Below are 57671 nucleotides of genomic sequence, written 5' to 3'. Positions count from 1 at the left end.
ATAATTTCATGAGTATGTTTTAAGGGTTATTCATCTAAATGGTAGATCTCCATAATATCTTTAAGTATGGTGTCGAAATCGATCTTAAGGTCTATTAATGTTCCGGTATGTATATCTAAAACCCATCCGTGCACACGTATGTCTCTATTTCGATACGCCATTTGAACATCGGCTGTTTTAATGACATTTACACATTGTTCCTGGACATTGAGTTCTACCAGACGGCGGTATTTTGCCTCTTCATCTTCTATGGCGTTCAACTCTGTGCGGTGGAGGCGGTAGACATCTCTAATGTTTCGTAACCATGGATTCAAGATCCCCAGATCTTGTGATTGCATAGCGGCTTTCACCCCGCCACAACCATAGTGTCCACAAACAATAATATGATCCACCTTAAGGTGATTCACTGCGTAATTAATCACAGACATGGCACTTAGGTCTAAGTTGGAGACCATATTGGCAATATTCCTTAAAATAAAAGCTTCCCCGGGTTTAGCGCCCATGAGCTCTTCGGCTGTCACTCGACTGTCACTACATCCAATGTAGAGCACTTCGGGGTTTTGTCCCTCACTTAAGATTTTGAAATAATTGGGATCGAGTCCAAGTTTTTCGTTCACCCAAGCTTGATTGTTTTTAAAGATTTGATCGATATTCATACATAGATTTCGTGATCAATATTTTTTAAAGATAGGTAAAGTTTGAAAATAGCCGCTTCGGAAAACACAGAATCTAAATTCTTTAAAAAAAGTCTCATTAAAAAAGGCCGATCCCAAAGAACCGGCCTTTTGTTAACGTTTAATAATACCTAATTAGAAGGAGTTTCCATCGCTGCATCTTCCTCCATACCGGCTTCCTCTTGCGCTGCTTGCATTTCCATTTGGGCAAGTACTATAGGAGTTCTATCGTAATACGCATATTCTTTTACGATCTTTCCATCTGCGAATTGTGCGGTGAGATGGACAGGCATTTTGTAAGATTGGTTGTTGGCACTTAAAGTGCCTTGCCACACACCCCAGTAGTTAACCCACGTCTCCCCGTCATCGGTAACGACCATTTCGGAGTCGCCTTCGTCTTTGATAAAACCATAAGAGGAGTACTGGGCAGTTGATTCCTTGAACGCATTTGCATTGTCGGTAGCCGATAAAAATTTATCGGTGGTATTGTGATAGATCTTTGCCGTGTCGGCATAATGAGTTTGGTAACCTTCCCAGTCACCGGCCTCATACGCAGCTATAGCCGCTTTTAAGGTGTCGATTTCTGGAGATGACTGTGTATACCTTGTTGGTTGTTCCTTGCAGGATAATAACGTTAAAAAGCTTACAAATAGTAATCCGAAAAATTTAATTGTTTTCATAGGGTTGATTGTTAATTAGTGTTAATTGAAAAATCCATTCTATAAGTAGAAGTAAAATTCGATGCGTAGCTGAGGACTAAATAATTGGCAAACAACAGGTTAAATATACATAATTTAGTAATAAATCACCTACGTAGTTCTACGTAATCTATTTTATAAGCCGGAATTAAATATGTGCGGGGGAGATAATTAAACGTATCTTTGAGCCTCTTATAGAAATGACGTTACGCTAAATTGTCATTTTGTAAACAATTTATATGTCATTTAAAACACTTGGGCTTTCCGATGCCCTGCTGAGATCTATCAGCAAAAAAGGATATACTTCTCCAACTCCCATTCAGCAAAAAGCCATCCCCAATATACTAGAACGTAAAGATATATTGGCCTCTGCACAAACCGGTAGCGGAAAGACAGCTGCTTTCGCCTTACCGATGCTCCAAATTTTAAACAATCAGGCGCAATTGAGACAGCGCCCTGTAAGGGCCTTGATCCTTACGCCAACTCGAGAATTAGCAGCACAAGTGTATGAAGAGTTCAAAGAGTACGGAGAGTTTACTTCCTTACGTGCTGCAGTGATATTTGGAGGCGTAAATGCGAATCCGCAAATACGGACCCTTCGGCAAGGAGTAGATATTTTGGTCGCCACTCCCGGCAGATTGCTGGATCTACAAAATCAGCGGGCTGTATCACTCTCCAATGTTGAGGTTTTGGTTCTCGATGAGGCCGATCGTATGTTGGATATGGGGTTTCTTAGGGATATAAAAAAAATTATTGCGTTACTTCCGGCAAAGAGGCAAAACCTGCTTTTTTCGGCAACTTTTTCAAAAGAGATCAAGGAATTGGCAAATACTTTTTTGCATCATCCTGTGCAAGTAGAGGCCACTCCGGAAAATACTGCAGTAGAAATCATCGATCAAATCGTATACCGAACCGACAAAAGCAAGAAGACCGATCTTGTGATTAAATTGATATCTGAAGGAGACTGGCAACAAGTCCTTATCTTTACACGAACAAAGCACGGTGCCAATAGGTTATGTCAAAAATTAGACAAGGCTGGGATTAGTGCAGCAGCAATACATGGTAATAAAAGTCAGGGTGCACGCACCAAAGCACTGTCTGGTTTTAAAAGCGGAAAGGTGCGTGTTCTCGTTGCAACAGATATTGCTGCGCGTGGGCTTGATATACCGTTACTGCCTCATGTCATCAATTACGAGCTCCCCAACATTCCTGAAGATTACGTACACCGCATAGGGCGTACCGGAAGGGCAGGCGCATCGGGCGAAGCGATCTCTATTGTAAGCGTAGATGAGAATGAGTATGTGGCCGGTATCGAGAAACTGTTAGGAGAACCGTTGCAAAGCGAAACGATCTCCGGCTTTGAAGTGACCGAATCCCTTTCAGAGGTATTGGAACGCAAGGCAGAGAATAAAGCACAAAATCAACGCGGTCGACAGAACAGTAATAAAAAGAAACCTCAGCCCAAGGGCGGAGGTTTTAAACGTCGAGGAAGACGTTAATGCAAAAAAAAAGTGACGGTCTATTTCGTTCCGGCCGGAATATAAGAAAGGTCTCTTCGCATATAGCCATTTAATGTTTCAACTCGCATGATGGAACTTAACAGTTGCTCATAAATCTTGTTACGCTCTTCGCCTAATATTTCTTTGTTTTCTTTGCGAATTCGCTCGTAGTCTTCGGGGCTTTTAGCAGAAATAGCTACTAGGATGAATTGTCCGGGAGCTCCAAAACCACTCCGGTAAACGCGATAGTGTTCTGGTGAATTTTTCTTGGCATAGAGCTGTTTAAACTGCATGGCCAGGTCCAATACCTTGTTAAAATTTTGTGGTGTTGTATACCAGAATTCTAGTTTTCTGAACTCCAGGCCGTCTTCGACAATGTCTACCCCCCCCGGCATATAGGAAAGGTCATTATCAAGATGGATAATGTAATCGCTATGAGTATCGTAACAGTTGTCGAAATTGTCGAACAATTGATTGAATTCCTGTTCTCCCATCTTACTCTGTAGTCCTGAGAATCGACTCTTATCAAGATCGGCCATATTGTCTATCGGGGATAAATGGAAATACCGCAAATCGTCGGTAGAAACAGTATACCAATGGGCAGTGTCAATATTAAATTTTTTACAACTGTTTGCAAGAATGCTACAATACTCTTCATAATCGGCAACTTTAGCCGGATACACAGGATCTTCGTGAACCCAGAAGGCCTGTGAATTTGCGTCCTGTGCGTATTGTGTTTCAGTAAAAAGCAAAAGTGCGATCAATACTAAAATAATGGATTTTGGTGATTTCATATACTTCGAATTAGTGTTGGTGTGGTGCCGCTACAAATCAATACGCAGCAAATAATAAAAAAGCATTCTGTGATGAACCTTTTATACCGTCACCTTTTCGTGACGTCTTCTATCCTGTGCGATTTTAAGTCATACTACCTTTATTTCAAAGATGTACTGCAAGGAAACTTCCAATTAAAGATACAAAAGATTTATATATCCGGTATGCTTGTAATGGATGGAGTTATGTTTTCCTCGGAATAAGGGCGGCTGCCGTCATTCTTTCAGCAATTCGAGATCGCTCATATTTGGCCCTCCAAATCCAAAATTTAAACAGAGTAATGAAATTAGGGTTTCCGAAGGATTTAAAATAGTCTCGAACCTACTTCCCAAGGTATAGGACAATACAATTTTATCGGTTAATTGATAAGCGATCGTGCCCGCGTATTGAAGATCGTTGTCTTTTTCTTTTCTGAAGAGTGCATTGCCCATTGCATCGAAGCCCGCAGGAATGGTAGCGCTTCGTTGCCGGCCCACCAACTCGAATTGAAGGGATAAGCGTTTAAATTCGCTCACTGCAGAAAGACCGTAGTCCCATGTGTGTTGGTAGGTAAAGGTGTTGGGAAAATAACGATCGTAAAATTCATCCAGATACCATTCATAACGAAGTACTCCGAGTACTTGCAGAAAATCTAACGTACGTGAAAAACGATAGGAGGGCGTGAGCCATATTGCGTTTTTAGGAAGGTAGGAGAATTCAAAAGAATTGGTAGGAAAAACAAGGAGGGAAGCCAAGGCAACATCAATGGTAAGACCTTGACGGTTTTTTAAGTAACTTTCAAAATTAGACAGTAGAAGCTTAGTTTTTACGGCATTGTCAACTATTTCCTTGTATTGATCGATAAAGGGGTCGGGATGTTCCAGATCAAGCTCTGGTAAGAGCCTACTTTCTTTGGTTATGTTCTCTAAAATAGCTTTGAGATCGTTGTCTGAAGTTAAGCTGCTATAAATTTTAAGTTCGCGAATTACAACGGCATCCATCCATAATAGGAATTCGGATTTGTTGGCAACCTTCCTGTTCTCAGTGATATCGAAAGCCTCGAGCTGAATGCGCCCTTTTAGGGTATTATCCTTCTGAATCGCTTCAATCGCTGCCCTGGTGGTTTCTTTATCCGCAGTATTCGGAAAAAAGAAAGAGGTACGATAACCAAATCCAATTCCGTTGGTCGTGGTGCTGTCTCCAAGGACGAACGATTGTGTGGATGCTAAAGAAAAGGACGAATTTCTAAGCAGTTGATCGGCAAGTGTTTCAGGATACAAATAATCCATGAGCGATAAACCGTGGTTCGTGGTCCAGTAGGGTGTAAACTCTAGCGCAAAATTGGCAGGAATGACAGCCTCGTTGGTTTCATTCAGAAAATTTGAATACAAGGCCGTTTCTAGGGTTTGATATGATTTAGGCTGTAGGATCACTTTGGGTTGCAACTCCAAAATAGTCGCTGCTGGAGCGGAAGGTGTTGTAAGTGGCTCCAACACCTCTTGTGCAATCAGGGTAAAGGGAAGACAACAAAATAAAACAGCTATCCTTTTCATGGTTTCGGAAATCTAATAAAAAGCACAATGGTAGGATTGTTCTCTTCACTCTTATCGTTGTGATGGGCTACAAGGGGTGTGTCGTTCAAAGAAAAGGACAGGCTAATCTCATCTTCGTTTGGATTCAAATTGGCAATTTCGGTAAGGCAGATGGTAATCCTTCCTCGTAATTGGGCTCCTGTCCCAATAGAAACAGTACCCGAGTTTTCGATCTCCGGATTTCCCAGATGGGGTTGATAGACCAGTGTTTTTCCCAAGTTGCCGTCTGAAATATACGTAACGGTAAGAAATACCTCAGTTGAGTCCTCCACGGGATATGAAAGGTCTCGGTAACGATAAGTTTTGCGCATAGTGTTAATTTTATATATGGAAAATAATGTATTAACAACCAGCCAATCGATTTGAGGAGCTTTTACAGCATGACTAAGGTAATTAAAAACTTTTAAAGGCTGCTTATCTTTCCACAAATCCTACTTTGTAACTCCCTTGTCAATTAGTATCTTTGCACCTTCATACGCCCAACCTATTGAAGCGGGTGTGTTGCAATCCTAAAGAGAAAGAAAATGTTCGATAATTTAAGTGATAAATTAGATAAAGCCCTTCACGTATTAAAAGGCCACGGAAGCATTACGGAGGTAAACGTTGCAGAGACTTTAAAAGAAGTTCGCCGTGCATTGCTTGACGCCGATGTTAACTTTAAGATCGCTAAAGAATTCACCAATACGGTCAAGGAAAAAGCCTTGGGTCAAAATGTTTTGACCACCTTACAGCCGGGACAATTAATGGTGAAACTGGTAAAGGACGAGCTCACCGAACTCATGGGAGGTGAAACGGCCGGAATAAATCTGCAAGGGTCACCCAGCATTATCTTAATGTCCGGACTTCAAGGTAGTGGTAAGACCACATTCTCCGGAAAACTGGCTAATTATCTAAAAACCAAGAAAAGCAAAAAACCGTTATTGGTAGCCTGTGATGTATACCGTCCGGCTGCGATCAATCAGTTGCACGTTGTAGGAGATCAGGTTGGAGTAGAAGTCTATAGTGAAGAGGGGAATATGAACCCGGTAGAGATCGCCCAAAATGCGATAGCACACGCCAAAGCCAACGGGCACAACATTGTGATCGTCGATACGGCAGGTCGTTTGGCCGTAGATGAACAAATGATGACCGAGATCGCCAATGTTCATAAAGCGATCCAGCCTCAAGAAACATTGTTTGTAGTAGATGCGATGACAGGGCAGGATGCTGTTAATACTGCCAAGGCCTTTAACGATCGTTTAAATTTTGAAGGTGTTGTACTTACAAAATTAGATGGAGATACCCGCGGAGGGGCTGCAATCTCTATAAAGAGTGTGGTAGATAAACCCATAAAGTTTATTGGTACAGGCGAAAAGATGGATGCGATTGATGTATTCCACCCTGCTCGTATGGCCGATCGTATTTTGGGGATGGGAGATGTTGTTTCCCTTGTAGAACGCGCCCAAGAGCAATTTGATGAGGTGGAAGCGCGTAAGCTTCAGAAAAAGATCGCAAAGAACCAATTTGGATTCGATGATTTTATAAAGCAAATCCAGCAGATCAAAAAGATGGGAAGCATGAAGGACCTTGTAGGGATGATCCCCGGTGCCGGTAAAGCTTTAAAGGATGTGGACATAGATGATGACGCTTTTGTTCATATTGAAGCCATTATTCACTCCATGACCCCCGAAGAGCGCAGCACACCTGCTGTGATCAACGGCAGCAGGAAAAAGAGAATTGCAAAAGGAAGCGGAACTTCGGTAACTCAGGTAAATCAATTGCTGAAGCAGTTTGATCAAATGAGTAAAATGATGAAGATGATGCAAGGGGGCGGAAGCCGCAAGATGATGCAAATGATGGGTAAGATGAGATAACTAAGCAGAAATACTATAATCCATATATATACGCCCATGACCATACTTGACGGAAAGAAAGTATCAAACGACATTAAAAACGAGATCACTGCCGAAGTGGCTAAAATGAAAGCCAATGGTGAAAAAGTACCACATCTTGCCGCAGTGATTGTAGGTGACGACGGAGCGAGTTTAACTTATGTGGGCAGTAAGGTACGGTCCTGTGAGCGTGTGGGTTTTGAATCGACCATGGTGCGACTACCGCATACGACGAGCGAATATGAATTGCTTCAAAAAATTAAGGAGCTTAACGAAAATGACGACATTGACGGTTTTATAATCCAATTGCCGCTTCCGCCGCAAATAAATACCCAAAAAGTGTTGATGGCAGTGGACCCAAGTAAGGATGTGGATGGTTTTCATCCGGAGAATTTTGGCAAAATGGCATTGGATATGAGTACTTTCATACCTGCAACACCCTTTGGGATCTTGGAGCTTCTAGAGCGTTATGATGTCGATACAAAGGGTAAGCATACGGTAGTAATAGGAAGGAGTCATATTGTGGGGCGTCCCATGAGTATTCTAATGAGTCGTAAGGGTTGGCCCGGTAATAGTACCGTCACGCTCACCCATAGCAATACAAAGAATATCGCTCAAATCACCACCCAGGCCGATATCATTATATCTGCTTTGGGGGTACCCAATTTTCTGAAAGCAGAAATGGTAAAAGACGATGTGGTTGTAATAGATGTAGGTATTACCCGCGTTGCCGACGAATCTCATCCGAAGGGATATGTGATCACGGGGGATGTAGATTTCCAGAATGTGAGTAAAAAGGCAAGCTTTATAACGCCGGTACCCGGGGGTGTAGGCCCTATGACCATTGCGATGTTATTAAAGAATACATTGCTCGCCAGAGAACAGCGTAAAAGTATTTAGATCCCCTGTCCTTGTTCAAGCTTCCAGTCTAGGTAGCGGTGCAGGTCACTTTCAATCCATCCGATCCCTATAGACAGAATGGCCAAGTCATCCAGATACCCGATGCCGGGAATAAAATCGGGCACAAGGTCCATAGGATTCAATACATAGAGTAGTGCCATCACAATGGTGGCAATAGTGAACCACGGGACATTGCTGTAACTTCCTTTTTTTATGTCCTTTACCATAGCCATCATGAGCTTTCCAATTTCCAAATACTTGCTCAAAGGACTGGATTGACTAAGCTTTTTTGAAATCTGTTCTTGATTGTCCATGAGAATTTCCACATCACCATCCTCAATCTTCGTAATTTTTTCTTTGGCGTAGGATTCGGCTGCATCGTTTGAAGCTTCAGTTTTGGACTTATTTTTTTTGAATAGCATAGTTGTAATTGTTAGAAGAAGAAAGGTACTTGAATTGCTTCAGAAATTATTTTAAAGAAACGTTATAAAATACCGGAAAGAGCCAAAGTTTTGTGAAGAAAAATTAGAGCTCTTCTTCCCCGCTGTGCACTTCTTTACCGTACTCATTTTTATAGATTCGTAGAACAATCAAGAACAAACTAATAAGTAGGGGACCAAATATCAATCCTATAAATCCGAAGAGCGGTACTCCTACGATCACCCCTATCAACGTAATTAAAGGGTGTACATTGTCCAGCTTCTTTAATACATACAATCGGATGATATTATCTGTGGAACCCACAATCACAAAGCCATAGATAAGAATTCCCCACGCCTGGAAGGTATGTCCGGCAGAAAGGGTAAGGATAAACACCGGTAAAATACCCAATAGTGTTCCAACAAAGGGGATCATGGAGCCAATAGTAACGATCACGAACCAGAATAAGGGATCTTCGATCCCAAAGATCAAAAACCCAATAAGAGCTACCACACCTTGTGCGACAGCTACCAAAGGGATACCCAGCGCATTGGATCGCACCATCATTTGGGCTTCATTTCCAATTGTTTTGAGATTATCACGGTTAATGGGAATAAACTCGTATAAAGACTCGCGCAATTCACGTCTGTTGGTAAACATATAATAAAGAAGAAAATACATTAAACCAATAGAGATGAACATGTTAAAGGTTCCTCCGGCAAAATTTTGTAAATTTTCTGAAAGCCAAGAAGAAACCGCACCGGCATCGATCTGTGAATTGAGATCATACCCAACCTTTTCTTCAATGGATGCCAGTTGTTCTTTGAATGCCTTCACGACACGTTCCGAATTTTTAACGGCATTACTGATCTTGTTGGTAAGCATAAGAACGATCCCGGTTACCGGAATTAAAATACCAACAAAGGACAGGAGCATTAGGACCCCGGCAGCAAGATCTGGGTGCCAGCCTTTTCTCACTAAACGAGCCATCCATTTACGCATGAGCACATAAATTGTGATAGCGCCCAAAACACCCGATAGATAAGGCATCATCTCTCTAAAAATAAGTCCGCCCATAAGGAGAATAAGCAGCAGGACAAATATTTGTCGGATGACTTTCGGGTTGATGTATCTCATAATATTCTATTTGGCAAACAATTGATCGATGTTCTTAAAAGCCTTGAATTCTAAGGCATTTCCAGAAGGATCCTTAAAGAACATGGTAGCTTGCTCCCCGGTTAATCCTTTAAATCGGATGTAGGGTTCAATGATAAAAGTAACATTATTTTTTTTGAGTTTTTCTGAAAACTCGGTGAAAGTTGCCATGTCCAATACGACCCCAAAATGTGGAATAGGAACATCTTTTCCATCTACAGGGTTAGTTGCGGCTTCTTCTGAAGCGATTTCCTTGTAATGAAGCACTAACTGATGGCCAAAGAAGTTAAAATCAACCCAGTGATCGCTGCTGCGTCCTTCAGAAAATCCAAGAATATCTCTATAGAAAGTTCTGCAAGCATGGAGATCATGTACGGGAATTGCGAGATGGAAAGGTGCTAAGATCATTTGGAATACAATAGGATTTACGAATAGTTATTGGCTTTTAAAAACTTGGCAATGAAGGTTTCTGTGTGTTCTTTAAGCATGTTTAGGGACGACTCATCCTCGTAATCCAAATAATGTGTAACAAAAACGATTCTGTTTCTAATAAGCACTGCTGTCATGGAGACCCCCATGGTTCGGGCTTCATTTTCATTGGCAATGTTCATTAATAAGATAAGGGTAGAGGAGTTGTGGTTTAATCTGTATTTTTCAATGAGGGTGGGTTCACTCACCTCAATTTTTTTTGCTGAAAATGCCTCACTCTCATTTACCGTCTCCATTGTTTTATCCAAGAAGCCGCTGGTCATCATCGTCATGATCTGGTTCATTTCGTCGACGGTCATGTGATAATTCTTCGCCATGTTGGTCGCGTAGATCTGATAATAATTATCGTAAGAAACAGTTCCGAAGTTCGCTGCGTTCCGGCACAGTGCATCTTCAATGTAGTAACCCAGTATAGTGTTTTCCGAATCATTAAACTGATCCACAACAGAACGTACGCTCGGATTGTCGTAACATTCGGTGAGACCGGTGATTTCAGGGAAGCACAGGCTTAGATCGCCAAAGGTAGCTTGGCTCTCACAGTTCGATCCAACTTGTTCGTCGGTTGGAGCAATAGTGTCCTTCTCTGCATTGTTCTTACAACCCATAAAGGTTGAAGACAGTAAAAGAAGTAAGATGATTTTTTTCATGTCCTTCCGGATTTGATTTTTACAAGAGAATAGAGAGTTTATCCTATAAAAACTCTTTTCACATAACGTCCTTACCTCTTTTACTTTCAGTTAAAATCTGAATCCACCAAAAAGCCTGTTTGTGCACCCGAAGGTACAAAAATATCTGTAGCACTTCTTCAAGTAGATAAGGTCTAATTAGAGCGCAGGCATTTGATGAGTTGTTCTTTGTTCATTTTAGAACGTCCTTCGATGCCAACCTTCTTTGCTTGTTGGTACAATTCATTTTTTGTCCACTCTTCATAAGGTTGTGCTTTTCCTCCTTTTTCCCCTGCGTTAGGTGTATTGGCGATTCGGGCTGCTTTTTGCTTGCTGTACCCTTTATCGCGCAAGGCTTCATATTGATCTTCATTTTTAATTCTTGGATCTGGCATAAGTACTAAATTTAAAAACCCTCACAAGGAGGGTTTACGTTATTAATTGTTTGATTCGGCTACATCGGTATCTTTTCTATATTTCAACAAGCCTATTCCTGCAAAGAAGAATACAACTCCTAAAATAATTAGAGCCCAGGGACTAAGCCCTACGCTTGCACTTCCAAAGGCACCAAGTACGCCCATTACTAAGGAGATTCCGCCTCCTATGGTCAAAATAAACCCCAAGATTTTAATCATAACATTTCTGGTTTTGGTTGTTGTTATGATTAAAAGTAGGAGATAGAAATTACATGCCGATAGAACTTAACAAAACCTTGGTATAGTTTTTAGAGAAATTTAATCTTCGGCATCCCAACCAATCATAAAATATTTAAAAGTTGCCTCATCCGGAATTTGAGTCACTTCTATTTTCGCATTGGAGTCATACCTTAAATTTTCGGGAAGTTGTTTCTTGTCAATGGTTATAAAAATATCGCTGTTCTCTAAGAAAACTACCACGGCATTTATAGTCGATTCAATAGCTGCAATCGTATAATTTTCTTTTACCGTTTTAAACGTACTGTTCATGTTAAGCCCTTTTTCGGTCTCGTAGCGTTCATCGAACACTTGTACATTGGTAATAACAGATGTTGGGTCGCTTTCGTTATCGGGAGATAGTAAAAGTAATTTTTTGCCTCCTTTTTCGTAGATCTCTACTTCTCCTTGCGTTCCTAATGCATCGGCAATAGGATTCAAACGCACAATGGAATCTTGGGCAAAAATAGAATCGATCTGTTTCATTTGTACATTTTTGGTAAGATTTCCAATGGCACCTTGCTTAATGAGGAAAGGATCGTTGTCTTTTCCGCATTGTACAAATAAAAGGGTCAGTAATGCTCCTAAAAATAGGGTCTTTTTCATATAAAGTTTGGTTCTTTTTGAGTTATTAACGCATCATTTTTCCGAGAATTCCCAACACGCTGCGTATTACCGTTGGGCTCGTAAGGGTTCTTACCAAAGGATTTTGAGTAGTGCGACGTCTTCTACTGCCTGAAGATCGCGTCGAGCTCCGCTCCACAGCTTCTTTCTCCCGCCGTGCCTTTTCTCTGGCTTCTTCTTGATCGGCAAGTTCTATCTTCTCATTAAGAAGTTCGTAAGCACTTTCACGATCAATCGTTTCATTATACTTTTTAATTAATTTAGAATGCCCGGTCAATTCTTCCAGTTCGGTATCTTCCAGTATGTCCATGCGCGACATAGGCGCACGGAGCAGGGTAGCGGCCAGGGGAGTGGGGATCCCTTTTTCATTCAAGGCCGAAACAAGGGCTTCTCCAATTCCTAAGGAAGTGAGTACTTCATCGGTTTTATAATAGTTGGAGATGGGGTAATTTTCTGCCGTAAGCTTGATCGCTTTTCTGTCTTTGGCTGTAAAAGCACGAAGCGCATGCTGCACCTTTAGTCCTAATTGACTCAATACTTCATCGGGCACATCTGTAGGGTTCTGTGTGACGAAATACAACCCAACTCCCTTGGAACGAATGAGTTTAACGATACTCTCAATTTGATTCAATAAGGCTTTACTTGCTTCTTTAAAGATCAAATGCGCCTCATCTATAAAGATGATCAATTCCGGTCTTCCGGTATCTCCCTGTTCGGGAAAAGTGGCGTAGATCTCGGCCAACAGCGAAAGCATAAAGGTAGAGAACAGCTTGGGACGGTCTTGAATATCCGTAAGTCGCAGGATATTTATGTAGCCGAAACCATTCTCGTCGATACGTAAAAGATCGTCTGTATCGAAGGATTTTTCACCAAAGAAAAGATCGCCGCCCTGTTGCTCCAATTCAACAACCTTGCGCAGGATGGCCCCGGTTGAAGCAGATGAGATCCTGCCGTAGTCCTTGGCCAGCTCATCTTTTCCTTCTTCGGTGGCGTATTGTAATATTTTTTTAAAATCCTTGAGGTCCAGCAATGGTAACTTATTGTCATCACAATATTTGAAGATCACAGAAACGATCCCCGACTGGGTGTCGCTTAGGTCTAAAATGCGCGACAGGAGAACAGGCCCGAATTCACTTACCGTGGCACGCATGCGCACCCCTTTCTGTTCGGATAGGGACAGTATCTCCACCGGAAACTTCTTCGCTTCAAAGGGGATACCTATTTTTTCATGGCGTTCATCGATCTTCGCATGCCCCGGGCTGGGTTGTGCAATACCGCTAAGATCTCCTTTCATATCCATTAAAAGCACCGGAATGCCTTTTTCTGAAAGATTTTCGGCTAAAACCTGGAGTGTTTTTGTTTTTCCGGTACCCGTAGCCCCGGCAATGAGTCCGTGACGATTCATGGTCTTTAATGGAACTTTTACAAGTGCATTTGTAATAGTCTCCCCGTCCAGCATGGCCGCACCCAAAGTAATAGCCTCCCCTTTAAAGGTATTTCCTTCAGTAATGTGGTCGAAAAAAGTTTGCTGATCTGCCATCCTTTAAATTTTCGATAAAAATAACAATTGTCACACTGCCAGTGAAATATTCCGTACTTTAAAATTTTAATTTTCGAACAAATGAAACTTTTAGTGTTAAATCGTGTTGTGCTTTTCCTTTTCTTCGGAATGGCAAGTTGTAACTTTTCAGAAAAAAATACAGAACCTCTTCCCGATTCCGAAGCAGAAACACAACAGATTATATTTCATTCTTCTCATGAACCAACAAAAGCAAACGTACCCTTTAGCGATGTGGTACAGGTAGGTAGGCTCTATTTTCTTTCGGGCCAAATTGGAATGGACCACAGTACACGCGAACTGGTTGAGGGAGGTATCGAATCCGAAACCACTCAAACCTTAGAGAATATAAAAGATGTATTGCAACAGCATGGTCTGGCGCTGGGTGACGTGGTTAAAGCGACCGTTATACTGGCAGATATGGAAGATTTTGATACCTTCAGTCGAATTTACAGTCAATATCTACCACAAAAGCCGGCTCGAACTACCTTCGCTGCAAAGGGGCTTGCCAGAGCTGCTAAGATTGAAATAGAGGTGATCGCAGTTAAAAAAGAAACGAATCCTTCAGACTAAATTGTTTTAAAGCAAACCTAATCGATCTTTTCAATATAGAAAGTGGATGAACCCGCAGACCGCATCGAAGCTGAATTGTTTGCTGCGGACTGAACGATTTTCACGGTGATGATATCATTCGCGTTTAACGAGAGACTTTCATTGAGATGCAAGGAAGCTGCTTCGTGATTCCCAGCAAGTCTCATGTAAGCTGTGGAAGCATAAGAAGCCACCTGTATGTTATTCACCGCGATGTAGATCTCCGGAGCTTTTCGTCCATCGTTCGAGGTGCTTTGTATCGACACATTCACATTCAACTTATACCGTCCGGTCTCATTCACTTGCAAACGATTTCCCGAAAAACTGAACAAACTCGAATTATCGTTCCACTCCTCATTTCCGAAGATAGGAAGATCAATGATCGTTGCCGCATTGATGTCTGTGGAAATATTGGTATTAGAATATTTAGCCGATTGGCCCAGCTTTGAGGTTCGCGTACCACGATCGTGAATTGATACCCATTGAGGCCCAACTGTGGTTCCTGCATTATATTCGAAGGTATTGGTGTTGCTGTTATAAATGATTAGGCCTTTTGCGGGAAGTAAAATTTGATTCCGGTTGGTCGTGGTCAAGGAGGGGAGCAACATTCCTTCAGAAACAGATTCTACTTGAAGAATAGCCGAGGGGTCTACTGTCTCTGTGCCAATTCCAATTTGGGACATACCTAAGAAACAAAGAAACAAGAAGCCAATGGTAGTAGAGAGCGTGCGGTTCATCTTACAACTTCTTTTCTACATAAAAGGTTGTACTTCCGGTGCTTCGCAGTAACACAGACCCCGAATTTCCGGCACGTCCAATCCCTACCGTCACAATATCATTTGCGTTTAACTCAAGGACCTCCCGAAGGTGTAAAGAAGATTGTTCGTGATTGTTGGCACTTCTCATATAGCCCGTGGAAGCGTATGCTCCTGCGGCCGTGCCATTAATATAGAGACGCATTTCAGGCGCGTTCCTGTCGGTCGCGGTATTATTAGCTATAGACGCATTTATAATGAACTCATAGCGACCCGCCTGCGTAATGGTCAATTGGTTCCCCGAAACCACGTACAAGCCGGTATCATCGTTCCAAAGGGAATTGCCAAATACCGGAAGGTTAATAACGCTTGCCTGGTTTATATTGGTCGTAATATCTGTGTTGCTATATTTAAGAGAGCTGCCCGGAGCGGTGGCAGAAGTACTTATCAAGCTCAAGGCTCTCCAAGCAGGAGTCGAAGAGTTATTTGAATTGTATTGAAACTCGTCCGAATCGGTATTATAGATCATAAGACCATTGGCAGGATTGGCTATCGAATTTCGCTGCGCCGTGGTCATACGAGGCGTCAATATACCTTTGTCAGTTGCTGTAATATCGAGAGCGGAAGAAGGGTCGGGGGCGGTGGTGCCAATTCCTACCTGTGCAGTGAGAATCGGTGTCCAGTAAAGAATCACTAAGAGTGATCGTAACATCTTAACTTTCATATAGCGGGGGAGCAAGAGTTTTAAAAATGTACGTAAAAATAGAATTGTATGTTTTTACGTGAAAGTAAGAAGGGTTTTTTTCGTTCAAGAGAGTGCTTTTTGGGATGACCTACTTTGTAGAGATCAATTCTATATCGGGTTGTAGGAAATGTAGGAAAAGCTGTTTGCGGATAAATCGATGGTTTTAATTCGGAAAAAGATGCGATGCCGCAACTTTAGTTTTTTTGTATCCCCTGCGTACCTAACGACTTAAAAAATGTACCTTTGCAACCTATGCAAAAAGAGACGAAAGAACTTGTAGATCTTGGACTTCTGCTTCCGTTAATGGAAGAGTTCTACACCATTCAGGGAGAGGGGTTCCATAAGGGGACCGCAGCTTATTTTATTCGTATCGGGGGATGTGATGTCGGTTGTCACTGGTGCGATGTGAAGGAGAGTTGGAATGCGGCGCTTCATCCACCTACCGCTGTTGAAACTATTGTAGGGAACGCCGTAAAACATTCAAATACTGTTGTGGTTACGGGAGGGGAACCACTTACATGGAACATGAATCCCCTAACCGAAGAATTGAAAGCAAAAGAAGCAAAGATCCATATTGAGACCTCGGGTGCTTATCCGCTCACAGGTCAATGGGACTGGATTTGTTTATCACCAAAGAAGATCAAACTTCCAAAGGAAGAGATTTACGATGTGGCAGATGAGCTTAAGGTGATCGTTTATAATAAAGATGATTTTCGCTTTGCCGAAGAACAAGCTGCAAAAGTTTCCTCAAAATGCATCTTGTACCTACAGCCCGAATGGAGCAAGCGCGAAACCGTAATCCCATTAATAGTAGACTACGTCATGGCAAATCCCAAATGGAAGGTCTCTTTGCAGACGCACAAATATTTAAACATTCCTTAGGTAATAAGAAACGTATTCTTAAAGTGACTTGAACGGTATTTCAATGTAGGTGCTGTCCCAACCGATCATAAGTGTGGTCCCATCGGTATCAGGACGAAAGACCATGGACAATGATTCTGTAGGTGCAACGGTTTCTCTGGCAGGAACGGCAATGCGGGCAACATCTTTTTCTTTTTTATAGCTGTACGCACCCCAGGCATTGGTGTCGCTGTTTATAATGACGGTCCAGACCTCCTTCCCCGGAATGGTATAGAGGGTGTAAGATCCGGGTTGCAGAGTGCTGTTGCCTAACATCATGGGTTTGTACAGTGTAAGTTCGGTTGCTTCATTAGCTCCGGTACGCCATACCTTATCAAAAGGTACCAATTCGCCAAAAATCACACGCCCCTTCTTAGAGGGACGGCTATATATTACACGCGCCATGGGAGGCGCATTCCTGTCGGCTCTGGCAATGGCAAGATCCAATGGGCTGGCGTCCATCTTGGGGAACGCTTGCGCTTCCATGGATTGAGAGAAGGATATGGTAGTGAAGGTGAGAAAAAGAAAGGTATAGAATGTCTTCATAGATATAGGTCAAAATATTTAACGATTGAAATTTATTTTTGATTGTAAAACCACAACTTTAATGCCAATATAACGCTAAAAATGTCGCTTCAAGTATGTAAGGTGGAGGAGATATTTTTGGGTTTTATAAGAAGCATATAAGAGCTTTATTTTTTTCACAAGATTTTGTTAATAACTTGACATCTATAAGTGGCCGAATCCCCATATTTTAATGGGGGTTTTGTTATATTTGTTCGTTATTAAGATATTGAACAAAACGACCTAATTTTTATGAGCGAAGAACAGAAAAAAGGCAGCTATGGTGCCGACAGTATTCAGGCGTTGGAGGGAATGGAACATGTGCGCATGCGTCCTTCCATGTACATTGGTGATGTTGGTGTACGAGGGTTGCATCATTTGGTCTATGAGGTAGTAGATAATTCCATCGATGAAGCGATGGGAGGCCATTGTGACACTATTCATGTGTGGATCAATGAAGATAATTCCATCACAGTTCAGGATAATGGACGAGGGATTCCCGTTGATCTGCATAAAAAGGAAGGTGTTTCGGCATTGGAAGTTGTTATGACCAAAATTGGTGCGGGAGGAAAATTCGACAAGGACTCTTATAAAGTTTCCGGAGGGTTGCATGGTGTTGGAGTTTCTGTTGTAAATGCATTGTCTGAAAACTTAAAAGCTACCGTTTATCGGGACGGAAAGATCTGGGAGCAAGAGTATGAACGTGGTAAGACCATGTATCCCGTTAAATCAGTTGGAGATACTAACGAGCGTGGCACTACAGTCACCTTCAAACCGGACGAAAAGATTTTTCAGCAATCCCTGGAGTACAATTACGACACATTGGCAAGCCGTATGCGTGAATTGTCTTTTCTGAATAAAGGAATTACTATTACATTGACCGATAAACGTCAAACGGATGAGAAAGGCGAAATCGTGACCGAAACATTCCACAGTGAAGAAGGATTAAAGGAATTTATCCGGTTTCTGGATGGGAACCGAGAACCGTTGATCGCAGATGTGATCTCTATGGAAGGAGAAAAGAACGACATTCCGGTAGAAGTTGCCATGGTGTACAATACATCGTTCAACGAGAATCTACACTCCTACGTTAACAACATCAACACCCATGAAGGTGGAACTCATTTATCCGGTTTTCGTCGCGGATTGACCACGACATTGAAAAAGTATGCCGATGCTTCAGGAATGCTGGACAAGCTGAAGTTTGAGATCTCGGGAGATGACTTCCGTGAAGGACTAACAGCGATCATTTCAGTAAAGGTAGCCGAACCACAATTTGAAGGGCAAACGAAGACCAAATTGGGGAATCGTGAAGTTACCTCAGCTGTGAGTCAGGCGGTTTCTGAAATGCTGGAGAACTACCTGGAGGAAAACCCCAACGACGCTAAAACGATCGTGCAAAAGGTGATCTTGGCGGCAACAGCGAGACACGCAGCCAGAAAAGCACGTGAGATGGTGCAGCGAAAGACTGTGATGAGCGGTGGCGGACTTCCCGGTAAACTATCCGATTGCTCCGAACAAGATCCTTCAAAATGTGAGGTATTCCTTGTAGAGGGTGACTCGGCAGGCGGAACGGCGAAGCAAGGCCGGGACCGTAACTTCCAGGCAATACTGCCACTTCGAGGTAAGATCCTGAATGTAGAAAAAGCAATGCAGCACAAGGTGTTCGAAAATGAAGAGATCCGGAACATCTATACCGCACTGGGAGTAACCATTGGTACCGAAGAAGATAGTAAAGCACTTAATTTAGAAAAACTGCGCTATCATAAAGTAGTGATTATGTGTGATGCGGATGTGGATGGTAGCCACATCTCCACGCTCATCCTTACCTTCTTCTTCCGTTATATGAAGGAATTGGTTGAGGCCGGTTATGTTTATATTGCTACCCCACCATTGTACTTAGTGAAAAAAGGCGCTAAGAAGGCCTATGCTTGGACGGATAAGGAGCGGGATGCCTTGAATGCAGAATTTGGCGGAAGCGCGAACATTCAGCGTTATAAGGGTCTTGGAGAAATGAATGCAGAACAATTGTGGGATACAACCATGAATCCGGACTTTAGAACCTTGCGTCAAGTAACGATCGATAATGGGACCGAAGCAGATCGTATCTTCTCTATGTTGATGGGCGATGAGGTTCCTCCTCGCCGTGAATTTATTGAAAAGAATGCCGTGTACGCCAATATCGACGCATAAGCGACACATTTTATCTAAACGCCCGGAAATCTCCCGGGCGTTTTGTTTTTAAGAGAATCTTATTACATTTTAAAACAGATAATTGTACTTTTGCAAAACATTTCGAAAAAGAATTTTTTCAGAAGAAAAAACAATAACTATATAAATCTATTTACATGAAAGTAACAGTTGTAGGAGCAGGTGCTGTAGGTGCAAGTTGTGCCGAATACATTGCAATAAAGAATTTTGCCAGTGAAGTTGTTTTGTTGGACATAAAAGAAGGATATGCCGAAGGAAAAGCGATGGACCTTATGCAAACGGCTTCTTTAAATGGCTTTGACACCCGAATTGTGGGTACAACAAATGATTATTCTAAAACTGCCGGAAGTGATATCTGTGTGATCACTAGTGGGATTCCTCGTAAACCGGGAATGACCCGTGAGGAATTGATCGGGATCAATGCAGGTATTGTAAAAACTGTCGCTTCAAGCCTTGAAAAACATTCTCCGAATATGGTCTTGATCGTGGTGAGCAATCCAATGGACACCATGACCTATTTGGCGCATAAAGCCACAGGACTTCCAAAAAACCGGATCATTGGTATGGGAGGTGCTTTGGACAGTGCCCGATTTAAGTATCGCTTAGCGGAAGCTTTAGAGGCTCCCATTAGCGATGTAGACGGAATGGTCATCGGTGGGCATAGTGACACCGGTATGGTGCCATTGACACGTCTGGCAACGCGAAACAGTGTGCCGGTCTCCAAGTTCATTTCTAAAGAACGTTTACAACAAGTTATGGAAGACACCAAAGTGGGCGGTGCAACGCTTACTAAGTTATTGGGAACTTCTGCATGGTACGCTCCCGGGGCAGCCGTTTCTTCGCTGGTTCAGGCAATAGCATGCGATCAAAAGAAAATGTTCCCTTGTTCTGTGATGCTGGAAGGCGAGTATGGCATGAACAATATTTGCATTGGCGTACCTGTTCTGTTAGGAAAGAATGGAATCGAAACGATCGTGGAGCTGGAACTTTCTGAAGAAGAAAAGGCGCACATGAAAGAAAGTGCTGAAGGCGTTCGTAAAACCAACGATTTGCTGGAAGTCTAAATTTATTAGGAAGCAGTATCTAAAAGGCCGCCATACGCGGTCTTTTTTTGTTAAACAATTAAAAAGAAAATAATTGTCATTTCTTTTTTGAAAACCTATATTTGCACGTTTTTAAAATTATTTAAACATTCATAGAATGCAAAACAAAGGACTAATTACAGTATTTGCGATATTATTTGGACTGGTGAGTTTGTACCAACTTTCCTTCACATACATTGCAAACAAGGTTGAAGATGAAGCGAAGGTGTTTGCAGATGCCAAGTACCCTAAGGAGCAGTCGGAGGAAAGAGATGTGGCCGAGGTTCAATATCTGGATTCTGTGGCGCAGGAGCCCGTTTTCTTGGGAATTGACTACAAGACCGCAAAAGAAAAGGAACTTAACAAAGGACTGGATTTAAAGGGCGGTATCAATGTGATCTTACAGATTTCTGTAAAAGATATCTTGAGAGGTCTCGCAAACGATTCTAAAGATGCCGCATTCAATCAGGCCTTAGCCAACGCGACTGAACTTCAGAAACAAAGTCAGGATACGTATTTAGAATCTTTCTTTACCGCATTCGAAGCCCTTCCGGGTGAGAACAGGCTAGCGTCTCCAAGTATTTTCTTCAACAAGAATCTGGAAGAGGAGATCAATGCCGAAATGACCAATGATGAGGTAAAGCGTGTTATCGAAAACAAGATCGATGAAGCCATCGTCTCTGCCTTTGAGGTATTGAGAAAACGTATCGACAAATTTGGTGTTACACAACCCAACATTCAGCGTATTGGAAACTCTGCGCGTATCTTGGTTGAATTACCAGGAGCGAAAGATATTGAAAGAACCAAGGACCTTCTTCAGAAAACAGCACAGTTAGAATTCTGGGAAGTCTATAAAAGTGAAGAAATGGCCGGTTTCCTTATGGAAGCTGAACAAAAAGTAGTGGAGTTGACCAAAGCTGAAACTCCCGAAGAAGAAGTTCAGGATAGTACTGCAACCGAAGATGACGAGATCAACGAACTTTTAAAGGGAGAAGATGTTACCGATACTGAAGGTGATGTGTTAAAAACGAACCCGATCCAGGCACGAATAATCTCTCCGGGATTCCAGGGAACGCCTATCATCGCAACTTTTGCCTTAAAGGACACAGCGGTTATCAATAGCTACTTGCGTATGCCACAGGTGAAGAACCTTCTTCCTGCCGATAAGCGTACTACTCGTTTTGTTTGGGGAAAACCTGAATTCAATGAGCAATTGAATCAAGATGTAACTTCTTTATATGCCTTAAAGGTTGGAAAAGATGGAAAGCCACCATTAAGTGGCGGTGTTGTGGTAGATGCAGCGCAATCGTACGATCAAGTAGGACGTGTTGCAGTTGATATGCAAATGAATGGTAAAGGGGCGAAGATCTGGGAGGAAATGACAGCAAAAGCGTTCAATACGCAAAGTCAGATCGCCATCGTACTTGATGATATTGTATACTCTGCTCCCGGAGTAACTTCGGGACCTATTTCCGGCGGACGTAGCTCCATTACCGGAGATTTTACAATTACCGAAGGACAGGATCTTGCAAACGTTTTACGTGCAGGTAAATTACCTGCTTCGGCAGAGATCATTCAAGGAGAAGTCGTAGGGCCTACCCTAGGACAAGAAGCGATCGACAGCGGTATCATTTCTTTTGTACTGGCATTGGCGTTTGTATTGTTATGGATGATCGGTTACTACGGTAAAGCGGGTCTGTTTGCAGACGTCGCTCTGGCAGTGAACATCCTGTTTATATTCGGGATCTTAGCGGGACTTGGAGCCGTGCTAACACTTCCCGGTATCGCCGGTATTATCTTGACCATAGGTATGTCTGTGGATGCGAACGTACTTATCTTTGAAAGGATCCGTGAGGAACTGGACAAAGGAAAAGCTCAAAAAGATGCGATCAAGGATGGTTTCAATAATGCCTTGTCGTCCATTTTGGATGCGAACATCACAACAGGTCTTACCGGACTTATCCTATTGGTCTTCGGAACAGGACCTATTCAAGGCTTCGCAACCACGCTATTAATTGGTATCCTAACCTCTCTGTTCACAGCGATCTTTATTACACGATTGTTTATTGACAGTTATACCAAGAACGGTAAACCATTACCCTTCTCAACAGGTGTTACCAAGAATCTATTCAAGAATGTTAATATTAAGTTCCTTGAGAAGCGTAAGATCGCTTATGTGATCTCCGGAATTTTGATCTTGATCAGTTTGGGATCATTATTTACTGTAGGATTGAACCAGGGTGTTGATTTTGTTGGAGGTCGTACCTACACTGTTCGTTTTGCCCAAGATGTAGATGCTGTTGCTGTACAAGAAGACCTTATCGAGGTCTACGGAAGTGCCGAAGCAAAAACCTATGGAGGGGATAATCAGTTAAAGATCACTACAAAGTATAAGGTGGACGATAGCGGTAATGAAGTTGACCAGGAAATTGAACAGATGTTGTTCCAGGGATTGCAGCCTTACCTTCCTTCAGATATGACCTTTGATGATTTTACCTCAGATCAAGAAGATAAGACGGTAGGTAGAATGGAATATTATAAAGTAAGTCCTACCATTGCAGATGATATTAAAAAGTCATCGTTCTGGGCAGTACTGGGATCTTTGATCGTGGTCTTCCTATACATCCTATTGCGTTTTAGAAGATGGCAATTTAGTTTAGGAGCCGTAGCTGCGGTATTCCATGATGTTTTAATTGTATTAGGGATCTTCTCACTTACGTATCGAATTATGCCATTTAGTATGGAGATCGATCAATCGTTTATTGCGGCCATCCTAACGGTTATTGGATACTCGCTGAACGATACGGTCGTTGTTTTTGACCGAATTCGCGAGTATTTTAACGAGCATGGTACCTGGAAGATGAACCGTGTGATCAACGCTGCATTGAACAGCACCTTAAGTCGTACCTTGAATACATCGCTAACTACCTTGATCGTATTGTTGTGTATGTTCTTTATTGGAGCTGAATCAATTCGCGGATTGTTATTTGCGATCATCGTAGGTATCGTAGTAGGTACTTATTCATCCTTGTTCATCGCAACCCCGGTGATGTACGATACCGTGAAGAAAAAAGGAATTGATCTTAGCGACAAGAAAAAAGAAGAGCCTGTAGAAGCGGTTTAAATCGTTCTCTGCTTCGGAAATAAAAAAATCCCTTCGAAAGTTCGAAGGGATTTTTTTATGATTTCTTCCGCGATGTTCTTTTCGGAAGCAGCTATTTTTTAAATGTTATTTCTAATTCAATCGGTTCCATTCAATACGATCTCCTTTTTCAAGCCCCCATGCGTCACTAAGACCTGCATTGATTTCTAATACATATATTACCGGTGCTTCTGAAGGAAGCGAAGTTTCATCATAGGGCTGGGCATTCTTCCGGATGGTGACGATCTTATTATCTTTATTAATGTAGAGGATGTCCAAGGGGAACTCGGTATTCTTCATATAGAAGGCGCGACGTTGTTCCTCGTCAAATACAAAGAGCATTCCCTGCGAATCGGGCATAGATTTTCGGTACATCAATCCGGTTTCGGTCTGGTAGGCATCGTCTGCGATCTCGATATCCAGCCGTGCAACAACCGAATCTGTCGCAGCTTTACGAAGCGTCAACTCCCCTTCTTTAGTAAAGGTAACTTCTTTGGTAAGTACTTTTTCCTTTTCTTTTTCCTTGCAGCTTAGCGGGAACAAAAGAACACCGGCAACCGCTACTGCGATCCAATATCGTTTCATGAAGTATAAGGCTTTTTTGAGGATTGTATCATAAAATAAATTCCTGCGATAATAAATGGGATGCTTAACCATTGTCCTGTTGACAAAGCATTTCCGAGGGCACTTTCAAAGCCACCCTGACTCTCTTTCACAAACTCTACTAAGAACCGAACCGTCCATAACAGGATCAAAAATAGTCCGAAGATATATCCCAAAAAGTTTCGTTTATTGGTTTTCCAGTAAATGTACCAAAGCAATAGGAATACGATCACGTACCCTGCGGCTTCATACAATTGAGCAGGATGTCGCGGGAAATCTTCATTCAATTGCTTAAAGATCACCCCATAATCACTATGGGTCGCATCCCCAATGATTTCAGAATTAATAAAATTCCCGATACGCACAAAAATACCGCCACAGGCTACCGCAATTACCACACGGTCCAGGATCCAAAGCACCGGCTTCTTCAATACTTTTTTGCTGTAGATAAACATGGCGATAATAATCGCTATGGCTGCACCGTGACTTGCCAGTCCTCTAAACCCTGTGAATTCAAATTCCGGGACTGTTTGAAAGGGTAGAAATACCGAAAGCGGATCTTTACTGAAAATTTCGGGTTCATAAAAGATCACGTGGCCCAAACGAGCTCCAACCAATGTGGCAATGACGGTATAGATAAAGAGGCTGTCCAGTTTTTCTAAGGGAATGCCTTCATTCCTGAATATACGCTTCATGATGAACCAGCCTAATGTAAAGGCTATCACGAACATCAAACTGTAATAACGGATCATGAAAAAACCAAGATCGATACCCTCACTTGGATCCCAAACAAAACTTAAATACTGCATGGTTTGTTTTTAAAAATGCCCGATAAAGATAACAAAATAGGCGAGGGAAGCTTAGTGGTTTTGCGTATTTTCTTTTTCTGAAGGAGGGACAGGATCATAACCCGAACCACCCCAGGGATGACAGCTTGCTATGCGTTTTGCAGACAACCAGCCACCGCGAATCAATCCGTGTTTTTGTAAGGCTTCAATACTGTAATGCGAACAGGTAGGGGTGTATCTGCAACTGGAAGGCAAAAGAGGGGATATAAAAAATTGATACCCGCGAATCAACAGTATGAATGGGTATGTAAGGATACGCTTCACCTAGTTCAAAGAAAAGGATGTGCCTTCTTTACCGTCATTAAGCTGGATACCTACCGCGGCAAGCTCATCTCGAATCCGGTCACTGGTGTCAAAATCTTTATTGGCTCGTGCTCTGTTTCGCAGTTCAATGAGTAAAGCTACCGCACCATTTAGTTTTTCGGTTACCTTCGAACCTTCACTTGCAGCGTCTTCCAGACCCAGTACATCAAAGATGAAATTACTCATGGTTTCCTTAAGCAATGTTCTATCTGCTTCGGAAACAGAAGCGGAGCCATCCTTAACCGCATTGATGAACTTTACGGCTTCGAAGAGTTGGGCGATCAATATAGGACTGTTGAAATCATCGTTCATGGCAGCATAACAGGATTGTCGCCATTTGGCAATTTCCAAACCGTGGCTGCTAGCTGTAGGAAGGTCATCGATACTGTGATAGGCATCCAACAGGCGCTGAAACCCTTTTTCTGAAGCTAATAATGCCTCGTTGGAAAAATCCAGGATACTTCTGTAATGTGCTTGGTACATGAAGAATTTGGCCACAGTAGGGGAAAAGGCCTTACTGAGGATATCGTTCCGGCCCGAAATCAATTCATTGGGTAAAATATTATTTCCGGTCGATTTGGACATTTTCTTGCCGTTAAGGGTCAGCATGTTGGCATGCATCCAGTAATTTACCGGCGATTGCTTTGTAGAAGCTTCTGCCTGTGCGATCTCACATTCGTGATGCGGGAACTTTAGGTCCATTCCGCCGCCGTGAATGTCGAACTGATTTCCAAGATATTTTGTGCTCATCGCAGTACATTCAAGGTGCCAGCCCGGGAAACCATCACTCCAAGGAGATGGCCATCGCATAATATGCTGGGGTTCTGCCTTTTTCCAAAGTGCAAAATCCTGGGGGTTTTTCTTTTCAGACTGAGCAGCCAACTCTCGTGTATTGGTGATCATATCTTCCAGCTTTCTTCCGCTCAATTTCCCATACGCGTGGTCCTTATTGAATTTCACTACATCAAAATAAACAGAACCGTTCTTTTCGTACCCATACCCTGCAGCAATTATCTTTTCAACGATCTCGATCTGCTCAATGATATGACCGGTAGCCGTTGGTTCAATACTGGGAGGCAATGCGTTAAAAAGTGCCATGATAGTATGAAAGTCTACGGTGTATTTTTGCACCACTTCCATGGGCTCCAGTTTTTCAATTCTGGCCTTCTTTAAAATAGGGTCGTCACCGCTTTCGCCATCGTTTTCCAAATGGCCGGCATCTGTGATGTTTCGAACATAGCGAACTTTGAAACCTAGGTGCTTCAGGTATCGAAAAACAAGGTCGAAAGAAAGGAAGGTACGGCAATTCCCCATATGTACATTGCTGTACACTGTTGGACCACATACATACATTCCCACCGCTCCGGCATGGAGCGGGACGAATTTTTCTTTGGTCTTACTTAAGGAATTGTAGATGTAAACGTCCTGTTGTTCGTAACCTTTCATTCGGTGCGTTTCTAGCAATTAAAATTCGGTGTCTAAATGGATGTAGTCTAAGAACTCTCTTCGTGTTTGCGGGTCTTTGAACTTTCCTCCAAACTCGCTGGTAACCGTACTGCTGTCAATGTCACGTATGCCTCGTGAGTTGACACACAGGTGTTTTGCGTCGATCACACAGGCGACATCTTCGGTGCCGAGCACTTTTTGTAGTTCTTCAACAATTTGCATTGTTAATCGCTCTTGAACCTGTGGTCGCTTTGCAAAATAATCCACCACTCGATTCATTTTTGATAGTCCAACTACGGTTCCGCTGGAAATATAAGCGATGTGCGCTTTACCTACAATGGGTAATAAGTGATGTTCGCAGGTAGAATATAGGGTGATATTCTTTTCTACCAACATTTCGCCGTATTTGTATTTGTTCTCAAAGGTAGAGGCCTTTGGTTTTCGATCGGGATGTAAACCGCCAAAAATCTCTTGAACGAACATTTTTGCCACACGAGTAGGCGTTCCTTTTAGACTGTCGTCTGTTAGGTCTAACCCAAGAGTATTCATGATGTTTTGAACATCTTTCTTGATAAGGGCAATCTTTTCAATATCACTAAGCTCGAAAGCATCGGGACGCAGCGGGGTTTCAGTGGAAGACCCAATATGGTCATCTCCCTGTGCTTCAATAGCTCTAAGCTGTTTTTCTAGATCCATATACATAATAATTCAGTATGCAAAAATACAAGGGGCAAAGATACGCATTCAACGAATGCTATAAAAGATTTCAATGTCACTATTTTTAAAAGTGAAGGGGGCGGTTTCATAAAATTTTCTTAATTTTCGCACCATATACCCCATTTTATGAAAAACACAGTGTTATTCCTCTTGATCCTTATGATTTCGACGATTGCCGTCGCTCAAGAACCTTTAGAAACTAGTATCGATCCTTCAGAAATATCCTTTGCTCCAAAAGAGGTCCTTTCCAGTGCCGTATTTGAGTTTAATTTTGAAGAAGAAGCCGAGATCACATATCATATTTTTAAAGATGAAATTGAAGTTTTTTCCGAAGCAATACAAAAGGGTCTTAATCCTCTTGTGAAGAAAGTTGATCTTTCGGCCCTGCCTTCTGGAGCCTACATCGTTAAAGTAAAGAGTTCAGGCGTAGAATTAAAACAATTTGCTATTACTAAGCAGTAATCCCCAAACTATGAAATTTTTAAAATTACTTTTTCTTCTTTTTTTTCTGGGATTCACGATGCCATCACAGGCTCAGGTATGTGATATTTTAATCCCTATTTGTACTGGTCAGGACGGTTTGCAGAATAATGCGATCGACCCGTCACCTATTACTATCAACACTACCTGTCAAACACTGGCCGGAACGAGAACTCTCTGGTTTCTGTTGGTAATTGACCAACCCACTAATTTCACTTTTCAAATTGAACCTACCGGCAATGTCGATTACGACTTTGCAGTATGGGTGAATGCGGACTGTGCTAATTTAGGCGTTGCAGACAGGGGGAGCTTCGATGCCCCCGGGGCCGGCGAATATGACACCGGTCTAAACCTAACCGCCACCGATTTATGTGAAACTGCTGCGGGGGATGGCCAAGTTCAGTTTTTATCATTAGTGCCGGGAGATGAAGTTATTATTGTGGTAGATAGATTTTCTTCTACGCCCGATATCTTTGACCTTACTTTTGGAGATCCCGATGCTTTTGACTGTTCAATTGTTTTAACTGAAGCGTGTGAGGGTGAAACTGTAACATTCGATGCTTCTACGACAGGGGCACTTAGTTATGAGTGGTCCTATGAAAGTCCTCCGGGTTCTAATATCTTCGTGCCATTTGTTCCTGCCGAAACAAATCCTACACTTTCTGTAACACAGTCAGGAAATTACAGAGTCGATATTGAATTATTTGGAGGTGCTGTAAACACCGAATTTTATGAAGTCGTGTTCTACCCTCAGCCGGTAATTGCTAATCCACCGAATGATATTTTTCAATGCGCAGATTCAGGTACCGGGATTTTCGATCTTACTGTAAACTCTCCTTTGGTTTTAGGAGGGCAGAACCCCGCAGAATTTACTATTACATATCATAATTCACAGGCTGATGCAGACACAGGAGCCGCGCCCATTGGAACACCCGCTGCGTACCCGATAGCAACCCCTCCGATTGAAACCATTTTTGTGCGTATCGAGGATATGTCGGGAATTTGCTATGCTACAGATTCCTTCGATTTGATTTTTTCTACAGTAACATCGGGAGCAATAACACCCAACCCATATTTTGTATGTGATCAAGATAACGATGGAATGGAAACTATCAATCTTTCGGCAGTTTTCAACACTATGGTGCTAGCCGGACAAAATCCACTGGATTTTACTGTAAGTTATCACTCCAGTCAAGCTGATGCCGATAATGATGTTGCTCCGTTGCCAACACCCTATACTGTCACGACCGCAAATGCAGGTTCGACTATTTATATTCGAGTTGAAAATAATGACGAAACAACCTGTTTTGATACTAGTCAAAATTTTGTCATCAACATGGATACTCCACCCGTTATCAATATGATGCCGGACCCTTTAGTGGTATGTGATGATGATAACAATGGTCTGGCCATGTTCACCTTACATGACGCCGATATGGATATTACTATGGGGGACCCGAACCTCATAGTACGATATTTTGGAACCGAACTTAATGCCATTAATGATATTGACGAGTTATTTGACCCCTATGCTAACGACGATCCATATATGGATGAGGTGTGGGCACGTGTGGAAAGTACGATGAGCAGCTGTTATTCTATCGTAAAACTAGATCTTGAAGTCCGCAACACACCGGATATCATTGCTCCTTCTGCTCCGCTTCGCGAATGCGATTACAACAATCCTGGTGATGGTTTTGAGACCTTTGATCTCACTGAGGTTGAGCCTGAGGTTCTCAACGGTTTGGATCCAGCGAACTACGATATTTATTATTACGAGCAAGAGGTGGATGCCATTGCGGCGGGCGATAGTGTCCTTGCCATGCCTCCGGGTGATTTTTCAATGGCTATAGGCACTCCTGGAGCCTACCAGAACGTTGTTGCTTTTTCCCAGACAGTGTATGTTCTGGTAGTGGGTAATGCGGGCAGTGTTGATCCGGGTACGACCCCTGCTTCTACGGGGGAGAGCTGTTACAGTATTGTGGCGTTGGATCTTATTGTGGATCCGTTGCCGGTGGTTGTTCAGGCGGCACCTTATGAGCTTTGTGATGACGAGGTAGGGGGTAGTACCCCTACGGATCAGTTGAGCACTTTTGATCTTACCAGTCGTGTTGGAGAGATCACCGGTGGTAATTTGAACTATCAGGTGATGTGGTTTGAGACCTTGGCCGATGAGGCGTCTGATACGCCCATCGTCACTCCGGGAGCATATCAGAACCGTACGATCGCTCCGGCGACTCAGCCCACCCCCCAGACGATCATTGCGCGTGTGACCAACCAGTTTGGTTGCAAACGCCTTACGACCTTGACTCTGGTGGTGCTTGCCAACCCATCTTCGGCCACTCCCACTCCTTTAGAGGTTTGTGATGACAACAACGATGGTTTTGCTGATTTCACGTTAACTGACAAGGATCTTGAGATCGCCAATGGTGAGACGGATGTTACGGTGCTCTACTACCAGACCCAGGCTGAGGCTGAGGCTGGTGTTTCCGGCACTGAGTTGCTGAGTCCTTATACGAATGATGATCCTTTTACTGATGTTGTTTGGGCTCGTGTCACTCGTATAGTGACGCCTCCCAGTACTTCTCCTGCCTGTTACAGTGTTGTTGCTTTGGATCTTATTGTGAACCTTCTGCCGGATGCGCCTGTCTCCGGTTTTGGGGATCTTATCTCTTGTGACACTACCGGTGGAGGCAGTGCGGTGTTCAATTTAGAAGACAACACGCCTTTTGTAACGGGCGGGACCCAGCTTCCTCCGGATTACAGTGTGAGCTACCATACGAGTTTTGCCGATGCCGATGGGGGCATCAATGCCATTATCAATACCACTGCTTATACCAGTGGCGGTGAGACGATCTGGGTACGTTTGCAGGAGAATGCCACGGGTTGTGGTCGTATCAGTTCCTTTGATCTGATCGTTGGGGTGTACCCCCTCATTAATGACCCTGCGGATAAGGCGGTGTGTGATGATCAGGCCAGTGGCAGTGATACGGATGGTGTGACGCTCTTTGATCTTACGTCTTACAATTCAGAGATCACGGGCTTTAACCCGGATCTTACGGTATTTTATTACGAGACCCCTGCCGATCAGGCTGCGGGTACGGCCATTAGTCCCGCCACTTCGTACGCCAATACGGCTACCCCTCAGACGTTGTATGTGAGTGTGTTCAACAGCACGGGCTGTGAGGCACGCACGACCCTTACCATTTCGGTGCTTCCGGTCCCTGTGGCGGCAGACCCTACCCCTTTGGTGGTGTGTGATGATGACAATGACGGGATCGCGTTGTTCGATCTTACGAGCAAGGATGCTGAGATCACCTCTGCCATGGGTGCTACGGTGACCTATCATGAGAGCCAGAGCGATGCCAACAATGGTGTGTTCCCTATCTCGAGTCCTTATCAGAACATTGTGGCCAATGTACAGCCTGTATGGGCGCGTGTGGCCTTCACCCAGGCCCCTAACACCTCGGGCTGTTATACGGTGGTTACCTTCGACCTTATTGTAAATCCGTCCCCTTTGGTACCCAACAGTCTTCCTTCCCTGGTGGCCTGTGATCAGGGGACCACTTCGGTCTTTGATCTTACGGTGTATGAGCCAACGCTTTTGGATCTTCAGCCGGTCTCTGATCCTCCTGTGAGCTATAGTTTCAGTTATCATACGAGTTTGGCCAATGCCACGGCGGGCACCCCAATGATCACTACCCCTACGATGTATACCAATACTGTGAACCCTCAGACCATCTGGGTTCGTTTGGAGAGTGGTGGCAACGGTTGTTTTGCCATTGTGAGTTTTACACTTCAGGTCAATACGGGTCCCTTGGCGAACGCTCCCACGCCTTTGTCAGAGTGTGATGACCTTGGGGAGCCTAATGACGGGGTCACCCTCTTTGACCTTACTGCCAAGAGTGATGAGATCACGGGCGGCGCTGCAGGTGTAGAGGCTTATTATTACGAGAGCCAGCAAAACGCATTGGACGATGAGAACCGCATTGTCCCTGCCACGGCCTATGCCAATACGAGTAATCCTCAGACGGTGTATGTACGAGTGTTTGATACCAATACGGAGTGTGAGAACTTTACCAGCCTTGAACTTCGGGTGGTTCCTAACCCTCAGCCCAATACGCCGGATCCTATCGAGAAGTGTGACTACACCGATGCTGGGGATGAGAAGGAGTTTTTTGATCTTACCATTCGTGAGGGGCAGATCAGTACCAACCCTAATGTTGTTTTCTCTTACCATGAGAGTTACCAGCAGGCGGTGGACAATGACCCTATTGCGGGTGATATCACCATGTATGAGAATTTGGAGAATCCGCAAACGATCTATGTTCGGGTGACCAACAATGCCAGTGTAGAGGCGTGTTTTGAGATCGTTGAGTTGCTACTTGTGGTCAATGCGCTTCCGGATGCGACAGCTCAGATCAGTGATCTGGTAGTCTGTGAGGTGGACAACGATGGTTTTGCTTTCTTTGATCTTACCGATCGGATCGATGAGATCTTGAACGGTCAGGACCCCCTTATCCATCAGGTTAGTTTCTATGAAACGCCGGGTGATGCAGCTTCGGGAAGCAATCCAATAGGAGATGTGACCAATTACCAGAATGATGGTAGTGTGAGTCCTCCGGGCCAGCCTATCTATGTCGGGATCTTGAACACCCAGACCACGTGTTACATTGCCAGTGAGCAGGACGCTGAGGGGAACTATTCTTTAACCTTCAACCTTCAGGTATTGGAGGGTGTTATTGCCAATGCTCTTAGTGAGCCGTATGTGCTTTGTGACCAGGAGGGTCCCAACGACGGGTATACGGTCTTTGATCTTCCTCTAATTGGTTTGGAGGTCCTTGGAGGCCAGCCTTATGATGTTGATTTTTATGAGAGTCTGGAACAGGCGCAGTTGGGAGATACGGCTAATGCGTTGCCGGATGCCTATACCAATATTATCAATCCGCAAGTGATCTATGCGCGTGTGACGCATCCTGAGACGGGTTGTTTTGATATTACCGAAGTTACCTTAAAGGTGGAGCAGCTACCTTTGGTGGTCTTGGATGAGACCTATCGTCTTTGTGTGGATGCCAATGGGAACCCGATCGATGCTGAGGAAGGGGGCGCTTCCCCGCCTGTGATCGATACGGGTCTGGAGGCTACCCTCTATAGTTTTGAGTGGCAGTTGGATGGGGTGACGCTTTTGGGACAGAACGGTCCCTCGATCATTGCCTTGGAAGGCGGTGTCTATACGGTGATCGTTACGGAGAATGCTACTGGTTGTAGTATGGAGGTCACCACAACGGTGATCGTTTCTTCGCCTCCCATTACCTATAGTGCAGAGGTGACCAGTGGGGCCTTTGCCAGTTCTCATACCATCGATGTGATGGTCACAGGCGATGGTGATTATGTGTTCCAGCTGGACAATGGGCCTTTCCAAGAGGAGAGTACTTTTACCGATGTGGACCCCGGGGTTCATGTGGTGACTATAAAGGATGCCAATGGGTGTGGTAGTGTGAGTTTGGAGGTTAGCATTATTGACTATCCTCGATTTGTCACACCGAATCAGGATGGGTACCACGATACGTGGAATATCATTGGCATTGCCGGTGGTGACCCTACGGCAAAAATTTATATATTTGACAGGTTTGGAAAGCTCTTGAAGCAGATCAGTCCGCAGGGTCCGGGATGGGATGGTACCTATAACGGGAATCCATTACCCTCGAGCGATTACTGGTTCGTGGTGGAATACAAAGAGAACGAAACACAAAAGGAATTTAAAGGCCACTTTACACTAAAACGATAGATCGACAAGATCAAATTAAAAAAGCCTGTCTAGTTAGACAGGCTTTTTTAATATATTACTATTGGGATGGATTAAAGATTCAATCCTAAGGTAAAGACAATATTACTCTGCGTTGTATCTATCAAAACAGTGTCTGTAAGACCAACCTTATATAATTGTTGGGATCTGCTTTGTTCCGATCGAGCGTAGGATATATCGAAAGTATAATTTCCAAAATTATACCCTACTCCTAAGGAAAAACCTGATAGATCTTCCACAGTTACTTCATCTTGGTACGGACTCTCTTCGTATCTAACCCCACCACGCAAGCTTAGATTATCAATTCTATATTCTCCTCCCAAACGATAGGTTGAAGCATCCTTTAATGTTTCTCTAATGAAGGCATTTTCAGCAATAAAAAAAGGATCATTTTTCGGACTGAACTCTGTATTGGCATAGTCTTTATAGCTATAGTCGAAGCTAATGAGACCTTTTTTGCCGAAAACCTGAGCTATTCCAATAGCAACCTTCCCCGGGGTTCTCAAGTTGTAATCTTCGAAGACATTTATAACACGAGGATTCACAATCTGGTCTATGGTTACACCCTCTTCCACACGCTCGGTCTCTAGGTATTGTGTGGTTTCTTCAGAAATAACATGCCATGTAGGGGTGTCATAAGAAAGAGAAATACGGGAGTTATCTGCTACTTTCAGAATTGCTCCTATTTGAGCTGAAAAACCGGAACCTAAGACCGAAAGATTATTCTCAAATCCAACTTGGGTTACAACGCTTCCGGGGTTGTTATTGGATTCGTATAAATAAGTATATCTGTCAAAATCGATAATATGTGTGTTCAAATTAATTCCGAAGAAAAGATTGTCGTTATATTGTGTGGCAAAGTTCATGGTGTACTTTCCGTTATAACCTCTCGTTAAATGTGCATATTCTTGATTAAAGGTTCCTGAAGCAATATTTGAGGTATATTGTGTATTCTGTGAATTGGTTGGATCGACAGGATCAAATATAAATCCCTGATAGCCAAGAAATGCATTTTGAGCAGCAGTGCCTTGCGTTTCTCCCAGAAATGTATATAAGTCGGAAATGGTTTCTGAGCCCTGTAGTTGTAGAAGGTCAAGAGGAATCCCTTGTGCTTGTGCTAAGAAGAAAGAGCCTATAGATGTGTTTCCGGTACCTTTTGAAAAGACCTCATTATCGAAATCGTTGGTGCTAATATAATTGAGTCCCAGCGTAAATTTTTTCCAGGGTGATTCTTCATCTGCATTATTAAATACAAAGACCGCTCCTGCCTGATTTAAGTTCGCATCGGCATCAAAACTTCTAATACGGCTGTTAAAATAGGTAGCATTGTTCTCGATGTCCTTGATATCTAAAGAAATCGATATGCTATTTGTGAGGAAAACAGCGCTTCCGGCAGGATTTATTGCCATGGAGGAAACATCCCCTCCCAAAGCGTTGAAAGCTCCACTAAGCGCATTGAACCTGGCGGTACCGTTTATATTTTCGGTACCGTAACGCAAGGCATCGGTAATATCTTGGGCGTTTGAAACAGTCATAGAAAGGACTGTTATGAGTAAGAAAGAAATTCTTTTCATAATGAAGTTATAAAAAATGATGAAATGATTTTATCCGCGACCGCCACCTCTGCGTCCGCCGCCACCTCTGCTTCCGGAGGAACGCGAACTACCACTCGAACTTCGTATGGTTCCACTGGAACGACTTCCTCCCGACGAGCGGGAAACATTGGGTCTGCTCGATCTGTTATTTCGGATCGTATTAGAGTTCGACCGGGACGTGTTTGGACGATAGACATTATTGTTTCTAGATGTATTTGTTCTAGGTCTTGTGATCGTTGAGTTACGACGGATATTTGAAGTACGGTCACCATTAAACCTTGAACTGCGGCGTGTGGAATTCACGTTAGATCGGCGATTCAATTCAGATCTGCTGTAAGAATCTCTACCGTTGGTAGCGTTGGAGCGTCCACGGGTAGAACTTCTGCCCAAACCGTAATCTAAATTTCTCCGACCACGGTTATAAGCAATATTGTTGTAGCCTCCATAACCGTAATACGGATTATAGTATCCGCCGTAATAGCCACCATAGTAAAAGGGGTGCCCCCATCCATAATAGCCGTAGAAAGGATAGCCCCAGCCAAAGCCAATGTTCCAGTGCGGACGGTGCCAGTAATAGGGATAGCCCCAATAGCCTCCGTACCATGGATTATACCATCCATGACCATACCATCCAAATCCGCCATTGTCGTATACGTTGATGGTGATATTCTCCGGGTTATCACCCCAAGCGCCATATCCTTCTTCATAGTCTGACTCCTCTACAATAATATAACCATCCTCATCGATACTTTCGGTGGTGGTGTAGGCTTCAATGTCTGTAAAAATTAGATTTTCTTCGGGAAGGTCTTCAAATGCTTTGTCCTTCGATTCAAAATACTGTTTGTAGTAACTCGATTTTTCGCTGGAATCCTCGGCTGTTGTGGTGGTTACTTCAGTTTCAGAATTATAAATTCCGTCCGAATCGCCATAACCGTTATTATACGTACCGCAAGCGGTTAGCAGCACTGCGGTTATCCCTGCGAGTGCAAGAGAAAATGATTTTTTAAAAGAGGTATATATAATTTGCATAACAGCGGTAATTTAAATTGTTGGACATTATAAAAATAGTTAGTTTTGCCGAGAAGAACTAACATTTAACATAAGCACAAGATTTGTGCCAAACTACCTGCTATGGCTGATAAATTGACGACTCGCGCTGAGGATTATTCAAAATGGTATAATGATCTGGTGCTAATGGCGGATCTTGCTGAGAATTCGGGGGTTAGGGGATGTATGGTGATCAAACCCTACGGTTTTGCTATCTGGGAACGAATGCAGGCAGAACTGGATAGAATGTTCAAGGAAACGGGACATCAAAACGCTTATTTCCCATTATTTATTCCGAAATCATATTTCAGTAAGGAGGCGAGCCATGTAGACGGATTTGCAAAGGAGTGTGCTGTGGTAACGCACTATCGATTAAAGAATGCTGAAGACGGCAGTGGTATTGTAGTAGATCCTACAGCAAAGCTTGAAGAGGAACTAATTGTTCGCCCAACTTCCGAAACCATTATATGGGATACCTACAGGAAATGGATACAATCGTATCGTGATCTGCCGCTTTTGATCAATCAATGGGCCAACGTAGTGCGTTGGGAGATGCGAACTCGCTTATTTCTTCGTACGGCAGAGTTTCTGTGGCAAGAGGGACATACCGCACATGCGACCGAAGCTGAAGCCATTGCCGAGGCTGAGCAGATGATGAATATATATGCCGACTTCGTGGAAACCTATATGGCTGTGCCCGTCATTAAGGGACTGAAGACCGAAAGCGAGCGATTTGCAGGTGCTTTGGAAACCTATTGTATTGAAGCGTTAATGCAAGACGGGAAAGCGCTGCAAGCAGGTACTTCTCATTTCTTAGGGCAGAACTTTGCAAAAGCGTTCGATGTTAAATTTGCCACCAAGGAAGGCAAGCAAGAATATGTCTGGGCTACCTCTTGGGGCGTTTCTACACGATTGATGGGAGCATTGGTGATGACACATAGTGACGACAATGGTCTGGTAATCCCTCCTAACTTAGCGCCAGATCAAGTAGTGATCGTTCCTATATATCGCAATGATGAACAGTTTGACGCAGTAAGCAATGCTGCCAATGAGCTCATGGGATCGCTGCGCGCAAAGGGAATTCGTGTAAAGTTCGATAACAGGGATACCCATAAACCAGGGTGGAAATTCAACGAGTACGAATTAAAGGGAGTTCCTGTACGTATTGCCATTGGTCCAAAGGATCTGGAGAACGGCACCGTGGAAATAGCCAGGCGGGATACACTAACCAAAGAAGTGGTGGCGCAGGAAGCAGTGGTAGAGACGGTCGTTTCGTTAATGGATACCATACAAAAGAACTTATTTCAGAAAGCAAGCCTGCACCGTAAGGAGCATACCACAGTTGTTGAAACCTATGAGGAATTTAAAGAGGTGCTGGAAGCCAAAGGAGGCTTTATATTAGCGCATTGGGACGGTACTGCCGAGACCGAAGAGAAGATAAAGAATGAAACAAAAGCGACGATCCGCTGTATCCCTTTGGAGGGAGCTTCGGAAGCGGGACACTGTATGGTTACAGGAAAACCATCGTCTCAACGGGTGGTTTTTGCTAAGGCCTATTAAAATTTTCAAAAAAAGTTTATTAGGATTTGCGGCATTAAAAAATAGTTGTATTTTTGCATCCGCATTTGAAAATAAATGGTCCGTTCGTCTAGGGGTTAGGACGCCAGGTTTTCATCCTGGTAACAGGGGTTCGATTCCCCTACGGACTACAAAGAATTAAGTTTTAAAAAAAACAACATGGCGAATCACAAGTCAGCACTAAAAAGAATTAGAAACAGCGAAACAAAACGTTTACGCAATCGCTATCAGCATAAGACAGCGCGTAACGCCGTGAAGAAATTCAAGGAGACTACTTCTAAGAAGGAAGCAGAAACTATGTTTCCTGAGGTTGTTTCTATGATCGACAAGTTAGCTAAGAAGAATATCATTCACGATAACAAAGCAGCGAACTTGAAATCTCAGTTGGCAAAGCACGTAGCAGCGCTATAAGCTGTTGATCGTCTAAAAATTAAAACTCCTTCAGTTTTGCTGAAGGAGTTTTTTTGTTTCCCTATTTTCCTTTGTTATTGAACCGACTTAGGCACCAGCATTTTATAATCTCCGTCATTTCTTGCTATATCGCGGACAATAGAAGATGAGACATGTGAGTATTGGGGGCTGCACATTAAAAACACCGAATCGACACCATTCACCAGATCATTGGCTTGTGCGATCGTTTGTTCATAGGTGAAATCGGTAGTGTTCCTTAAGCCCCTAAGGATACAATTTGCCCCTTGTTCTTTGCAAAATGCAGCGGTAAGGCCCGTATAGCTCATTACCTTAATTTTGCTGTTTCCCAGAAATGTTTCAGAAATAAAAGCCATACGCGCCTCAAGAGGCCACATATATGTTTTGGCTTCGTTCACACCTATCGCAACGATGATCTCGTCAAAAAAAGGTAAGGCACGTTCAATAATATCAACATGCCCAAGAGTGACAGGGTCGAAGGATCCGGGAAATACAGCACGCTTCATAGGTTAAAGATACTTAGTTTTTTACAAATGCTTCTTCAATGAGTATTCCGAAGAATTCGGTCAAACTCATTCCGGCTTCCCGAGCTTGCTTTGGAATGATACTTTCTTTCGAAAGTCCCGGAGTGGTATTGATCTCTAGAAAAAAGGGTTTTCCATTTTGAAGAATGAACTCACTGCGTGTGACCCCTTTCATGTTCAGTAGTTTATAGATACGTTGTGCTTCGGCCTTTACTTTTTCTGTTTCTTCTTCGGAAATGCGAGCGGGCGTGATTTCTTGGGATTTACCCAAATATTTGGCTTCGTAATCAAAAAAGTCATTTTCTGAAACGATCTCGGTAGCCGGAAGCACGATCACTTCATTGTTATGTGTGTAGACACCTACCGAAACTTCCACGCCAATTAAAGCGGTTTCTATTATGATCTCGTTATCCTCCTCGAAGGCTTTCTCGATGGCAGGAAGTAACTGCTCCATATCATGCACCTTGCTTACACCAAAGCTGGAACCCGCTCTGTTCGGTTTTACAAAACAGGGAAGTCCGACGATCTTTACAATTTCTTCTTTATGAATTTCATTTCCTTTATTAAGGTAATAGGATTTGGCGCAGGATACTCCAAACCGTTGTAATACCGAAAGACAATCTCGTTTATTAAAACTAAGTGCGGCTTGATAGAATCCGGTACTGGTTTGAGGGATATTCAAAAGCTCCCAGTAAGCTTGTAAATAGCCGTCTTCGCCGGGGGTTCCGTGTATGGTGTTGAAAACGGCATCGGGGATGATGGTGGTTCCGTTTACCGTAAAACCAAAGTTAGATTTATCGATGGCGTGTTTCGTACCTTCCGGAGCAAGGTAAAACCAACCCTCCTTTAGAAGGTGGACAGGGTAAACGTGATAGCGCGAAGTGTCAAGTGATTCACACACCACACCGCCACTTAATAAGGAGATCTCGAACTCACTGGAATAGCCGCCCATAGCGACTGCAATATGTTTCTTTGCCATAACAAAAATATAAAACGGACGTTTAACAAAAATATCACTAATCAATAGAACTATACTAACTTTAGGTTTTATATTTTTGTCGTGTTAACTACAGCTTATGTCGTTTATTAAATTCCTGTTCACCAAAACCTTTTTAAAGCAATTGCTCTATGCGGTCTTGGTACTTATCGTTTTATCTTTCTTGATCTTATGGTGGCTTCGCGGTACTACCAATCATGGTGAAACTATAGAAGTTCCTAACCTAGCCAAGATGTCATTGGACGATGTGGAAGCGCTTTTGGATGAGAACGATCTGCGGTTTGAGATCTTGGATTCGGCTAACTACAACCCGGATTTCCCTAAATACTCGGTGATTGAACAAATTCCAAAAGCGGGGAAATTCGTAAAAGAAGACCGTAAGATCTATTTATACCTCAACCCTTCGGGATACCGGAAAGTGGTGGTTCCTCCCGTGGTTGGAAAAACACGCCGACAAGCAGAACCTACCTTGCTGGCGATGGGCTTTGAGATTGGTAAAATAAGCTACAGACCATATATAGCTAAAGATGAAGTGTTGGAGCTTCGGCATAAAGGAGAAAAACTGGAGCCCGGGACCGAGCTTCAGATCACCGAAGTGATCGATCTTATTTTGGGAGATGGTTCGGGAAGTTTGCGGCAAGAGGAAGATTTGGACGAAGGCGACGGTCTTTCCGAAGAAGGCACCGAAACAGAAATTGAAAATGAAGGAGATGGCGAATGAACCCATTAACGATCCCGAAAGTGATGATCTTTTTGAGCATTATCGGTTTGTAGCAGACAAAGGGCAACAGCCGTTACGGGTCGATAAATACCTTATGAACAGGGTTGAAAATGCCACCCGAAATAAAATTCAGAAGGCAGCAAAAGACGGAAACATCTATGTGAACGATGTTGCTGTAAAATCCAGTTACAAAGTAAAGGGGAATGATGTCGTAACCGTGCTTTTCGAGCACCCTCCCTACGAATATCTACTGGTTCCAGAGAATATACCAATAGACATTGTTCATGAAGATAATGAAGTGCTGGTGGTGAACAAACCTGCCGGAATGGTAGTACATCCCGGACATGGGAACTATAGCGGCACCCTCATTAACGCCCTTACCTATCACTTCGAAAATCTTCCTAACAACAGCAGTAACCGACCCGGGCTCGTTCATCGCATCGATAAAGATACCAGCGGATTGCTGGTCATTGCAAAGACCGAAGAGGCCATGACGCACCTGTCCAGACAATTTTTCAATAAATCGACAGAGCGAGAATATGTGGCCTTGGTTTGGGGAAATGTTGAAGAAGAGGAAGGAACGATCGAAGGAAACATTGGACGGCATCCAAAGAATCGATTGCAGAATACTGTTTTTGAAGGGGATGAGGCCGAAAAAGGCAAACCGGCTGTAACACATTATAAGGTCTTGGAGCGCCTGGGATATGTAACCCTGCTATCCTGTCGTCTTGAAACAGGACGTACACACCAGATACGGGTGCATTTAAAACATATTGGACATACACTTTTTAATGACGAACGCTACGGCGGCGAGAAAATATTAAAAGGGACCAGTTTTAGCAAATACAAACAATTCGTCGAGAATTGCTTCAAATTATTACCCAGACAAGCGTTGCATGCCCGCACCTTGGGATTTGAGCATCCGGTGACTGGGATAGTACTTCGATTTGAAGCGCCTATTCCGGAAGATATGGAACAATGCCTTGAGAAATGGCGGCAGTATGCCAAGCATGTGATCGAATAATCAACCCACATTATTATACCATTGGAACTACCAATGCGATAGGCTGTTTATTTACTCGTTTCTTACTATTTTTGAAAAAAAGCATTTGTTATGAAAATTGTCGTCTCTCCGGCCAAATCCCTTGATTTTGAAACCAAATTACCCACAACACGAGGCACGCAACCACAATTCCTGGAACAAGCCGAACAGCTCAACTCAAAACTTTCCAACAAGTCGAAAAAAGCAATTAGGGAACTTATGAGTATTAGCGATGCACTCGCCGAGCTCAATTACCATCGTTATAAGGATTTTTCTACACCGTTCACTAAAAAGAATGCCCGCCCGGCGGTCTATGCATTTGCTGGGGATGTTTATCAGGGATTGGATGCCTATTCCATTCCTGAAGCTAAGATCGACCTGTTGCAAGACAGCCTTCGAATCTTATCGGGGATGTATGGAATGCTCCGTCCGCTGGATCTCATACAGCCCTATCGTCTGGAAATGGGCACCGACCTAAAGATCAACAGGAAAAAGAATCTGTATGAATTTTGGGGTGACGCGATCACAAATGCACTCAATGACGAACTGGAGGACAACGAGCTGTTCCTGAATCTTGCGAGTCAGGAGTATTTTAAGGTAATCAATATCAAAAAACTAAAAGTGCCTGTAATTTCGCCGGTGTTCAAGGATTTTAAGAATGGTGAACTAAAGATCATTTCATTCTTCGCAAAAAAAGCTAGAGGAAGCATGGTACGGTATATCATCGATCATGATACCAAAACCCTACGTGGTATTAAGGGTTTCGATTACGATGGATATGCTTACAGCGAAAAGTATACAGAAAACGAGAACGAACCCGTCTTTATTCGGTAACTGAGCTACATAATGTCAAAAAGGTTGCAAAAAGACTCACTTTTCCATCATGTTCATCCCTATGCACCGTTTATTCCCGAAGGAGCCACAAAACTTATAGTAGGTACTTTACCGCCACCTCGCTTTACAACCGGGGAATTGAAAGAAGGGGATGTAGATTTTTGCTACGGAAGCCGAGACGGACAACTCTGGCCTATTCTAAATGCTATCTTTGATCTGGACCTAAGTTTTGAGACCACGACTGAAGCGGTAGTACAACGAAAACAATTCTTGATCGATAGGGGCATCGGGATCTGCGATATCGTTGCTTCAGCCAAACGCGAAAAGATCGATGCTTCAGACCTTGGGATGCAGGATGTCGAACTTCGTGATCTCATTTCGATCCTAGGACAATTCCCTAATATAGATACCTTGCTCTTTACCGGCGGAAATAGCAAGAACGGACCGGAGTACCTTTTCCGAAGGTTGTTAAAACAGTATTCCATTCCTTTTAAGATAAGTACTTCGGAAATCCCCAGAATTCATCATTTTAGACATCCCGAAACTTCCAGACCAATCACTACAGTATCCCTGACGGCACCTTCGGGAGCTGCGAACAGAGCTGTTGGTAGTTTGTTGGCTTACAAGGAGATGAAAAAAAGGTACCCCCACAAAACGACCTTGGATTTTAGGATAGAGCAATACCGGTCCTATTTTTAGAATGTTAAATTAAAGTAAAATCGTACAATTCTACAGACTCTCATTTTCCAAAGGGTCTTGAGTTTTGTATTTTTACTGAATTGATAATAACCTAAAAATAGATTCTATGAAGAAGATTTTTACTTTACTTTTTATGCTTACGCTTAGCTTGTCCTTTGGACAAGTCTTGAATGAAACTTTTGACGACGCCACAGGCTTCACGACCAGTTCCGGATTTTTCTCAGACGGAACAGGAGATTACTTTGGTCTTGCCGTGGCCGATGACTGGGGTGCAGGAACTACCCCTTCACAACTAAAGGCCTATACCGGCTTTACCGGAGCCTTTTTAACAGGAATGGACCTGGATGGGGAGGGCGCTACATTACCTATTGTAGTGGACTGGACCGGACTGGATATCACAGGTCTGGGAGGATTAACCTTTAACGGGGAGTTCGCAGAGTTCTTTGATTCACCCGGCGATATCGATCCAAACGATTTTATACTCGTTGAATATCAAATCGATGGCGGTGGATATCAAAACCTTATTGCTTTTGAAGGAGCAGATTTTAGTACTTCCGTCAATGGAATCTTTAGAGAAGATACCAATTTTGATGGAGAAGGTGATGGTGCTGCATTGGGAGATGCCGCTGCTAATTTCATGAAAACAATCGCAGGAGCCGGGACAACGCTGGACTTGCGCTTAACTGTTTCTGTAGATTCCGGTGATGAGGATTTTGCTGTCGATAATTTTGTGATTACAGGAACCCCTACTACCGATACGACACCACCGGTGATTACGTGCCCAGCAGATATCATGATGGATAACGACGCAGGAATTTGTGGTGCCATAGTGACCTTTGCAGATGCTACGGCCACAGACGATACCGATCCTAATCCTGCAGTAACCCAAACGGCCGGTCCTGCCAGTGGTTCTGAATTTCCGGTAGGGGATACCGTGATTGAGTTTACCGCCACAGACGCATCGGGTAACTCCAGTATCTGTACCTTTACGATAACTGTGAACGACGTCGAAGGACCCGCGATATCATGTCCGTTGGATGTAACTGTAGATAACGATCCCGGACTTTGTGAAGCAGTAGTGAACTATGCTATTCCTACCGCAACCGATAACTGTCCGCAACCACCAACCCCCGGTACTTTAAGCACTTTGTTTACAGGAGGGAATGGTTCCTTCGGAAATATGTTCGATATCAATGCACTAAGCACCGTGGTGATCAATTCTTTTGATGTGAACATGGATACGGGAGCCGTATTAGATGTAGATGTTTATGCAAAAGTAGGTACTTGGGCAGGTTCTGAGGATTCCCCGGGAGACTGGACCTTGATAGGCACTGCAACTGGCGTAGTTTCTAATGGAGACGGTGTGGCAACACCATTAAATTTAACTCTAAACTACACCATTCCATCCGGTGAGACCCACGCATTCTATGTAACGCCAACTAATGGAACCACGGGACAAGGGTTTAATTATACCAATGGTACCACGACGGGTGCTGTATTTGCGAGTGATGCGAATATTGAATTCTTAGAAGGTGCGGCAAAAGCCTTCCCTTGGACAGGAACTACGTTTGCACCACGTATCTTCAACGGAAACATTATATATGAAACCGGAGGATTGAATGTACAACTGGTTTCCGGTCTGGGAAGCGGTGCTGCCTTTCCGGTAGGAACAACGACCGAAACCTATGAAGTAACAGATGCTGCGGGAAATACCAGCATGTGTTCGTTTGATGTGACGGTAGAAGATGTGGAGGCACCGGTCATTATGTGCCCTGCAGACCAAACGGTTACCGCAGATACATCTGGGACTTATACGGTACCGGATTATGTAGGGGACGGGATCGCCACGGTCACAGAAAATTGTACTGCAGATCCTACAGTGGTTCAATCACCATCCCCGGGAACTATGGTTACAGCCGGAACAACATCGGTCTCTATTATTGTAACAGATGATGCAGGAAATCAAGCAGTTTGTGTTTTCAACTTGATCGTAGAGCCAAACCTTGGCATTGATGATGTCGCATTGGCCAATGTTAGTATGTTCCCTAACCCTGCTACAGGTGTGGTTCGTGTAAATACCGAAGTAGAGAACATTTCAGTATTTAATGTGCTAGGACAGAAAGTGCTGGTATCACGATCCAATACGTTTGATGTAAGCAGTCTTCCTTCCGGATCCTATTTAGTAGAAATTACTGCTGAAGCCGGAACCGCAACAAAACAACTTATCGTCGAATAGACCTAGTTGCGATATACTAAAAATCCTCCCTTAAAAAAGGGAGGATTTTTTTTATGAAATCATGTTGACCGGCACTGTTCTATAAGAGCTTGCGATAATTGAAAAAAAGGAAACCTATTTAATTACAGATAAACACCTCTCTAATTCTTCCTACAAATAGGAGGCTGGGAGGGGATGTAATACAAGATTATAAAATATAATCCTACATTATTCTACCACAGTACCTTCAGACTTACTACTTTCAAAAAGTAAAGATCTTTAAAGGTGCATTGTTGCTAACAACCATATAATGCTGCACCCCTTGAATTGAGATTTCAGCTATATCCTTTGCATCCCAGTGAATATAAGGATCGTATGCTTCGGAATAGGAGAAACCGCCCTTTCCGTCACCCAATAATACATAGCCGTAATTGCTGTCGTAGCGAATGGTCTCCACTTCGGCATCGTAAATGGCACCAATGCCCATTACATCCATTTTTCCGTCGTTATTATAATCCTTGGGAAGAAAGGCCATAGTGGGTCCCAGTTGTGCTTCATTAGGTAATTTGTGCAGTTTAAAGGCGCCGTTACCAAGATTTTCAGCATACATACTTTCAAAGGCATGAGCCACAAGCTTATAGGCATCTTTTAATTTGTCCTCGCCGTAGATGTCCTTCATTTCCAAACTAGCAAACTCTTTAAAGCTCTGGATCTTTTCTAATAGAAATGGGTTCTGTTCGCTACTGCATTGTTTCCCCCGAACGGGAACCAGCCTTCCGTCATTGATCTTACTTAAAGCCACATCGAAGCTTCCATTGTTGTCAAAATCCTTTCCGTAGATATAAATAGGCTTGTCTTTCTTAGGCTGAAATTTATTGTTCTTTCCAATATTCCCTAACATATAATCCATATCGCCGTCCCCGTCGAAATCGGTTTCGGAAATACTAAACCACCAACCTTCGGAAGTATCGAGTCCACTGGTCTTTTCAGATCTTTTAAAACGGCCGTTTGTGTTATCGAAAAATGTAGGGCCCATCCATTCGCCAATGACCATGAGGTCGAGATCACCATCGCTGTCGTAATCGGTAAAAAGCGCGTCTGACACCATTCCAATGGCCTCCAGATCTTGATTGGCAGGGGTGATATCCTTAAAGATGCCTTTCTGGTTCTCAAGCAGGTATGATCCCGGGGCCAGTGGATACTTTTTTGAAACCACATTGCCACCTACAAACAGGTCCAGATCCCCGTCTTTGTCGAAATCACCGGCGGCGATGCTCTTACCGGAACCTAGCATTTTAGGGAGTGCACTGGTCTTTTTAAAGTTTCCTTTGCCGTCATTTGTATACAAGCGATCCTGAAGTAAGGGATCATTTTCTGAAAGTTCATATCCGGCACTTACCACATACAGGTCGAGATCGCCGTCTGTATCTGCATCAAAAAAGAGCGCATTGGCATCTTCGTATTTTGCTTCGGATCTCCACAGGGAGGCATTTGCTTCAGAAAAGGTACCGTCTTCCTTCTGAAAGTACATTGCTGCCGGGGCTCCGGCTGCGTTTCCGACGAAAAAATCGTCCAAACCATCATTGTTGAGATCACCCGTGATGATGCCCGTACCTTTTGAAGATTGTTTTTGAGGTAGTAATAGCTGCAGGGAATAGTCATTAAAATCGTTCTCCTTATGCGCATAAGAAATTCCCAGAGCACCCGGGTCGACTTCCTTTTTAAGACGTTCCTTGCTACGGAATGTCACCGACTCGTTCTTAGCAGTGTTGTAAGAAATCGCAAGTCGCTGGTTGGCCTTAACGTTAGTGGTTTTTGAAACCTTGCCGTCGGGCCATGCTACGAGAATTTCTGTTATTTCGGGATGATCGCCAAGCCCAAACTGAAGCACCTTGGAGACAGAAGACTCAAAACCCCGCGTAAGGTATTGTTCCTGGATTTGTGCCTTATCACCATGTTTTACAATAACCTTGGCGCCGATCCCCAACGGATTGTTAGCAGGACCTGCAAGTGTGACTTGGAGGTAATTGTTGTTAGCATTGTTTTTGTAAATACCGGCAGCATCGTAAAGGTTATTCGTAATAAGATCAAGGTCACCGTCGTTGTCCAGATCTGCATAGGCCGCACCATTAGAATATCCCGGATCGTTTAGACCCCATGCTTCGATCTTTTTGGTGAAGGTGAGATCACCGTTATTTTGATAGATGTAGTTGTTCAGTTTTTCTGAAGGGATCATATCCAGAACTTCTTCCAGTGGCATGGCTTTGCCACTTTCCATAATGGCATAGAGTTGTTTTCTCACGTCCTGATTGGTATAATCCTTATCTACTCCATTGGTGACGAATAGATCCTTAAGGCCGTCATTGTCGAAATCGGCGATCAAAGGAGCCCAGCTCCAATCGGTTTTGGTAACACCGCTCATTTGGGAGGTTTCTTTAAATTTTCCTTGTCCGGTATTATAGTGCAGTGTATTTGCCATGTAGGTATGATGGTATCCAATATCTACCATTGTAAGGAAACTTTGGGTATCCATGGAGGCCATGTTTTCTTTGCTGCGTGCGTAATTTTCAGAAAGCATATCGACCGTGATGAGGTCCGGGTAGAGGTCGTTGTTAAGATCTGCATAGTCTGACCCCATACTATTCGTGGAAATATGGTCAAGCCTCTTCAGGATCTCATCTTTGAACGTACCATCCTTTTTATTGATATAAAGTACGTCGGGCTCCAAGAAATCGTTGGCCACGTAGATATCCTCCCAGCCATCTTCATTAAAATCGGATATTACCGCACTCAATCCCCAGGCCTTGTTGTAAAGACCGGCTTCACGAGTTACCTTAGTGAATCGGTTGCCGTCATTTCGGTATAACTGGTCGCTGGTAGTCTCTTCAATTTGTCGTTGAATATCTCCGCTAATGGTGCCGTTATTTTGAAAATCGTAACGGTGGTTCACAACGTAAAGGTCCAGGTCTCCGTCCCTGTCATAGTCTATAGGGTACGCCTGTGTGCTGTACCCCGGGTCATCGAGACCCCAAGCCGCGGCTGCTTGAGCGAATGTGCCATTTTGTTGGTTGATAAAAAGAAGATTACGCCTGGTGGCATCGTCCTTTAAAGATCCGGCCTTACAAACATAGATGTCCAGATAGCCGTCATTATTGATATCCAACATGGTCACACCGGTGGAAAAGCCCGAATAATCCTGTGTTTTGGCTGCAACCGTGATATCCTCAAATTCAAAATTACCCTTATTCTTGTACAGTTTATTGGGTCCGAAATTGGAAACAAAATATATATCTTCCAGCCCGTCATTGTCAATATCTCCCACGGCTACCCCAGCACCGGTGTAGATATACATATAATTCATAAAGTTGAAGTCCACGGTTTGTGTGATCACATTCTTGAAGGTGATACCCGATTGGTCTTCTGTGACTTTGGTAAAGAGGGTGGTGGCGCCATCGGTGAGCGTTCCGTCTTTTTTTGCTTCGGAAGAAGAACGATCACAACCTGTGCAAATCAACACACCGAGAAAAAGGAGTATGAAATATTTCATAATGAGAAGTATATAATAACAAATATATCAAATATGATCACATTGCATTATATGAAGAAAAAGAAACATCAAAGAAATTTTTAAAATCAGATATTAACTAAAAAGGTATATTTATGAAAATTTTAAGAGGTATAGAAAGGTTATTTCACCAAAATAAAGGCTTGCAAACTCCTAATGTTTTAAAATTCCAAACCGTTCGATAAAAATTAAACTTTATAATAAATGTTAGGGACCAACATATTAAAACGCTTAACACGAAGCATTGATGGAATGTCTTTGGCGCTTTTTAGAATTTGTTTTGGTCTGGTCATGCTTTGGGAACTCTTTTATTTTATTAGGATTGATTTTGTAAAAGTCTTTCTCATCAATCCGCAGGTGCAATTATCATATGCTTACACTTCTTTTATAAAACCACTTCCTGAGCCTTTATTGGATCTGCTAATAATTTTTTTAATGATCTCCTGTATGTTTATTGTATTAGGAGTCCATTTTAAAAAGGCAATGATTTTCTTTTGTGTGGGGTTTACCTATTTATTCCTGCTTGACAAGGCATACTACAACAATCATTTGTACATGATCTGTCTGTTATCTTTTTTGCTCATCTTCGTCCCGGCAGATAACGTTTTGTCCTTCAAAAAAAGGAAAGTACCGAATAAGATTGAGCCCCAATATTGGCATCTTTTGATCCTAAGGTTGCAGATAGCTATTGTTTATTTTTTTGGGGGAATCGCAAAATTGAACTATGATTGGTTAATTAGTCAGCAGCCGGTACGTATTATATTATTGAATAAAGCTGGGAAAAGCCAACTTGCCGAATTTTTTAATGGCGAAGCAGGGATCTATTTCTTCACCTATGGAGGACTCCTTTTTGACCTGCTTATTCCATTTCTTCTATTCATACCTAAGACCAGATTGATTGCAATCATCGCCGCTTTATTATTCAATATATTGAATGCTTGGCTCTTTGATGATATTAATATATTCCCGTATTTTATGATGGCGGCTCTCGTCTTATTTTTGGACAGTGAAAAGTTAGGGCGCTATATACGAAGAAAAGACCTGAGAATTCGAACAAACGTTTCAGAAGCAACTCCAAAGCAAACACTGAAGCGACCCATTTTTGCTTTTTTAATACTTTACTTTATTGTACAACTAATAATGCCGTTCCGTCATTTTTTGTATCAAGGAAATGTAGAATGGACCGGTGCGGGACAACGTTTTTCATGGCGTATGAAAATACAGCATAGAAGCATTAAAAATTTAGAATTCAGAGTCTTTGATATGCAAAACAAAATAATTTATCCGGTGGATATGCGTGGCTATGGATTAAATAATGACCAGATAAATACAATTGCTTACGACCCTAGCGCAGTTTTACAGTTCGCCAATTTTTTGGAAGAATATTGTAAAGTATACAAGGGTATGGATCATGTTGAAGTAAAATCCAATGTTTTTGTGACCTTTAATGGCAGGTCTCCACAGCATGTTTTTGATCCCGAAGTGAATTTATTAACCTTGGACGACAATCCCTTTAAAATACATAATAACATTAGAAAATTACAAGATAACTAACTCCTATGAGCCGCATAACTTCTCCCGTAAAATTGATTTTCAAACAAGGAATAATGAAATGCTTTAATAAGAAATTATTACTTCTTTTCGGAATCGTATTTTTTTGTAATTGCTCTTCGAACCTAGAGCAAAATATTCCATTTGAAGGTCCTCTTTTTTCAATGGTACCTCCTGAGCAGTCAGGGGTGACTTTTGTAAATACCGTTCCTGAAACGCCCGAAATGAATATTTTAACCTATCAATACTTGCATAATGGGGCCGGTGTAGCGATTGGGGATATCAATAACGATGGTCTTCCCGACATTTTCTTTACCGCAAATTACGGCCCGAACTTTCTTTACCTTAATAAGGGCGATTTAAAATTTGAGGAAATTGGGAAATCGGCGGGAGTGGGTGGAAAAGTAGGTTGGTCTACAGGCTGCACCATGGTCGATATTAATAACGACGGGTTCTTGGATATTTATGTAAGTCGATCTGGAAATCTGGGTCCAGAGCAACGTAGAAATCTTTTATTTGTAAATAATGGAGATCTCACGTTCACTGAAAGTGCCGCCACATACGGACTGGACGATCCCGGCTATTCTACGCAAGCAACATTTTTTGATTATGACAAAGATGGAGACTTAGATATGTTCATGCTAAATCATCCCATATCTCCTGCTTTAGATATAGATTTTGATGCTCTGGCCACAGAAAGGAACAATGCATCTGGCGACCGCCTGTATAAGAACAATAATGGACGTTTTGAAGATGTAAGTGAGACCGCAGGAATAATAAGTAATAGCATTGGTTATGGGCTTAGTGCTTCAGTTGGAGACCTTAACAACGATGGCTGGCCGGATCTGTACGTATGTAACGATTATTTAGAACGTGATTATCTGTACTTCAATAATCAAGATGGGACTTTTTCAGAAAACCTGAAAAATGCAACACGACATATTTCAAATTTTTCGATGGGTTCTGATATTGCAGATTTCAATGATGATGGATTTTTGGATATCATGGTAGTGGATATGGTAGCTGAAGATAATTACAGGATAAAGACCAATATGTCCGGCATGAATCCCGAAAAATTCTATAGAGCGGTTAATAATGGATTTCATTATCAATATATGACCAATACGCTACAAATGAACAATGGAAATGGCACCTTTAGCGATGTAGCCAAAATGTCGGGAGTTTCGAATACCGATTGGAGTTGGGCTCCGCTCTGGGCCGATTTTGATAACGACGGTAAAAAAGATCTTTTTGTAACCAATGGGCTGCGAAAGGAAGCGCGTAATAATGATTTTGTGAAGAAAAAGACCCAATTGTTAAAAGCCATTGAGGAACAGCCCGAAAAACAATTGGAATTCATTAAAAAAATCTTAGATGAAATGCCTCAGACAAAGGTCAAAAACTATATGTTTAAAAATGAAGGTGATCTCTCCTTTAAAAATAAAACCGATGATTGGGGATTTTCAGAGCCTTCGTTTTCAAATGGAGCAGCGTACGCAGATCTGGACAACGACGGCGACCTAGACTTAGTTATATCGAACATAGATCACACTGCATTTTTATATGAAAACAATAGTGAAAAATTAAAAGAACATCACTTTTTAAAAATAAAATTAAAGGGCCCCAAGGGGAACCCCTCGGGTTTAGGTACTCGTATTACCATAAAGGCAAATGATACTTATCAAATGAAGGAACATTATCTCAGTAAAGGCTACCAGTCGTCAATGGAAGATAAGATCCATTTTGGAGTGGGATCATCCAAAGTAATAGACTCCATTTGGATACAGTGGCCGGATGAAACAGTACAACTTCTTACAAATATTGATGCCAATAAAGAAGTTGATGTAGCTTATAAAATTGGTGAAACTGCTGTCATACCTAACTTAAAGAAAGGCAAAAAGACTGTGGTAATAGAAGAGGTTACTTCAAATATAGATTTGGCCTTTAGGCATGTGGAGAACGAATACGACGATTTTAAGAAAGAAACATTGTTGCCGCATAAAATGTCAACACTGGGTCCGGCAAGTGCAGTAAATGATGTGAACGGAGATGGTCTGGACGATCTTTTTGTAGGAGGTGCCAATGGGTACGCAGGAGTGCTTTTTATTCAAGAAACGAATGGATCCTTTAAGAAACACCAAGAATCAATTTGGAATACAGATGCAGCATATGAAGATATTGCAGCTGTCTTTTTTGATGCAGATACAGACGGCGATCAAGATTTATATGTGGTTAGCGGAGGAAACGAATTTGATCCCGATTCTGCTAAACTACAAGATAGATTATATATAAATGATGGGAAAGGAAACTTTCAGAAGTCCAAACAGGCACTTCCTACAATGAAAACCAGCGGGGGCTGCGTGACGGTAGCCGATTATGATAACGATGGGGATCTAGATTTGTTTGTGGGAGGAAGAGTTGTGCCAGGAATGTATCCCAAGGCACCAAAAAGCTATTTATTAGAAAATAATAACGGAGTATTTACTGATGTAACAGAAAAAATAGCTCCAGACTTAGTTCATGCCGGGTTAGTGACAAGAGCACTTTGGACCGATTTTGATAATGACGGTAAAAAAGACTTGATTGTAACCGGAGAATGGATGCCCATTACGGTGTTTAAAAATAACGGGCAGAAATTTAATAATGTAACGGAAAAGCTAGGCCTTCAAGACACCAATGGTTGGTGGTATAGTATTGCTTCCGGGGATTTCGATAACGATGGTGATGAAGATTATATAGTAGGTAATTTAGGGCAGAATTATAAATATCAAGCCAACAGCGAAACGTCATTCGATATTTATTATGATGATTTTGATGCCAATGGAACAGGGGATATTGTTTTAAGTTATACTGAAAACGGAAAGGATGTCCCGCTGCGAGGTAGAGAATGCTCGTCGCAGCAAATGCCTTTTATCAAAGAGAAATTTGGAACCTACGACGAGTTCGGGAAAGCAAGTCTTAACGACATTTTTGGAGAACAAAAACTGAAAAACGCACTGCATCTCACATCAAAATCTTTTGCAAGTATATACCTTGAAAATACAGGAGATAGCCAGTGGTTAATAAGACCTCTCCCTAGAATGGCGCAACTTTCTTCTTTAAACGGCATTCGTACCAGTGATTTCAATAATGACGGTTTTTTGGATGCAATTGTAGCGGGAAATTTATATGCTTCGGAAGTGGAGACGCCTAGAAACGATGCCGGTAACGGATTGATTCTTTTAGGTGATGGAAAGGGGAGTTTTAAAGCAGAACCCTGCATGAACACAGGTTTCTTTGCTCCTAATGATGTAAAAGAGCTTCAGTTTATCAATATCAAGGGGAAGCCTCACATTATTGCAGTCAACAATAATGATTTACTTCAATTTTTTCAGCTTGAAAAATCGTAGAATTCGCTGCTTCATCTAAAGGGATCCAGATACTATGTATTTCGTGAAGTTGCTACGAATAAATTTGTTGTATGGTCGGCTAAATTCAACCGCTTGACGATTAATATTCAATATCTTATTTTTTTTTTTGGGTGAAAAAAAAATGTAGTATCTTAACATCGTTTTAACAATAATCAAATTAATCTAAATTATGAATTTATGAAAAAATTTACTCTAGGGATTGTGCTTAGTGCAATCTTATTATTAACAGGCACTCTGCAAGCCCAAATCTCGACCTTCCCTTATACGGAAAGTTTTGAAGCGGGTCCAGCCGGATGGGCAACTGACGGAGGAGCTAATGACTCTTGGGCTTTGGGAACACCAGCCAAGCCGGTCATTATTGGTGCTTCCGATGGTACACAAGCATGGGTAACCAACTTAACAGGATTATATCCAGCTAACCATCAAGCAGCCATCGTAAGTCCTGTATTCGATTTTTCAACAGCTTCAGGACAGCCCAACATTACTTTGGATGTATGGTGGGAATCTGAATTTAGTTGGGATGGAGCAGTACTTCAAACTTCTACTAATGGTGGTGGTACTTGGGCCGATGTAGGTGCTTTTGGCGATCCTAACAATTGGTACACCGACGGAACCATCAATGGATTACCGGGTAACGAAGATGGATGGACAGGACGCAACGGAACTGGACCTACCGGAGGTAGTAATGGATGGAGAACAGCCGTACACCCCTTGAACGGGATGTTAGGGCAGCCTTCTGTTATTTTACGTGTTCTCTTTGGATCTGATAGCTCCGTTAATGATGACGGATTTGCATTCGACAATGTGCGTATTACTTTGGGAGATCCTCCGGTAATCGCTTGTCCGCCTAGCACAACGGCCGATACAGACCCCGGACAGTGTTCAGCGGTGGTGAACTTTACACCTGCCGTTGCCATTGACCCAGAAGATGGGCCAGTAGCAGTGACGCAAACCATGGGACCTGCCAGTGGTAGTGCATTCCCTACTGGTGTGACTATTGTGGAATTCTCTGCAACCGATAGCGACGGGAATGTTTCTTTTTGTCAGTTTACGGTTACAGTAACAGACAATGAAGACCCTGTGGCTGTTTGTCAGGATATTACCGTAGAATTGGATCCTGTAACCGGTACTGCTTCAATTACGGCAGCAGATATCGATAACGGATCTTCAGACAACTGCGGAATCGTTAGTTCAACCGTGTCACCAAATATGTTCACCTGTTCTAATGTAGGTGATAATACAGTAACTCTTACTGTTACAGATGCACAAGGAAATTCAACCATGTGTACTGCAATCGTAACTGTAGAAGATAATACAGCTCCTGTCATTGTATGTCAGGGAGAGCCGGGAATCGTTTCTGTAACAGAAGATTTTGAAGCGGCTACTATTCCTGCAGGATGGTCTACTGTAATTGTAAATGGTTTACAAGACTGGACGTTTGGTTCAGGAGCAATGCCGGGAACAACAGATTTTCCAACCAATGCAGCTATCTTTGATGATGACGCAGCGGGTGGCACAGGTGATAACCACGTGGCCCATTTACTGTCTCCGATATACGATCTTTCAGCTTCTGTAACTGCAGACCTGTCTTTCGATTATGCATTAGGTGACTTTGCAGGTTCCGGATTACTAAGAGCCGAAGTTTGGGACGGTGCTGCATGGCAGCAAGTGTTCTTGGCTGATGGAATGGATATTCCACCGAGTCCGTCGGGCGTGATCGATGTTTCTGCTTTCGCAAATGCCGATTTCCAGGTTCGTTTTACATACGATGATGAAAATTCAGGATGGAACTGGGGTGCCGGTGTGGATAACTTCCAGTTAGATTACGAACTGGCTACTTCACCACCGTTCGACGTAGTACTTGATGCTAGTGGAAACGCAACTATCGATGCATCCATGTTATTGACAAGTGTCACTGAAGCATGTAGCTATATAGTAACCGTTGGAGGTCCTGCCTCTGCGATGAACGTAACCGAATGTGGTAATGCACCCGAAGGTATTCCTGCCGGAGCTCCCGGAACAACTTCAGGACCAATGAACCCTTCTATCGCTACAGTGACAGACACAGGAGTTATTGGAACTGATTATACTTTCGGAAACATTGAAATGAATATTCAACATACTTGGGCGTCCGATATCGACATGACATTGACCTCTCCTTCCGGAACAATTATCAATGTAATGATGGATCGCGGTGGCAGTAGTGGATTGGATGTAGCTGCAACCTTAGTGTTTACAGATGCATCAACCAATGACGTTACTATGTGGTCGAGTGGTGTGCCTGCAGCAGATTATCAAGCTGAAGGCGGATTGTTCAATACCGTATTTGCCGGTGAGCCAATCGATGGTGATTGGACGTTGAACATTACTGATGATGCCGGTGGCGATTCAGGAACATTGAACAGCTACTGTATTACATTCGCTCCAATTGTTGACACAACAGTTAGTTTTGACTGTTCACAATTAGGAGAGAACCAAGTGGAGGTATTTGTTACTGATAACAGCGGGAATTCAACTAGCTGTATTGCTACAGTGAATGTTATCGATGCTACAGCACCTGTTATTACGTGTGTGGGACCAACGGTTCCTGTAATTACAGATACAGTGTCTGATACACCTGCATTGGCAATTCCGGATAACGATCCGGTGGGTGCTTCTACTACTATTACAGTAGCAGATGATTTTGTAATCACCGACTTGAACGTTGCTATGGATATAACCCACACATGGGTAGGAGATCTAATTATCACATTAGAATCACCTGCGGGTACAACTGCCGTACTTGTTGACAGAATGGGTACTACTACGGGTGGTGTTGGATGTTCTTCGAACGATCTTGAGATTACTCTTGATGATGAAGCTACATTGCCAATTGAAGACGAGTGTCAAGCTGGTCCTCCTGCTGCTTCTGGTGATTTCACACCAAACAACCCGCTTTCTATATTCGACGGAGAGAGCACTGTGGGTGACTGGATACTTACCATCACCGATAATGCTGGTGGCGATACAGGAACCTTAAACTCTTGGGGCCTTACTTATAGCTACGATGGTACACCAACTTTAGCCTTCCCAATTCTATTGGGTGCTGATGGAACTGCTACCATTGATCCATTGGATCTCTTGGCTACAGTGGACGAAGCTTGTGGTATTTCTACTGCTGCTGCTGATATCACTATGTTCGACTGTTCGGATATTGGAAGTATCATCGATGTAACAGTGTTTGTTTCTGATGCGAGCGGTAATATCGCTTCTTGTGTTGCACAAGTAGAGGTATTCGACCAATTGGCACCGGAGATCACTTGTCCTGCAGACCAGACCGTAGATCCGGGAGCAGACAACTTGTTCTATACTGTACCGGATTACTTCGCTACAGGTGAAGCCACTGCAACAGACAACTGTACCGATCCTGTAACGATCACCACACAAGACCCGGCAGCCGGCACTCAGTTGGCCGATGGTGTCTATACCGTGACTCTTACAGCAGAGGATGAATATGGTAACGTAGCTACGTGTACCTTCGAGTTGACTGTTGAGACCGTTCTAGGTGTGAACGATACATCGTTAGACAATGCAATTGTGATGTATCCAAATCCGGCACGTGATATCTTGACCATCTCCAAC

At 42.9% G+C, this 57671-nt stretch carries 47 protein-coding genes and 1 tRNA gene (1 of these 48 running past the window's edge); 21 read left to right on the top strand and 27 right to left on the bottom strand.

The window, feature by feature from the left end; translation table 11 throughout:
* The 3 genes from JS40_RS06440 to JS40_RS06430 all read right to left on the bottom strand — a co-directional run.
* Window positions 1–10, bottom strand: the 5' portion of a protein-coding gene (locus tag JS40_RS06440) for a M28 family peptidase (RefSeq protein ID WP_034259246.1). It extends 1472 nt beyond the left edge of the window; the window shows 10 of its 1482 coding nt (coding positions 1–10); its start codon is at window positions 8–10; its stop codon lies beyond the left edge, outside the window.
* Between the two features lie 16 nt (window positions 11–26).
* Window positions 27–656 (bottom strand): carbonic anhydrase, encoded by a 630-nt coding sequence (locus JS40_RS06435; protein WP_034259245.1) that lies wholly within the window; start codon window positions 654–656, stop codon window positions 27–29.
* 149 nt (window positions 657–805) lie between these two features.
* Window positions 806–1354, bottom strand: coding sequence for a nuclear transport factor 2 family protein (locus JS40_RS06430; RefSeq protein ID WP_034259243.1), 549 nt, complete (start codon window positions 1352–1354; stop codon window positions 806–808).
* 257 nt (window positions 1355–1611) lie between these two features.
* Between JS40_RS06430 and JS40_RS06425 the strand changes: the two genes are divergently transcribed.
* Entirely contained in the window at window positions 1612–2871 is a 1260-nt protein-coding gene (locus JS40_RS06425) for a DEAD/DEAH box helicase (protein WP_034259242.1), read from the top strand.
* 20 nt (window positions 2872–2891) lie between these two features.
* Here JS40_RS06425 and JS40_RS06420 read toward each other — a convergent pair whose 3' ends face one another.
* From JS40_RS06420 to JS40_RS06410, 3 genes are all read right to left on the bottom strand, one after another.
* Entirely contained in the window at window positions 2892–3665 is a 774-nt protein-coding gene (locus JS40_RS06420) for a hypothetical protein (RefSeq protein ID WP_034259240.1), read from the bottom strand.
* Between the two features lie 255 nt (window positions 3666–3920).
* Window positions 3921–5237 (bottom strand): hypothetical protein, encoded by a 1317-nt coding sequence (locus JS40_RS06415; RefSeq protein WP_034259238.1) that lies wholly within the window; start codon window positions 5235–5237, stop codon window positions 3921–3923.
* The gene (locus JS40_RS06410; protein ID WP_034259236.1) at window positions 5234–5587 is read right to left on the bottom strand and encodes a hypothetical protein; all 354 of its coding nucleotides are present in this window, start codon (window positions 5585–5587) and stop codon (window positions 5234–5236) included. Before JS40_RS06410 ends, JS40_RS06415 begins: the two co-directional genes overlap by 4 nt.
* A gap of 213 nt (window positions 5588–5800) precedes the next feature.
* Here JS40_RS06410 and ffh point away from each other — a divergent pair, with 213 nt between their 5' ends.
* Both ffh and JS40_RS06400 read left to right on the top strand, forming a co-directional pair.
* A complete protein-coding gene (gene ffh / locus JS40_RS06405; RefSeq protein WP_034259235.1) occupies window positions 5801–7129 on the top strand; it encodes a signal recognition particle protein in 1329 nt (442 codons plus the stop codon).
* Window positions 7130–7165: 36 nt separating this feature from the next.
* The gene (locus JS40_RS06400; RefSeq protein ID WP_034259233.1) at window positions 7166–8047 is read left to right on the top strand and encodes a bifunctional 5,10-methylenetetrahydrofolate dehydrogenase/5,10-methenyltetrahydrofolate cyclohydrolase; all 882 of its coding nucleotides are present in this window, start codon (window positions 7166–7168) and stop codon (window positions 8045–8047) included.
* Here JS40_RS06400 and JS40_RS06395 read toward each other — a convergent pair.
* The 8 genes from JS40_RS06395 to JS40_RS06360 all read right to left on the bottom strand — a co-directional run bounded on the left by JS40_RS06395 (window position 8044) and on the right by JS40_RS06360 (window position 13632).
* Window positions 8044–8469 (bottom strand): YkvA family protein, encoded by a 426-nt coding sequence (locus JS40_RS06395; RefSeq protein ID WP_034259231.1) that lies wholly within the window; start codon window positions 8467–8469, stop codon window positions 8044–8046. The two genes, JS40_RS06400 and JS40_RS06395, sit on opposite strands and share 4 nt — an antisense overlap.
* A 103-nt stretch (window positions 8470–8572) precedes the next feature.
* The gene (locus JS40_RS06390; protein ID WP_034259229.1) at window positions 8573–9604 is read right to left on the bottom strand and encodes an AI-2E family transporter; all 1032 of its coding nucleotides are present in this window, start codon (window positions 9602–9604) and stop codon (window positions 8573–8575) included.
* 6 nt (window positions 9605–9610) lie between these two features.
* Window positions 9611–10030, bottom strand: a complete 420-nt coding sequence (locus JS40_RS06385; protein WP_034259227.1) for a VOC family protein — start codon at window positions 10028–10030, stop codon at window positions 9611–9613.
* A 17-nt stretch (window positions 10031–10047) separates the two neighbouring features.
* A complete protein-coding gene (locus tag JS40_RS06380) occupies window positions 10048–10758 on the bottom strand; it encodes a hypothetical protein (RefSeq protein ID WP_152558147.1) in 711 nt (236 codons plus the stop codon).
* 173 nt (window positions 10759–10931) lie between these two features.
* A complete protein-coding gene (locus JS40_RS06375; RefSeq protein ID WP_034259224.1) occupies window positions 10932–11171 on the bottom strand; it encodes a Rho termination factor N-terminal domain-containing protein in 240 nt (79 codons plus the stop codon).
* A 42-nt stretch (window positions 11172–11213) separates the two neighbouring features.
* Window positions 11214–11411, bottom strand: coding sequence for a hypothetical protein (locus JS40_RS06370; protein ID WP_034259223.1), 198 nt, complete (start codon window positions 11409–11411; stop codon window positions 11214–11216).
* 99 nt (window positions 11412–11510) lie between these two features.
* Window positions 11511–12074 carry a hypothetical protein gene (locus tag JS40_RS06365; protein WP_034259222.1) on the bottom strand — a complete coding sequence of 188 codons (564 nt, stop codon included), beginning with the start codon at window positions 12072–12074 and terminating at the stop codon, window positions 11511–11513.
* 25 nt (window positions 12075–12099) lie between these two features.
* The gene (locus JS40_RS06360) at window positions 12100–13632 is read right to left on the bottom strand and encodes a helicase HerA-like domain-containing protein (protein WP_034259221.1); all 1533 of its coding nucleotides are present in this window, start codon (window positions 13630–13632) and stop codon (window positions 12100–12102) included.
* Between the two features lie 81 nt (window positions 13633–13713).
* On the opposite strand from JS40_RS06360, the gene JS40_RS06355 reads away from it, so the two are divergent.
* A complete protein-coding gene (locus JS40_RS06355) occupies window positions 13714–14223 on the top strand; it encodes a RidA family protein (protein WP_034259220.1) in 510 nt (169 codons plus the stop codon).
* 17 nt (window positions 14224–14240) lie between these two features.
* Here the strand turns inward: JS40_RS06355 and JS40_RS06350 are convergent, their stop codons facing one another.
* Window positions 14241–14978, bottom strand: a complete 738-nt coding sequence (locus JS40_RS06350) for a hypothetical protein (protein WP_034259219.1) — start codon at window positions 14976–14978, stop codon at window positions 14241–14243.
* Window position 14979: 1 nt separating this feature from the next.
* Window positions 14980–15708 carry a hypothetical protein gene (locus tag JS40_RS14790; protein WP_152558146.1) on the bottom strand — a complete coding sequence of 243 codons (729 nt, stop codon included), beginning with the start codon at window positions 15706–15708 and terminating at the stop codon, window positions 14980–14982.
* Window positions 15709–15993: 285 nt separating this feature from the next.
* Here JS40_RS14790 and JS40_RS06340 point away from each other — a divergent pair, with 285 nt between their 5' ends.
* Window positions 15994–16623, top strand: coding sequence for a 7-carboxy-7-deazaguanine synthase QueE (locus JS40_RS06340; RefSeq protein ID WP_034259218.1), 630 nt, complete (start codon window positions 15994–15996; stop codon window positions 16621–16623).
* Between the two features lie 18 nt (window positions 16624–16641).
* Here JS40_RS06340 and JS40_RS06335 read toward each other — a convergent pair whose 3' ends face one another.
* Entirely contained in the window at window positions 16642–17187 is a 546-nt protein-coding gene (locus JS40_RS06335) for a DUF2911 domain-containing protein (RefSeq protein ID WP_034259217.1), read from the bottom strand.
* Between the two features lie 270 nt (window positions 17188–17457).
* On the opposite strand from JS40_RS06335, the gene gyrB reads away from it, so the two are divergent.
* The 3 genes from gyrB to secDF all read left to right on the top strand — a co-directional run bounded on the left by gyrB (window position 17458) and on the right by secDF (window position 23622).
* Window positions 17458–19398 (top strand): DNA topoisomerase (ATP-hydrolyzing) subunit B, encoded by a 1941-nt coding sequence (gene gyrB / locus JS40_RS06330; RefSeq protein ID WP_034259216.1) that lies wholly within the window; start codon window positions 17458–17460, stop codon window positions 19396–19398.
* Between the two features lie 155 nt (window positions 19399–19553).
* Window positions 19554–20480 (top strand): malate dehydrogenase, encoded by a 927-nt coding sequence (gene mdh / locus JS40_RS06325; RefSeq protein ID WP_034259215.1) that lies wholly within the window; start codon window positions 19554–19556, stop codon window positions 20478–20480.
* Between the two features lie 136 nt (window positions 20481–20616).
* Entirely contained in the window at window positions 20617–23622 is a 3006-nt protein-coding gene (secDF, locus tag JS40_RS06320; protein ID WP_034259214.1) for a protein translocase subunit SecDF, read from the top strand.
* Window positions 23623–23733: 111 nt separating this feature from the next.
* Here the strand turns inward: secDF and JS40_RS06315 are convergent, their stop codons facing one another.
* Genes JS40_RS06315 through folE form a run of 5 tightly spaced genes read right to left on the bottom strand, consistent with a single transcriptional unit; the run spans window position 23734 to window position 27536 of the window.
* Entirely contained in the window at window positions 23734–24225 is a 492-nt protein-coding gene (locus JS40_RS06315; RefSeq protein WP_034259213.1) for a DUF192 domain-containing protein, read from the bottom strand.
* Entirely contained in the window at window positions 24222–25052 is an 831-nt protein-coding gene (lgt, locus tag JS40_RS06310) for a prolipoprotein diacylglyceryl transferase (protein ID WP_034259212.1), read from the bottom strand. The genes JS40_RS06315 and lgt overlap by 4 nt, the downstream gene beginning before the upstream one ends.
* Window positions 25053–25103: 51 nt before the next feature.
* A complete protein-coding gene (gene yidD, locus JS40_RS15230) occupies window positions 25104–25355 on the bottom strand; it encodes a membrane protein insertion efficiency factor YidD (protein ID WP_084677452.1) in 252 nt (83 codons plus the stop codon).
* Window positions 25356–26840 (bottom strand): cysteine--tRNA ligase, encoded by a 1485-nt coding sequence (cysS, locus tag JS40_RS06305; RefSeq protein WP_034259210.1) that lies wholly within the window; start codon window positions 26838–26840, stop codon window positions 25356–25358.
* An 18-nt stretch (window positions 26841–26858) separates the two neighbouring features.
* Window positions 26859–27536: a GTP cyclohydrolase I FolE gene (gene folE / locus JS40_RS06300; protein ID WP_034262171.1), complete on the bottom strand. Its 678-nt coding sequence runs from the start codon at window positions 27534–27536 to the stop codon at window positions 26859–26861.
* 147 nt (window positions 27537–27683) lie between these two features.
* Between folE and JS40_RS06295 the strand changes: the two genes are divergently transcribed.
* Both JS40_RS06295 and JS40_RS06290 read left to right on the top strand, forming a co-directional pair.
* Complete coding sequence (locus tag JS40_RS06295) at window positions 27684–28019, top strand: hypothetical protein (protein WP_034259208.1); 336 nt, start codon at window positions 27684–27686, stop codon at window positions 28017–28019.
* Window positions 28020–28029: 10 nt separating this feature from the next.
* On the top strand, window positions 28030–33825 hold the full coding sequence (locus tag JS40_RS06290) for a T9SS type B sorting domain-containing protein (RefSeq protein ID WP_034259206.1): 5796 nt from the start codon (window positions 28030–28032) through the stop codon (window positions 33823–33825).
* 71 nt (window positions 33826–33896) lie between these two features.
* Here JS40_RS06290 and JS40_RS06285 read toward each other — a convergent pair whose 3' ends face one another.
* Together JS40_RS06285 and JS40_RS06280 are read right to left on the bottom strand one after the other, a co-directional pair.
* Window positions 33897–35417: an OmpP1/FadL family transporter gene (locus JS40_RS06285; RefSeq protein ID WP_034259205.1), complete on the bottom strand. Its 1521-nt coding sequence runs from the start codon at window positions 35415–35417 to the stop codon at window positions 33897–33899.
* A gap of 30 nt (window positions 35418–35447) precedes the next feature.
* Window positions 35448–36467: a hypothetical protein gene (locus JS40_RS06280; protein ID WP_051957513.1), complete on the bottom strand. Its 1020-nt coding sequence runs from the start codon at window positions 36465–36467 to the stop codon at window positions 35448–35450.
* Window positions 36468–36569: 102 nt separating this feature from the next.
* Here JS40_RS06280 and proS point away from each other — a divergent pair, with 102 nt between their 5' ends.
* The 3 genes from proS to rpsT all read left to right on the top strand — a co-directional run bounded on the left by proS (window position 36570) and on the right by rpsT (window position 38474).
* Window positions 36570–38045 (top strand): proline--tRNA ligase, encoded by a 1476-nt coding sequence (proS, locus tag JS40_RS06275; RefSeq protein ID WP_034259203.1) that lies wholly within the window; start codon window positions 36570–36572, stop codon window positions 38043–38045.
* A gap of 77 nt (window positions 38046–38122) precedes the next feature.
* A tRNA-Glu gene (locus JS40_RS06270) sits at window positions 38123–38194 on the top strand.
* 28 nt (window positions 38195–38222) lie between these two features.
* On the top strand, window positions 38223–38474 hold the full coding sequence (rpsT, locus tag JS40_RS06265; protein WP_034259200.1) for a 30S ribosomal protein S20: 252 nt from the start codon (window positions 38223–38225) through the stop codon (window positions 38472–38474).
* A 74-nt stretch (window positions 38475–38548) separates the two neighbouring features.
* Here rpsT and coaD read toward each other — a convergent pair whose 3' ends face one another.
* Complete coding sequence (gene coaD / locus JS40_RS06260) at window positions 38549–38998, bottom strand: pantetheine-phosphate adenylyltransferase (RefSeq protein ID WP_034259198.1); 450 nt, start codon at window positions 38996–38998, stop codon at window positions 38549–38551.
* Between the two features lie 13 nt (window positions 38999–39011).
* A complete protein-coding gene (locus JS40_RS06255; protein ID WP_034259196.1) occupies window positions 39012–39995 on the bottom strand; it encodes a D-alanine--D-alanine ligase in 984 nt (327 codons plus the stop codon).
* 97 nt (window positions 39996–40092) lie between these two features.
* Between JS40_RS06255 and JS40_RS06250 the strand changes: the two genes are divergently transcribed.
* The 5 genes from JS40_RS06250 to JS40_RS06230 all read left to right on the top strand — a co-directional run bounded on the left by JS40_RS06250 (window position 40093) and on the right by JS40_RS06230 (window position 45545).
* Complete coding sequence (locus JS40_RS06250) at window positions 40093–40734, top strand: PASTA domain-containing protein (protein WP_034259194.1); 642 nt, start codon at window positions 40093–40095, stop codon at window positions 40732–40734.
* A complete protein-coding gene (locus JS40_RS06245) occupies window positions 40724–41758 on the top strand; it encodes an RluA family pseudouridine synthase (protein ID WP_034262165.1) in 1035 nt (344 codons plus the stop codon). Before JS40_RS06250 ends, JS40_RS06245 begins: the two co-directional genes overlap by 11 nt.
* Before the next feature lie 90 nt (window positions 41759–41848).
* Entirely contained in the window at window positions 41849–42610 is a 762-nt protein-coding gene (gene yaaA, locus JS40_RS06240; RefSeq protein ID WP_034259192.1) for a peroxide stress protein YaaA, read from the top strand.
* A gap of 12 nt (window positions 42611–42622) precedes the next feature.
* A complete protein-coding gene (locus tag JS40_RS06235; RefSeq protein WP_034259190.1) occupies window positions 42623–43309 on the top strand; it encodes a uracil-DNA glycosylase family protein in 687 nt (228 codons plus the stop codon).
* A gap of 106 nt (window positions 43310–43415) precedes the next feature.
* The gene (locus JS40_RS06230; protein ID WP_034259188.1) at window positions 43416–45545 is read left to right on the top strand and encodes a T9SS type A sorting domain-containing protein; all 2130 of its coding nucleotides are present in this window, start codon (window positions 43416–43418) and stop codon (window positions 45543–45545) included.
* 241 nt (window positions 45546–45786) lie between these two features.
* Here JS40_RS06230 and JS40_RS06225 read toward each other — a convergent pair whose 3' ends face one another.
* Window positions 45787–49071: a VCBS repeat-containing protein gene (locus JS40_RS06225; protein ID WP_034259186.1), complete on the bottom strand. Its 3285-nt coding sequence runs from the start codon at window positions 49069–49071 to the stop codon at window positions 45787–45789.
* A gap of 222 nt (window positions 49072–49293) precedes the next feature.
* Here JS40_RS06225 and JS40_RS06220 point away from each other — a divergent pair, with 222 nt between their 5' ends.
* The 3 genes from JS40_RS06220 to JS40_RS06210 form a co-directional block, all read left to right on the top strand.
* Entirely contained in the window at window positions 49294–50643 is a 1350-nt protein-coding gene (locus tag JS40_RS06220; RefSeq protein WP_084677451.1) for an HTTM domain-containing protein, read from the top strand.
* A gap of 161 nt (window positions 50644–50804) precedes the next feature.
* Entirely contained in the window at window positions 50805–54029 is a 3225-nt protein-coding gene (locus JS40_RS06215; RefSeq protein ID WP_051957512.1) for a VCBS repeat-containing protein, read from the top strand.
* 198 nt (window positions 54030–54227) lie between these two features.
* On the top strand, window positions 54228–57671 hold a 3444-nt coding region (locus JS40_RS06210; protein ID WP_201770360.1), incomplete at its 3' end, for a proprotein convertase P-domain-containing protein.

Origin of the sequence: Altibacter lentus (assembly GCF_000746845.1) — a bacterium.
GTDB lineage: Bacteria > Bacteroidota > Bacteroidia > Flavobacteriales > Flavobacteriaceae > Altibacter > Altibacter lentus.
Note: the sequence above shows the minus strand (reverse complement) of the source record. Positions and strands in the feature narration are given on the sequence as shown.

Coding starts and splice junctions, on each gene's coding strand:
- JS40_RS06435 (WP_034259245.1), bottom strand. CDS start 656: ATGAATATCGATCAAATCTTTAAAAACAATCAAGCTTGGGTGAACGAA.
- JS40_RS06430 (WP_034259243.1), bottom strand. CDS start 1,354: ATGAAAACAATTAAATTTTTCGGATTACTATTTGTAAGCTTTTTAACG.
- JS40_RS06425 (WP_034259242.1), top strand. CDS start 1,612: ATGTCATTTAAAACACTTGGGCTTTCCGATGCCCTGCTGAGATCTATC.
- JS40_RS06420 (WP_034259240.1), bottom strand. CDS start 3,665: ATGAAATCACCAAAATCCATTATTTTAGTATTGATCGCACTTTTGCTT.
- JS40_RS06415 (WP_034259238.1), bottom strand. CDS start 5,237: ATGAAAAGGATAGCTGTTTTATTTTGTTGTCTTCCCTTTACCCTGATT.
- JS40_RS06410 (WP_034259236.1), bottom strand. CDS start 5,587: ATGCGCAAAACTTATCGTTACCGAGACCTTTCATATCCCGTGGAGGAC.
- ffh (WP_034259235.1), top strand. CDS start 5,801: ATGTTCGATAATTTAAGTGATAAATTAGATAAAGCCCTTCACGTATTA.
- JS40_RS06400 (WP_034259233.1), top strand. CDS start 7,166: ATGACCATACTTGACGGAAAGAAAGTATCAAACGACATTAAAAACGAG.
- JS40_RS06395 (WP_034259231.1), bottom strand. CDS start 8,469: ATGCTATTCAAAAAAAATAAGTCCAAAACTGAAGCTTCAAACGATGCA.
- JS40_RS06390 (WP_034259229.1), bottom strand. CDS start 9,604: ATGAGATACATCAACCCGAAAGTCATCCGACAAATATTTGTCCTGCTG.
- JS40_RS06385 (WP_034259227.1), bottom strand. CDS start 10,030: ATGATCTTAGCACCTTTCCATCTCGCAATTCCCGTACATGATCTCCAT.
- JS40_RS06380 (WP_152558147.1), bottom strand. CDS start 10,758: ATGAAAAAAATCATCTTACTTCTTTTACTGTCTTCAACCTTTATGGGT.
- JS40_RS06375 (WP_034259224.1), bottom strand. CDS start 11,171: ATGCCAGATCCAAGAATTAAAAATGAAGATCAATATGAAGCCTTGCGC.
- JS40_RS06370 (WP_034259223.1), bottom strand. CDS start 11,411: ATGATTAAAATCTTGGGGTTTATTTTGACCATAGGAGGCGGAATCTCC.
- JS40_RS06365 (WP_034259222.1), bottom strand. CDS start 12,074: ATGAAAAAGACCCTATTTTTAGGAGCATTACTGACCCTTTTATTTGTA.
- JS40_RS06360 (WP_034259221.1), bottom strand. CDS start 13,632: ATGGCAGATCAGCAAACTTTTTTCGACCACATTACTGAAGGAAATACC.
- JS40_RS06355 (WP_034259220.1), top strand. CDS start 13,714: ATGAAACTTTTAGTGTTAAATCGTGTTGTGCTTTTCCTTTTCTTCGGA.
- JS40_RS06350 (WP_034259219.1), bottom strand. CDS start 14,978: ATGAACCGCACGCTCTCTACTACCATTGGCTTCTTGTTTCTTTGTTTC.
- JS40_RS14790 (WP_152558146.1), bottom strand. CDS start 15,708: ATGTTACGATCACTCTTAGTGATTCTTTACTGGACACCGATTCTCACT.
- JS40_RS06340 (WP_034259218.1), top strand. CDS start 15,994: ATGCAAAAAGAGACGAAAGAACTTGTAGATCTTGGACTTCTGCTTCCG.
- JS40_RS06335 (WP_034259217.1), bottom strand. CDS start 17,187: ATGAAGACATTCTATACCTTTCTTTTTCTCACCTTCACTACCATATCC.
- gyrB (WP_034259216.1), top strand. CDS start 17,458: ATGAGCGAAGAACAGAAAAAAGGCAGCTATGGTGCCGACAGTATTCAG.
- mdh (WP_034259215.1), top strand. CDS start 19,554: ATGAAAGTAACAGTTGTAGGAGCAGGTGCTGTAGGTGCAAGTTGTGCC.
- secDF (WP_034259214.1), top strand. CDS start 20,617: ATGCAAAACAAAGGACTAATTACAGTATTTGCGATATTATTTGGACTG.
- JS40_RS06315 (WP_034259213.1), bottom strand. CDS start 24,225: ATGAAACGATATTGGATCGCAGTAGCGGTTGCCGGTGTTCTTTTGTTC.
- lgt (WP_034259212.1), bottom strand. CDS start 25,052: ATGCAGTATTTAAGTTTTGTTTGGGATCCAAGTGAGGGTATCGATCTT.
- cysS (WP_034259210.1), bottom strand. CDS start 26,840: ATGAAAGGTTACGAACAACAGGACGTTTACATCTACAATTCCTTAAGT.
- folE (WP_034262171.1), bottom strand. CDS start 27,536: ATGGATCTAGAAAAACAGCTTAGAGCTATTGAAGCACAGGGAGATGAC.
- JS40_RS06295 (WP_034259208.1), top strand. CDS start 27,684: ATGAAAAACACAGTGTTATTCCTCTTGATCCTTATGATTTCGACGATT.
- JS40_RS06290 (WP_034259206.1), top strand. CDS start 28,030: ATGAAATTTTTAAAATTACTTTTTCTTCTTTTTTTTCTGGGATTCACG.
- JS40_RS06285 (WP_034259205.1), bottom strand. CDS start 35,417: ATGAAAAGAATTTCTTTCTTACTCATAACAGTCCTTTCTATGACTGTT.
- JS40_RS06280 (WP_051957513.1), bottom strand. CDS start 36,467: ATGCAAATTATATATACCTCTTTTAAAAAATCATTTTCTCTTGCACTC.
- proS (WP_034259203.1), top strand. CDS start 36,570: ATGGCTGATAAATTGACGACTCGCGCTGAGGATTATTCAAAATGGTAT.
- rpsT (WP_034259200.1), top strand. CDS start 38,223: ATGGCGAATCACAAGTCAGCACTAAAAAGAATTAGAAACAGCGAAACA.
- coaD (WP_034259198.1), bottom strand. CDS start 38,998: ATGAAGCGTGCTGTATTTCCCGGATCCTTCGACCCTGTCACTCTTGGG.
- JS40_RS06255 (WP_034259196.1), bottom strand. CDS start 39,995: ATGGCAAAGAAACATATTGCAGTCGCTATGGGCGGCTATTCCAGTGAG.
- JS40_RS06250 (WP_034259194.1), top strand. CDS start 40,093: ATGTCGTTTATTAAATTCCTGTTCACCAAAACCTTTTTAAAGCAATTG.
- JS40_RS06245 (WP_034262165.1), top strand. CDS start 40,724: ATGGCGAATGAACCCATTAACGATCCCGAAAGTGATGATCTTTTTGAG.
- yaaA (WP_034259192.1), top strand. CDS start 41,849: ATGAAAATTGTCGTCTCTCCGGCCAAATCCCTTGATTTTGAAACCAAA.
- JS40_RS06235 (WP_034259190.1), top strand. CDS start 42,623: ATGTCAAAAAGGTTGCAAAAAGACTCACTTTTCCATCATGTTCATCCC.
- JS40_RS06230 (WP_034259188.1), top strand. CDS start 43,416: ATGAAGAAGATTTTTACTTTACTTTTTATGCTTACGCTTAGCTTGTCC.
- JS40_RS06225 (WP_034259186.1), bottom strand. CDS start 49,071: ATGAAATATTTCATACTCCTTTTTCTCGGTGTGTTGATTTGCACAGGT.
- JS40_RS06220 (WP_084677451.1), top strand. CDS start 49,294: ATGTTAGGGACCAACATATTAAAACGCTTAACACGAAGCATTGATGGA.
- JS40_RS06215 (WP_051957512.1), top strand. CDS start 50,805: ATGGTACCTCCTGAGCAGTCAGGGGTGACTTTTGTAAATACCGTTCCT.